The organism is Nostoc sp. XA010, from assembly GCF_020829625.1.
Lineage (GTDB): Bacteria > Cyanobacteriota > Cyanobacteriia > Cyanobacteriales > Nostocaceae > Nostoc.
Genome location: NZ_JAIVFX010000004.1, coordinates 1 through 57,671, shown reverse-complemented (window position 1 = coordinate 57,671; position 57,671 = coordinate 1). Strand labels below are relative to the sequence as shown.

41 protein-coding genes (1 of these 41 running past the window's edge) are annotated in these 57,671 nt (G+C 42.0%); 16 read left to right on the top strand and 25 right to left on the bottom strand.

Annotated features, from left to right (window positions below; translation table 11 throughout):
• Positions 1 to 2,473: the 5' end (the start) of a translocation/assembly module TamB gene (locus LC608_RS07635; protein ID WP_229552968.1), read on the bottom strand. 3,272 nt of this gene lie to the left of the window's left edge; 2,473 of the gene's 5,745 nt are visible here — the first part of the coding sequence; it begins with the start codon at positions 2,471 to 2,473; the stop codon falls past the left edge of the window.
• 265 nt (positions 2,474 to 2,738) lie between these two features.
• Between LC608_RS07635 and LC608_RS07630 the strand changes: the two genes are divergently transcribed.
• The 8 genes from LC608_RS07630 (at position 2,739) to LC608_RS07595 (ending at position 15,576) form a co-directional block, all read left to right on the top strand.
• The gene (locus LC608_RS07630; RefSeq protein ID WP_229552967.1) at positions 2,739 to 3,167 is read left to right on the top strand and encodes a DUF3110 domain-containing protein; all 429 of its coding nucleotides are present in this window, start codon (positions 2,739 to 2,741) and stop codon (positions 3,165 to 3,167) included.
• Between the two features lie 111 nt (positions 3,168 to 3,278).
• Positions 3,279 to 4,205 (top strand): N-acetylmuramic acid 6-phosphate etherase, encoded by a 927-nt coding sequence (gene murQ, locus LC608_RS07625; RefSeq protein WP_229552966.1) that lies wholly within the window; start codon positions 3,279 to 3,281, stop codon positions 4,203 to 4,205.
• Positions 4,206 to 4,855: 650 nt separating this feature from the next.
• The gene (locus LC608_RS07620) at positions 4,856 to 6,058 is read left to right on the top strand and encodes a response regulator (protein WP_229552965.1); all 1,203 of its coding nucleotides are present in this window, start codon (positions 4,856 to 4,858) and stop codon (positions 6,056 to 6,058) included.
• Between the two features lie 592 nt (positions 6,059 to 6,650).
• Positions 6,651 to 7,013: a response regulator transcription factor gene (locus LC608_RS07615; RefSeq protein ID WP_229552964.1), complete on the top strand. Its 363-nt coding sequence runs from the start codon at positions 6,651 to 6,653 to the stop codon at positions 7,011 to 7,013.
• A gap of 123 nt (positions 7,014 to 7,136) precedes the next feature.
• Positions 7,137 to 7,610 (top strand): chemotaxis protein CheW, encoded by a 474-nt coding sequence (locus tag LC608_RS07610; protein ID WP_229552963.1) that lies wholly within the window; start codon positions 7,137 to 7,139, stop codon positions 7,608 to 7,610.
• A 218-nt stretch (positions 7,611 to 7,828) separates the two neighbouring features.
• Entirely contained in the window at positions 7,829 to 11,137 is a 3,309-nt protein-coding gene (locus LC608_RS07605; RefSeq protein ID WP_229552962.1) for a GAF domain-containing protein, read from the top strand.
• Between the two features lie 162 nt (positions 11,138 to 11,299).
• Positions 11,300 to 11,650 (top strand): four helix bundle protein, encoded by a 351-nt coding sequence (locus LC608_RS07600; RefSeq protein WP_109008585.1) that lies wholly within the window; start codon positions 11,300 to 11,302, stop codon positions 11,648 to 11,650.
• Positions 11,651 to 11,832: 182 nt separating this feature from the next.
• Positions 11,833 to 15,576: a hybrid sensor histidine kinase/response regulator gene (locus tag LC608_RS07595; RefSeq protein WP_229552961.1), complete on the top strand. Its 3,744-nt coding sequence runs from the start codon at positions 11,833 to 11,835 to the stop codon at positions 15,574 to 15,576.
• 44 nt (positions 15,577 to 15,620) lie between these two features.
• Here the strand turns inward: LC608_RS07595 and LC608_RS07590 are convergent, their stop codons facing one another.
• From LC608_RS07590 to LC608_RS07580, 3 genes are read right to left on the bottom strand one after another with little or no spacing between them, the layout of a single operon-like run.
• Positions 15,621 to 16,325 carry a Uma2 family endonuclease gene (locus tag LC608_RS07590; RefSeq protein WP_229552960.1) on the bottom strand — a complete coding sequence of 235 codons (705 nt, stop codon included), beginning with the start codon at positions 16,323 to 16,325 and terminating at the stop codon, positions 15,621 to 15,623.
• Positions 16,326 to 16,379: 54 nt separating this feature from the next.
• Entirely contained in the window at positions 16,380 to 17,273 is an 894-nt protein-coding gene (locus tag LC608_RS07585) for an ABC transporter permease (RefSeq protein ID WP_229552959.1), read from the bottom strand.
• 37 nt (positions 17,274 to 17,310) lie between these two features.
• On the bottom strand, positions 17,311 to 18,396 hold the full coding sequence (locus LC608_RS07580; RefSeq protein WP_229552958.1) for a PotD/PotF family extracellular solute-binding protein: 1,086 nt from the start codon (positions 18,394 to 18,396) through the stop codon (positions 17,311 to 17,313).
• A gap of 428 nt (positions 18,397 to 18,824) precedes the next feature.
• On the opposite strand from LC608_RS07580, the gene cruF reads away from it, so the two are divergent.
• Both cruF and cruG read left to right on the top strand, forming a co-directional pair.
• The gene (cruF, locus tag LC608_RS07575) at positions 18,825 to 19,736 is read left to right on the top strand and encodes a gamma-carotene 1'-hydroxylase CruF (protein WP_229552957.1); all 912 of its coding nucleotides are present in this window, start codon (positions 18,825 to 18,827) and stop codon (positions 19,734 to 19,736) included.
• 141 nt (positions 19,737 to 19,877) lie between these two features.
• Positions 19,878 to 21,101 carry a 2'-O-glycosyltransferase CruG gene (gene cruG / locus LC608_RS07570; RefSeq protein ID WP_267871011.1) on the top strand — a complete coding sequence of 408 codons (1,224 nt, stop codon included), beginning with the start codon at positions 19,878 to 19,880 and terminating at the stop codon, positions 21,099 to 21,101.
• 64 nt (positions 21,102 to 21,165) lie between these two features.
• Here cruG and rnhA read toward each other — a convergent pair whose 3' ends face one another.
• Positions 21,166 to 22,074, bottom strand: a complete 909-nt coding sequence (gene rnhA / locus LC608_RS07565) for a ribonuclease HI (RefSeq protein WP_229552956.1) — start codon at positions 22,072 to 22,074, stop codon at positions 21,166 to 21,168.
• Between the two features lie 760 nt (positions 22,075 to 22,834).
• Here rnhA and LC608_RS07560 point away from each other — a divergent pair.
• Positions 22,835 to 23,569, top strand: a complete 735-nt coding sequence (locus LC608_RS07560; RefSeq protein ID WP_229552955.1) for a hypothetical protein — start codon at positions 22,835 to 22,837, stop codon at positions 23,567 to 23,569.
• Positions 23,570 to 23,661: 92 nt separating this feature from the next.
• Here LC608_RS07560 and LC608_RS07555 read toward each other — a convergent pair whose 3' ends face one another.
• Together LC608_RS07555 and LC608_RS07550 are read right to left on the bottom strand one after the other, a co-directional pair.
• Entirely contained in the window at positions 23,662 to 25,881 is a 2,220-nt protein-coding gene (locus LC608_RS07555) for a CHASE2 domain-containing protein (protein ID WP_229553237.1), read from the bottom strand.
• Between the two features lie 173 nt (positions 25,882 to 26,054).
• Complete coding sequence (locus LC608_RS07550) at positions 26,055 to 26,339, bottom strand: hypothetical protein (RefSeq protein ID WP_229552954.1); 285 nt, start codon at positions 26,337 to 26,339, stop codon at positions 26,055 to 26,057.
• A 411-nt stretch (positions 26,340 to 26,750) separates the two neighbouring features.
• On the opposite strand from LC608_RS07550, the gene LC608_RS07545 reads away from it, so the two are divergent.
• Positions 26,751 to 30,653 (top strand): PAS domain S-box protein, encoded by a 3,903-nt coding sequence (locus LC608_RS07545; RefSeq protein WP_229552953.1) that lies wholly within the window; start codon positions 26,751 to 26,753, stop codon positions 30,651 to 30,653.
• 338 nt (positions 30,654 to 30,991) lie between these two features.
• Here the strand turns inward: LC608_RS07545 and LC608_RS07540 are convergent, their stop codons facing one another.
• The 13 genes from LC608_RS07540 to LC608_RS07485 all read right to left on the bottom strand — a co-directional run bounded on the left by LC608_RS07540 (position 30,992) and on the right by LC608_RS07485 (position 45,229).
• Positions 30,992 to 32,029 carry an aliphatic sulfonate ABC transporter substrate-binding protein gene (locus LC608_RS07540; RefSeq protein WP_229552952.1) on the bottom strand — a complete coding sequence of 346 codons (1,038 nt, stop codon included), beginning with the start codon at positions 32,027 to 32,029 and terminating at the stop codon, positions 30,992 to 30,994.
• A 214-nt stretch (positions 32,030 to 32,243) separates the two neighbouring features.
• On the bottom strand, positions 32,244 to 33,332 hold the full coding sequence (locus LC608_RS07535; protein WP_229552951.1) for an aliphatic sulfonate ABC transporter substrate-binding protein: 1,089 nt from the start codon (positions 33,330 to 33,332) through the stop codon (positions 32,244 to 32,246).
• A gap of 264 nt (positions 33,333 to 33,596) precedes the next feature.
• A complete protein-coding gene (locus LC608_RS07530; protein ID WP_229552950.1) occupies positions 33,597 to 34,013 on the bottom strand; it encodes a hypothetical protein in 417 nt (138 codons plus the stop codon).
• Between the two features lie 282 nt (positions 34,014 to 34,295).
• Positions 34,296 to 34,946, bottom strand: coding sequence for a TauD/TfdA family dioxygenase (locus LC608_RS07525; protein ID WP_267871009.1), 651 nt, complete (start codon positions 34,944 to 34,946; stop codon positions 34,296 to 34,298).
• Positions 34,933 to 35,160 carry a TauD/TfdA family dioxygenase gene (locus LC608_RS36815; RefSeq protein WP_267871008.1) on the bottom strand — a complete coding sequence of 76 codons (228 nt, stop codon included), beginning with the start codon at positions 35,158 to 35,160 and terminating at the stop codon, positions 34,933 to 34,935. Before LC608_RS36815 ends, LC608_RS07525 begins: the two co-directional genes overlap by 14 nt.
• Positions 35,161 to 35,196: 36 nt before the next feature.
• Positions 35,197 to 36,291 (bottom strand): aliphatic sulfonate ABC transporter substrate-binding protein, encoded by a 1,095-nt coding sequence (locus LC608_RS07520; protein WP_229552949.1) that lies wholly within the window; start codon positions 36,289 to 36,291, stop codon positions 35,197 to 35,199.
• A 270-nt stretch (positions 36,292 to 36,561) separates the two neighbouring features.
• Complete coding sequence (locus LC608_RS07515) at positions 36,562 to 36,807, bottom strand: hypothetical protein (RefSeq protein ID WP_229552948.1); 246 nt, start codon at positions 36,805 to 36,807, stop codon at positions 36,562 to 36,564.
• A gap of 177 nt (positions 36,808 to 36,984) precedes the next feature.
• Entirely contained in the window at positions 36,985 to 38,037 is a 1,053-nt protein-coding gene (locus LC608_RS07510; protein WP_229552947.1) for an ABC transporter substrate-binding protein, read from the bottom strand.
• Between the two features lie 162 nt (positions 38,038 to 38,199).
• Positions 38,200 to 38,529, bottom strand: coding sequence for a ferredoxin family protein (locus LC608_RS07505; RefSeq protein WP_229552946.1), 330 nt, complete (start codon positions 38,527 to 38,529; stop codon positions 38,200 to 38,202).
• Positions 38,526 to 40,151, bottom strand: a complete 1,626-nt coding sequence (locus LC608_RS07500; RefSeq protein ID WP_229552945.1) for an FAD-dependent oxidoreductase — start codon at positions 40,149 to 40,151, stop codon at positions 38,526 to 38,528. The genes LC608_RS07505 and LC608_RS07500 overlap by 4 nt, the downstream gene beginning before the upstream one ends.
• A 659-nt stretch (positions 40,152 to 40,810) precedes the next feature.
• Positions 40,811 to 42,646 carry an iron uptake porin gene (locus tag LC608_RS07495; RefSeq protein WP_229552944.1) on the bottom strand — a complete coding sequence of 612 codons (1,836 nt, stop codon included), beginning with the start codon at positions 42,644 to 42,646 and terminating at the stop codon, positions 40,811 to 40,813.
• Between the two features lie 763 nt (positions 42,647 to 43,409).
• A complete protein-coding gene (locus tag LC608_RS07490) occupies positions 43,410 to 44,414 on the bottom strand; it encodes a glycosyltransferase family 2 protein (RefSeq protein ID WP_229552943.1) in 1,005 nt (334 codons plus the stop codon).
• A gap of 107 nt (positions 44,415 to 44,521) precedes the next feature.
• The gene (locus LC608_RS07485) at positions 44,522 to 45,229 is read right to left on the bottom strand and encodes a TVP38/TMEM64 family protein (RefSeq protein ID WP_229552942.1); all 708 of its coding nucleotides are present in this window, start codon (positions 45,227 to 45,229) and stop codon (positions 44,522 to 44,524) included.
• A gap of 635 nt (positions 45,230 to 45,864) precedes the next feature.
• Here LC608_RS07485 and ssuD point away from each other — a divergent pair.
• The 4 genes from ssuD to LC608_RS07465 all read left to right on the top strand — a co-directional run bounded on the left by ssuD (position 45,865) and on the right by LC608_RS07465 (position 51,936).
• Positions 45,865 to 47,013: an FMNH2-dependent alkanesulfonate monooxygenase gene (ssuD, locus tag LC608_RS07480; protein WP_229552941.1), complete on the top strand. Its 1,149-nt coding sequence runs from the start codon at positions 45,865 to 45,867 to the stop codon at positions 47,011 to 47,013.
• A gap of 148 nt (positions 47,014 to 47,161) precedes the next feature.
• Complete coding sequence (locus LC608_RS07475) at positions 47,162 to 48,112, top strand: D-2-hydroxyacid dehydrogenase (RefSeq protein WP_229553236.1); 951 nt, start codon at positions 47,162 to 47,164, stop codon at positions 48,110 to 48,112.
• 612 nt (positions 48,113 to 48,724) lie between these two features.
• A complete protein-coding gene (locus LC608_RS07470) occupies positions 48,725 to 51,640 on the top strand; it encodes a glycerol-3-phosphate acyltransferase (RefSeq protein ID WP_229552940.1) in 2,916 nt (971 codons plus the stop codon).
• A complete protein-coding gene (locus LC608_RS07465; protein WP_229552939.1) occupies positions 51,637 to 51,936 on the top strand; it encodes a cupin domain-containing protein in 300 nt (99 codons plus the stop codon). The genes LC608_RS07470 and LC608_RS07465 overlap by 4 nt, the downstream gene beginning before the upstream one ends.
• Positions 51,937 to 51,961: 25 nt before the next feature.
• Here the strand turns inward: LC608_RS07465 and LC608_RS07460 are convergent, their stop codons facing one another.
• From LC608_RS07460 to LC608_RS07440, 5 genes are all read right to left on the bottom strand, one after another.
• Complete coding sequence (locus LC608_RS07460; protein ID WP_229552938.1) at positions 51,962 to 53,149, bottom strand: transposase; 1,188 nt, start codon at positions 53,147 to 53,149, stop codon at positions 51,962 to 51,964.
• A 370-nt stretch (positions 53,150 to 53,519) separates the two neighbouring features.
• Positions 53,520 to 53,876 (bottom strand): hypothetical protein, encoded by a 357-nt coding sequence (locus tag LC608_RS07455; RefSeq protein ID WP_229552937.1) that lies wholly within the window; start codon positions 53,874 to 53,876, stop codon positions 53,520 to 53,522.
• A gap of 194 nt (positions 53,877 to 54,070) precedes the next feature.
• Positions 54,071 to 55,513, bottom strand: coding sequence for a xylulokinase (gene xylB / locus LC608_RS07450; protein ID WP_229552936.1), 1,443 nt, complete (start codon positions 55,511 to 55,513; stop codon positions 54,071 to 54,073).
• Between the two features lie 184 nt (positions 55,514 to 55,697).
• Positions 55,698 to 57,197, bottom strand: a complete 1,500-nt coding sequence (locus tag LC608_RS07445) for a mannitol dehydrogenase family protein (protein ID WP_229552935.1) — start codon at positions 57,195 to 57,197, stop codon at positions 55,698 to 55,700.
• 5 nt (positions 57,198 to 57,202) lie between these two features.
• Positions 57,203 to 57,556 carry a TOBE domain-containing protein gene (locus LC608_RS07440; RefSeq protein ID WP_229552934.1) on the bottom strand — a complete coding sequence of 118 codons (354 nt, stop codon included), beginning with the start codon at positions 57,554 to 57,556 and terminating at the stop codon, positions 57,203 to 57,205.
• Positions 57,557 to 57,671 lie beyond the last annotated feature (115 nt).

Below are 57,671 nucleotides of genomic sequence, written 5' to 3'. Positions count from 1 at the left end.
CTTGGATAGTTTGCGGTTGGAACGACTCAACAGAACCCGCCACGTTTGCTTGACCAGTTAACGTCCCTCTCAACTGCGGTGGTACTGCTGCTAGCTGCTGCAACGGGACATTATTTGCTTGAACTTGCGCCTGATATACACCATTAGCCAACTGAATATTAGAGGCTGTAATAATCCCACGCGCAACATTTACCCGCGCTTGACCGTTGGCTTGAATAGTTTGCAGCTTAAAAGAATCAACAGAACCCGCGACGTTGAACTGACCAGTTAAAGCTCCCTGGAACTGCTTTGGTACTGTTGCCAACTGCTGCACAGGAACATTATTTGCTTGAACTTGCGCCTGATATAAACCATTAGCCACTTGAATATTAGAGGCTGTAACCGTACCACCGCCAATAGCAAGGCGACCTTCACCACTGCCACGGAGGGTTTTCAGGCTGAAATTATCTCTGTTGCCTGCGATTTGGAACGTACCCGCCAATGGGTTATTTAAAGCTGGGGGAGACTGTTTTAATATTTGTCCCAACCGTACACTATTAGCTACGAGTTGAGCAGAGAAGCTTTGGTCTTGTAGTTGGATATTAGAAACTGCAACTGTGCCGCCACCAATTTGAACTCCTCCACCATCAGTGCGAATCGTGGCAATTTTAAATGGTGCTGTGCTGCCTGAGAGAATGAGACGACCATTAAACTGTGCTTCCCCCAAAGAGACATTTTGCAGTTGACTTTTGTCTACAAAGGGTTCCAATTTTACCCCAGAGGCAACAGCCACAGCTTGCCAACGCTCATTAGCGTAACTACCAGTTGCCCGGACTGTACCACCACTTACATTCAGAGCTACATTGCGGAAAGAGACATTGCGATTTGGAGCGATTGCTACTTCACCTGTTCCGGGGTAAGTCCCGTTAGGAGCTTGGTATTGTACCGCAGTTTGGGCATTTGTGGGAGGGCCAGTTAGTTGGGCAGTACCTGAGACATTGCCGATTTGAAAGTTGGGTGTTATTTCATAAGCTTTTGCGATCGCATCCCCTGGAACATTCTTGGCAGCGAAATTTATATCCAGTCGCGGATTTTTACCGAGTTGAATTGTACCAGCGCCCGTGATGTCACCACCAACTTTAGCTTTACCTTGAATATCTTTTAGGGTAATTAAAGAGGAACTAGTAGCAAGTTCAAACTTACTACTGATGCTATTAAAATCAACTTTGTCAATCCGAGCAGTTTGAATAGTGGTAACTGTACCTGAGAGAATTGGCTCTTTAGTTGATCCAGTTATCTGCAAATCAGCTTTTACTTGTCCAGCGATCGGCACAGGTAGTTTTACCTTGAGAGTCTCTTGGGCATTAGCCAAACTCACCGCATTTACCCGCCCTGCCAACTTAAAGCCCGTTTGAGTGTCGATGATTCCCGTAGCCACTACGGGAATTTTGCCGTAATTACTAGTAACATTGTTTAACTGCAACTCCGTTCCCTGGAAGCGAAGATTTCCTTGGCTATTGCTCAACAGTTGCGGGACTTTAGGTATTTGAACTGTTACGCCTTGCACAGTAGCATTGCCATACAATAAAGTCCGTTGTCCTGGTGTTAACCTAACTAACAAGTCGCCATTGGCTCGACCCGCCTGTAAGCTCACTGGTAACTTAATTAACCGATAAATATCCGCAGCCAGGAAGTCTTGCGATCGCACTTGAAAGTTCCCTGCTAGCACCCTAGAACGCGTCTCTCCCTGAATAGAAATACTACCACCACTGTCTGCTTGACCCCCCACATCAAACCTGATCAACTGGTTATTTGCTAAAAGTTGTGCAGAACCGTTGATTTGAGAAAATCCCACAGGAGATAAAGGAGATGAGGCAGAGGGGCGGGGTAAGGGGGGCACAGGGGAAAACTTTTCTCCCCTGCTCCCTGCTCCCTGCTCCCCTGCTTCTTCCCCTGCTCCCCCTGCCCTCTTCTGCGGCATCAAGGCCAGCTTGGCATTGCGAAACCGCAGGTTGTCCAAATCGGTTTTAATCGCGGTGCCTTCACGCGACGGCGCTATATTAGTGGAAACCCAGCGCCCTTCTTTATCCTGTTCAATGTAAATATCTGGGTTGACTAAGGTAACATCTAGCTTTAGGTGGCGGTTAAAGATTAGTTGTAAAGGGTCAAAACCTACCTCTACAGCTTCAATTACGGCCCGATCTGGATCTGTGGATGTCGCTGGGATAGCTGAAGCCCCAAATTGCACTCCCGTTAACGAAAATTGTGTGACTTTTCCCAGTTTTACCGGACGGTTGAGTGTAGTAGTAAGACTTTGTTGTGCCAACGGCGTTAACTCTGTTTGGACAAAAGTCCACAACCGATAAATACCGACAATAACTCCTAACAGCAAAAGTCCGCCCAAAGCAATGCTACCCCGACTCAACACCAGCAACCATAGACGCTTGCGGATAGGGCACGGGGCGAGAATATCTTGATTGGGAGATTTAGTCATTTGCTTTCACAGTATTAATTGCCAGATGTCGCTGGCACACACAAGCATTAACTGACACGCTGATTCAGTATGCCATTTCCAGGATACGCCAACCAAACCCAAGACCTCATTGGTTAAGTTACGGTATTTGCTTAATCCAATACTTATGCTTCATAATATTGGCGTTTTCAGGTAAATCTGATCTGAATAAAGTGAAAATTGTTCCTGTGACTTTCGCTGAGGCACAACGTAGAACTTTAATATGGATAGACCTTAAAAAAGACAGATGATTACACCAATGCGTGTTTTTGTGTTAATTTTTAATGCTCGAACGGAAAATGAGGGAATTCATACCATTCGGGAAGGCGATCGCAATAAAATTCTGATGTTCGAGTCAGAAGACGACGCCACCCGCTTTGCCCTGATGTTAGAAGCTCAGGACTTTCCCGCACCTACCCCAGAGCCAATCGATGCTGAGGAAATCAAGGAATTTTGCGAAAGTGCTGGATATGAATGGGAAATCATCCCAGAAAACAGCAATTTAGTTGTAACTCCCCCAGAACTTAACGTCGAAAAAACCGACTGGCAAGAAGATGCCCAGAAGGAGGATACTGTTGAAGATCCCTTCCCTCTCAATCAACAGCCACTAGAAGAACCAGAATTGTCTGATTCTGAACTAGAGAAGATGCGTCGCAAATTGGAAGGATTGTTGTAATTAGTCATTAGTCATTGGTCATTGGTCATTGGTCATTGGTCATTGGTCGCTAAGTGACTAATGACAACGGACAACGTGACAACGTGACAACGGACAAAGGACAAAGGACAAATGACAAACTTACAGGAACGTGGGCATCTTTTAACTGAGCTGGTAAATCCTAACAGTCTTAACTTAGACCAGCTCAGTTCTCTGGAATTGGTGGAGTTGTTTAATAGCGAAGACCAAAAGGCAATCGAGGCAGTTGCGGCGGCGAAAATTCAGTTAGCACAAGCAATTGATAGCGCCGCAGAGCGTTTGCGCCACGGAGGACGCCTATTTTATATTGGTGCGGGCACAAGTGGCAGGTTAGGAGTGTTAGATGCTGCTGAGTGTCCACCTACTTTTTGTACGCCACCAGAGTTGGTACAGGGGATTATTGCTGGTGGTGCTGGCGCACTGGTACGCAGTTCGGAGGATTTAGAAGACAGCATCGAAGATGGAGAGGCTGCGATCGCAGGGCGACAGATTACCCAGCTAGATGTCGTAGTTGGCATTACCGCAGGTGGGACAACGCCTTATGTCCACGGTGCGCTTCATGCTGCTCGTGTGCGAGGAGCCAAGACTATTTTTATTGCTTGTGTTCCCGCAGAACAAGTTAGCTTTGATGCCGATATTGACATTCGCCTATTAACAGGGCCAGAAATAATTGCTGGCTCAACTCGCCTGAAAGCTGGTACAGTCACGAAGTTAGCTTTAAATATCCTTTCCACTGGGGTGATGGTCAAACTAGGCAAAGTTTACGGTAATCGCATGGTAGATGTAGCGGTAACAAATCAAAAGTTACGCGATCGCGCTTTGCGAATTTTGCAAGACCTCACAGGTTTAAGTCGGGAAGCAGCTGGTTTTTTATTAGAACGCAGTGGTAAATGGGTTAAGCTAGCGCTATTAATGCACTGGACTGGTTTAGAAAAAGACGAAGGCGATCAGCTTCTTTCAGAACACCAAAGTAATCTTAGGGCAGCTGTTATCAGCTATCAAAACCACAACAAACCTTAAATAAGTTCTCCTAAATAAATACTTGATACACTTAAAGATTATTAGTGGTAATTTCAAGTATGTAGAAAGACGCATTAGCGTTGGCGTAGCCTCTCCTTGGCGCAGCCTCTCGCAGAGAAGAGTTGCCCAGTTCAATTTCGCGTCTCTCTACAAGTAATAAATATTAATGAATGTAAATAAGAATAAATACTTTATAAGATACATTGCCAATATAAATAAATGAAATATAGAAAGAGACTGACAATTTTTTTAAACAAAAATTCAGAAATTATACGGATATAATTCTGTATGGAAATTATTAAAATTAAATATATAAATATTGAATGCATTTTTCTTAATGATGTGGGCTATAGCAACCTATTTGAGTCATAAAATTTGCCGATAATCAATTCTGGGCTATATGACTTTTTTACTAGTAATATTTTTGCTATTATCCTATATTCCTTGATTTTAATAAACTTGGTTTAGACTAATGTATTCGCACTTATTGACCTATTTGCTGACCACTATACAGCTAGTATAGGTCGGTGGAAATAAACCTACCATTCCCAACAGCCAGAAAGCACAAAAAATTAAAGCCTTTTGACTTTTGACTTGCGGTACTAGTGTGGGTTTTTCAATAGCTGGCTTTTTAATACAAGGAACAAAGTATGACCCACTCGGAACTTATTCTTTCAAATAACCTAGTTAATGAATTTAAAACTTGTACTCAACTGCAATACAATGGCAAATTAAATATTAAAAGTTCTAAAGGCAGCCAATGGATTTTTTATTATCGACTGGGGCGGATAGTTTGGGCAACAGGTGGAACTCATCCCTTCCGCCGTTGGCGTAGACAGATGGCTCAAAATTGCCCCCAGATTGATGTTGATAAATTGCAGTTACGTTTGCAAGACGTAGCAATAGATTACTGGGATTATCGCATTCTAGAAATCTTTCATAAAAAACAAAAAATTCAGAGAGAACAGATTCAGTCTATTGCCGAAAACACTATAGCAGAATTATTATTTGACCTAGCTATGCAAGGAAATTTTGCTTCTATAAATTGCAGTCGCAGCCAAGAAGTTATTTTAGAAGCACCAATAAGCTTCACGAGTGCAGAAATGTCTGTAAAACACATGCAAGACTCGTGGAAAGTTTGGTCAGCAGCAGGTTTAGCAAATTTTTCTCCTGACTTAGCACCAGTTCTACGCCGACCAGAACAACTTCAGCAGATGGTAAGTCCATCTGTCTACAAAAACTTTGTAAATTTAATCAACGGTAAATTAACTCTGCGAGATTTAGCCGTGAAAATGAAGCAAAGTGTACTGCCACTCACCCGTTCATTGCTTCCCTATATTCTTAAAGGAATCATCGAATTAGTGGAAATACCTGACATGCCCTTAGTAGTCATGGAGGGCAACAATAACCCTATCACCGCACAACCAAAGAAATCAATTGCTCCACTAATAGCCTGCGTAGATGATAGCCCTCAGGTCTGTAAAATGCTAGAGGATATTATCACTTCCAATGGACTAAGGTTTATCAAAATTCAAGATGCTGTACAAGCTCTCCCAATCCTCATTCAGAATAAACCAGACCTAATTTTCTTGGATTTGATTATGCCAGTCGCCAGTGGTTATGAAATTTGTACTCAGTTGCGCCGAATATCTGCCTTCGCCAATACACCAGTAATTATATTAACAGGTAGTGATGGTCTTTTAGATAGAGTTCGTGCTAAGGTAGTCGGTTCTACAGATTTTATCACTAAACCTGTAGTACCTGACAAGGTAATGAGTATAATACGTAAATATTTACCTGCGCCGAGTGTATCCATCGACAAGAGTCAAGCTAATGCAGGAGTTTATAAGTAGGGAGAATTAATAATTTTTCTTGATGATTAATCATAAACTAATCTGATTACCTTTATAATTTCATCCCTCAGCATAAGCCTATTGCTTAACAATAGCCATAAAAAAATATTTACAATCAGTAAATTCCACCTCAGTAAACATAAAATTACTGAGGTGATAAATAATAAGTCGAAATTCATAAGATGCAAGTAGGTGGCGGTCTTAAACCCACCTAATTTTTTTGTACCAAATTGAATAAAACATATATAGCAATCCGATTTGATTTCTGAATCACTCGTAGAGGTAAGGGACTGGGGACTGGGAAGAAGGAATAAAGGTTTACTGAGTTTTGTTCAAAAATCAAATATGAGTCCTATATTAAGTTATGTTCATTACGTACTTCTTCGGAGGTTAATATATAAAGATTGAATCAAAATTAAACAAATACAAACTTTTGTATTTATAGCAGTCCTATTTGATTTGTGAAATATTCTTTCTGACAATCGGTTAGGGGCTAGTCTCTAGTCCCTAACCGATTGTCTTTGTCCACGCATCATTTAGGATTTGTATCTCTAATTTGTTTACATCCTTAAAATTTTAACGGGTAATTACCATGAATACTGTTTTAGTTGTTGAAGATGGCTTAACAGATATGGAAATAATCAGTCGTTACTTGCAACAGGCAGGTTATTCTGTGATTAGTGCCACAAGCAGTGAAGAAGCTCAAGACAAAATAGATAAAAATAAGCCAGACCTAATATTTCTCGACGTAATTTTACCAGGTAAAAGTGGCTTTGAAATTTGCCGAGAATTGAAAAACAATCCCACTACTAGCAAAATACCTGTGGTTTTTTGCTCAACAAAAAATAGTGATGTAGATAAAATTTGGGGTAATATGTTGGGCGCTGATGGTTATTTATCAAAACCGATTGACCGAGAAGAACTAGCGGTAGTTTTAAAACGATTAATTAGCTAGCAAAACTTTGATAAATCCACAAATAACTAGAAGTCTATATTTCTAATTTAGAACCTCTACAAAAGAAAATAATACTGCAAATAGTGGCTAAAGATCAATAATCAAGCACAAAGGAAAATAATTTTGGAAACTAAGGAAAAGTTCTTAAGTTTTAATTTGGGAGTAAGGGATACAGCGATAATTTCGTTACAACACATCACAGAAGTGTTGCAAATATCATTACCAGAAATATGTGGCGTTCCTCAAATGCCTAGTAGCGTCTTGGGTATCTATAACTGGCGCGGTGAGATGCTTTGGCTAGTAGATTTAGAGGCAATGTTAGGTTATCCTCCAATTTCGCAAGGAGCAAATTTACTTTCAAAAATGATGGCGATTGTTCTCGAAAATAAGGGTAAGTATTTGGGGCTATTGGTGCGAAAACTGATAGATATTGAATGGCTAGATACTCAGCGAATGAAACCCCCAACTAGCGAATTATTTTATCCTAAAATCTCACCTTTTTTACAGGGATATTTTATTAATGATTCTGAAGATATGATTTTTAATTTGGATGCCATAACAATTATCCAAGCTCCCATGTGGAAAAATCATAATTGAACGGTGCTCGTGGTTGATTAGGCATATTGTTTTAACAATTCCTAATCTTTCTTAGGCAAATACTAATACAATTCGGCGGGAATAAAGTTAGCATTTTATTACAGCTATAAAGGCTGAAATTAAAGCTTTTGGACTGTTGACTTCCGCATTGCAGTACTAGTTCCTTTTTAACTGACTAATAATCAATTATTACTTTAACAAATCTTGAGGCCAATCTAATGACATTTTTGTATAGCAATAGCCAGGAAAAACAGGATCTAATTTCGGAAGTAGAAAATCTGAATGGAAGCGCTGATATAACAAATATTCCTAGCAATGAAATATCCTTATTAAACGCGATCGCTCAGGAATTTAAAACTTGGCGGCGACAGTTGCAAGACATCGCAACGCACATGCGCCAAGCGCCAGACCTTGATATACTACTCAAAATTACCGTAGCGCAAATTAGAGAAAAAATTGGCTGCGATCGCGCCTTAATTTATCAGTTTACTTCCCTTGATTCAGGTAATGTTTTAGCAGAATCAAGAACACTAGGTTGGACACCGACTTTAGGCGAAAATATTCCCGGAATTATTTTTGGTTTATATACCAATCAAGACTATATAGAACCTGTAGTTATTGACGATATCAGTCAGATTCAACTTACCCCTTATCAAAAGCAACTGCTAGATAAATTTCAAATTAAAGCTAGTTTGAGTTTACCTATTGTAGTAGAAGGTAAAGTATGGGGGTTACTGGCAGTAAATAATTGCTACTCAACGCGGCAGTGGCAAGAGGTAGAAATCAGCCTATTATCTCAAATTACAACAGAACTGACCTACAAATTGCAGAGCTTTGAATTCCAAAAAGAACAGCAACAGCAGATACTAGCAAAAAAATCGGTAGCTAAAGTTATCGACAAAATTCTCCAGGTATCAAATCTTGATAATATTTTCCAAACAACCACTCAAGAAGTACGTCAATTACTAAGATGCGATCGCGTCGGTGTCTATCGCTTCAAAGCTGATTGGAGTGGCGAATTTGTCTCTGAATCAGTGGGTAATAGTTGGACAAAACTGGTTGGCCCTGATTTTTACACGGTCTGGGAAGATAGCCACTTACAAGACACTCAAGGAGGACGTTATGCCAAGGGTGAAAGCTTTATGGTCAAAGACATCTATAAAATGGGTCATGCTCAATGCCACATTGACATTTTAGAGCAGTTTGAAATCAAGGCTTACATCATTGCGCCCATATTCACTGGAGAGAAATTATGGGGCTTGCTGGCAGCTTATCAAAATTCCGGGCCGCGTGATTGGCAACCTTGGGAAGAAACCTTTTTAACTCAGATTGGCTTGCAATTTGGTGTGGCCGTATCACAAAGAGAATATGTAAAGCAAGCGCAGATGAAATCTGATCAACTAGCTCAGATAGTTGAACAAGAGAAAGCTTTCACTAAGATAGTCAACCGCATCCGCCAATCTTTAGATGTAGATAGTGTCTTCAAAACAACTACTCAAGAAGTACGTCAATCACTGCGATGCGATCGCGTCAGTGTCTATCGCTTTACCCCTGACTGGGGTGGCCAATTTGTGGCTGAGTCTGTGGGTACTGGTTGGACAAAACTGGTAGGCCCTGAGATTAAAACCGTTTTAGACGATACCTACTTGCAAGAAACTCAGGGAGGTAGGTATGTCAGAGGTGAAAACTTTGTCGTTAATGACATCTATCAAGTAGGGCTTGCTCCCTGCCACATTGAGATTTTAGAGCAGTTTGAAGCCAAAGCTTACATAATTGTTCCTATATTCTTCGGGGATAAATTGTGGGGCTTGCTGGCAGCGTATCAAAATTCTAGCCCTCGTGACTGGCAAACTTGGGAAGTTAACTTTTTGGCTCAGACTAGTTTGCAATTTACCCTAGCTAAATCACAGATAGACTATTTAGAATTAGTACGGGTAAAATCTGAGAAACTAGCTCAGTTAGCAGAACAAGAGAAAGCTCTCACAAAGATCAGCAACCGCATCCGGCAATCTTCAGATGTGGAAGATATTTTCAAGATAACTACTCAAGAAGTACGGCAATTATTACGATGTGATCGCGTCGCCGTCTATCGTTTCAACCCTAACTGGAGTGGCGAATTTGTAGCGGAGTCAGCAGGCCCTGGTTGGGTAAAGCTGGTAGGCCCAGATATCAAAACCGTCTGGGAAGATACTCACTTACAAGAAACTCAGGGAGGTCGATATGCCCAAGGTGAAAACTTTGTTGTAAATGACATTTATCAAATGGGTCATTTCCCCTGCCACATTGAGATATTAGAACAGTTTGAAGTCAAAGCTTATATCATTGTTCCTGTATTTGCTGGGGAACAATTGTGGGGATTGCTAGGGGCTTATCAAAATTCTGCAACTCGTGATTGGGATGAATCGCAAGTCACTTTGTTAGCACGTATTGGTAGCCAGTTAGGACTCGCATTACAACAGACCGAATATTTGCAACAAGTAGAAGCGCAGTCAGCAAAATTAGCAGAAGCAGCAGCCCGAGAAAAGGCAGCCAAGGAGTTACTACAACAACGATCTATTCAACTGCTAACAGCCCTTAGACCTGCTCTCAACGGCGACTTAACAGTACGCGCACCCATTACAGAAGACGAACTAGGCACGATCGCCGATGCTTACAATAATACCCTGCAAGCACTGCGGCAAATCGTTCTTCAGGTACAGGGGGCTGCTCAACAAGTTGCTCAAACTTCCGGTAACAGCGAGGCTTCACTAACGGGACTGACTAATTTAGCACAACAACAATCTGAGGAAATTACCGCAGCTTTAGGTGAGATTCAACAGATGGTGGACTCTACTCAAGCTGTGGTTACGAATGCTGAGTTAGTGCAAGTAGCGGTGCAACAAGCCAATGAAACTGTTGAGTCTGGCGATACTGCGATGAACTTAACTGTAAAAGCAATCCAAGGAATTCGTGAAACTGTCGCTCAAACCAGCAAGAAGATTAAACGCCTCAGTGAATCTTCGCAAAAAATCTCCAAAGTGGTTAATTTGATTGGTAATTTTGCCACACAGACAAACGTGCTGGCTTTGAATGCAGCCATTGAAGCCACCCGTGCAGGTGAGTATGGCAAAGGCTTTGCAGTTGTAGCTGATGAAGTCCGTTCTTTATCTCGCCAGTCAGCAGCAGCAACTATCGAAATAGAAAAATTAGTCCAGGAGATTCAAGCAGAAACCGGAGAAGTAGCAGTAGCAATGGAAACTGGTATTCAGCAGGTAGTAGAAGGTACAAATCTTGTCAATGATACTCGCCAAAACTTGAATGCGATCGTTTATGCAACTGCCGAAATTAGTCAGCTAATCGAGCGAATTACCGCAGCGACTCAAAAACAAATGACGCAATCTGTAACAGTCACAAAATCAATGCAAGATGTAGCAGAAATTGCTAATAAGACTTTTGCTGAATCTCAAGAAATTGCTAGTGTGTTCCAAGATTTATCAGGGATGGCGCAAGAGCTATTAACAACTGCTAGTAAGTTTAAAGTGAAGTAGGGAATAGGGAGTAGGGAGTTAATAGTTAGGAGTTAAGAGTTAGGAGTTAGGAGTTATTGGGTTAAAGCATTGATTAGATAAATCACTATTTTGTTGACAAATTTAAAAATGCTTTGACCTTAATTAATTGTAACTTTTGAGTTGAAGATAGGAGAAGAGTAATTGGCAGAGAGCATTATTCAACAGAAGAGTTTTCAATTTGCTTTGGAAATTATTCACCTATATATTAAACTGCAAGAGCAACGGGAATATGTGCTTTCTAAGCAATTACTACGAAGTGGGACAAGTATTGGCGCGAATGTTGAAGAGGCTAGCGGTGGTCAGAGTAGAAAGGATTTCTTGGCAAAAATGTATATTGCATATAAAGAAGCTAGGGAAACCAAATACTGGCTACGTCTACTACAACAGTCCAAACTAGTAAATATTGATTTAACCAATGAACTAATCTATGCAGACGAAATCATTCGGATTTTAAGTTCAATAGTTAAGACAACTGAAAAATCAATTGGTTGATCAACTCCCAACTCCCAACTCCCAACTCCCAACTCCCAACTCCCAACTCCCAACTCCCAACTCCCAACTCTTAACTCCTAACTCCCAACTCTTAACTCCTAACTCCCAACTCTTAACTCCTAACTCCCAACTCCTAACTCCTAACTCCTAACTCCCCACTCCCCACTCCCCACTCCCCACTTATGATCACAGATAATGAAATCCGCGAACAAGGATACATTTACTTTCTGGCTGAAGCCCCAGAATTAGTCCAAATTATTGAACAAGAACTATTTAGCTTATCGGAAGATTATAGCATTGCTAAAGTTCATAATTTAATGCGGGCTACTCATACACTTAAAGGTGGTGCTGCTAATGTTGGGCTTGAAGTAATTAAGATGATAGCCCATTTTTTAGAAGATGTATTTAAGGCTCTATATAATCCAAAAGTGGTAGTTGATGCCGAATTACAAACACTTTTGTTACAAGCTTATGAGTGTCTTAGCATAGCATTAAATACCGAGTTAATCGGCAGTACTGTTAATGATGAAGAATTGCTCCATCGAGCCAGCTCAGTATTTGCACAGTTGCAAGAAAAGCTAGGTGATGCATTTGGTGCTGAGACTCATATTCCCACTTCTGAAGAATTGGGATTTGATATTGTCCAGTCCGTTTTTGAAGTGGGAGTAGAGCAACGTATAAACAGTATTGCTGAAGCTGTTAACAATCCACCAAGTAATGACGAATTTATCGAGTTTTTACATTCTCAAGCTGAGGTGTTTCTCGGTTTAGCAGAATCTCTAAATTTACCTGGATTGGGAGAAATTTCTCAAACAATTCTGTCAGCACTGCAAGCAAACCCCACTCAGGTGCAGCAAATTGCAGAAATTGCCCTTGCAGATTTGCAACAAGCACAAAAATTGGTATTAGAAGGCGATCGCACATCTGGTGGAAAAACTTCTCCAGCTTTGCAAAAACTCACGACAGTGGCAAATAATGAGTTCTCTGAAGAATTACAAAGTAATTCAGAAGAACAATTTTACCAATTTATCATTACATCTGATGATAATAAAAACCAATCAGTAAAGCCAACAACTGCCAAGTTTTATTTAAAAGTCATTCGCTACATTTTTGGCTGGTTTAATCACGAGAGCCAAATACCAGAGGCAGAGCTTAGCTTTGATTTAATGGTTCCCAGATTAGAAAAAGAAAATCTACTTAATTATATCGATAATTGGCTAAAAGAATTTCTTGATTTTGTTCAAGATGAAGAAGATAGTCAAAGCCTTTGTATTTATCGACATGGGATAATTCTAATCATCTTATTCGCTATCACAAACTTTGAGTATTCTGTTAATAAATCTGACAGCTACATCTCAGTCATTAAAATATTACAAAAGCGAATTCATAAATTAGCACAAGAATATAAAAACTATCCTCCTGTTACTAGCAAAGAGAAAAACTGGCTTGATAGTCCCAAGTTACAAACGCTCTTAGTTATTAAAGAAATACCTAATGTATCTTTTCAAACAACTGAGAACCTACTAGAAGCAATATGGGGAGAAGAAGCTACCGAAAACCTTACAGAGCAAGTGGTGACAACCACGAATGATGATTCTTCAGTAAAGCTTGATTCATTAACTGTCAATGAGCAAGGAGTTGTAAATCCTCCTGAAACAGCTATTGAAGTCATGCCTGATTTAGCTACACAAATCAACAAAAAAATAGAAGAGAAATCAGAGTATGTTCAAACTAAAAACTTTCGCCAACCTTCATTTATTCGAGTAGATACAGAGAGGCTGCAACACCTTAATTATCTAGCTGGGGAATCGTTGATTTACCAAAAACGGCATAGTTTGCAAGATGAACAAGTCAAAGAAATAATTGACCAATTAATCCAGCAACTCACTAGACACCAAACAACTTTAAATGAATTACGTGATTTACCATTACAAAGACAAAATATCGCCTCACAACAAACGCAAAATTTTGCAGTGAATTTTGACTCTTTAGAAATGGATGTATATACAGATTTCCAGATGACATTGCACGAAGCAATAGAAGAGACACTGCAATTACAAGAAACCACAGAGTCTCTTGACTTGCTTATGACGCAAGCTGCTCAAATTGGTGACAAACAAGAAAATTTAACTCTTAATATTATAGATAGCTTAGTAGAGGCACGAATGTCGCCTTTAAGCAATATCCTGAATCGCTTCCCCCACATGGTAAATAAGTTGGGGAATGTTCATGCCAAACTTGTAGAATTGAAACTTAGTGGTACTGAAGTACTAGTTGATAAAGCGATCGCAGAAAAGCTGTACGATCCCTTGTTACATTTAGTACGTAATGCTTTTGACCACGGTATTGAAGCTCCGCAACTTCGCCGAGAGCTTGGTAAACCAGAACAAGGGTTAATCGAAATCCGCGCCTATCATCAGGGTAGCCAAACTGTTATTGAGGTTCGGGATGATGGACAGGGATTAAATTTAGACAGAATTCGCAGAAAAGCTGCTGAATTGTATTCCATACAAAGTGAAGAAAAAACTATCACCTATGCTTATAATCTGGCTGAATCTGAATTGTTAGATATGATATTTTCACCTGGATTTTCTACTGCTGCTAAAGTAAGTGAAATCTCTGGGCGTGGTATGGGGTTAGATATCGTGCGGACTCAGATGAACGCACTTAATGGTTCAATTTCAGTTCAATCCTTACCCAACCAAGGAACAATATTCATACTCAAAATTCCTTTTTCTATGACTACTGAAAAATTAATGCTAGTTCAAGCCAAAGGTGTTGTTTATGCTCTTCTTTTGGACAGTATCGAAAAAATATTGATTCCCTCTGAGCAGCAGATTAGAGAAATTGAAGGTACAAAAGTCTTACATTTGAGTACAGACGATGATGAAACTATGGTCAGCCTCCGTCAACTTTCAAAGTTGATTAATTATAATGACTCATGCTTTAATAATGATACTTTATACAACACATCAAGTAATCATGATCCAAGCGTAGCGAAAAATCCGGTGCTTTTGCTACGACGAAATCAGGGAAGATTTGCTTTAGAAGTAGACCAAATAATTGGTGAACAAGAACTGGTAATCAGACCTTTAGGAAATGCGATCGCACCGCCAAAATACATTTATGGTTGTAGTAGTTTAGCTAATGGTAATCTCATCTTAGTGATTGATGCTTCATTGCTGGTATCTAGTGAACTTCAACAAACAACACTTGATGTCATGGCGCTACCAGTACCTTCTTTGTCAAATAAAAAAGCCTTAGCGATATCAGGACAGACTTTTTCATCTACACCATTACTTGCTGCATCTACTTCCACAACAACTATAGAAACCCAACCTAGTTACTCTCAAGAGCCAGATAATAATTCACCTATAGAAACCCAACCCAGTTACTCTCAAGAGTCAGATTATAATTCACCTATAGAAACCCAATCCAGTTACTCTCAAGAGTCAGATTATAATTCACCAAAAGAAAGCCAACCCAGTTATTCTCAAGAGCCAGATAATAAATTACCGAAAGTTGTTTTAGTAGTAGATGACGCAATTAGTCTGCGCCAAACTATCTCTCTCACACTGCAAAAATCCGGTTATCAAGTAATACAGGCTCAAAATGGTGTAGAAGCTTTAGAAAAGTTACACTTACATCCAGAAATACAAGTTGTCATCTCCGATTTAGAGATGCCACGAATGAATGGTTTTGAGTTGTTGGGCAATTTCCGTCAATACCCCAATTTAGCAAAAATACCTGTAATGATTCTCACATCTCGCAGCGCTGAAAAACATCGCCAGCTTGCTCAAGAATTGGGTGCAAAGGCTTACTTGACTAAGCCTTATTTAGAGCATGAGTTTCTTTCTACAATTAAGGAGTTAATTAATATTACTACAGATGATTTAAATCATTTAGTCACCGTGTCAAATGACTAATGGCTCTCGCGTAGCGGTTTGATATTTTAGAAAATGCGATCACCTTAATTACCAGGTAGATTATTTGGATCTACACCTAGAGAACGTAAATACTGCGCTAACTGTTCAGCCCTTTGTCGCTCTTGTTGTGCTTGTTCTGCATCTGTCAAATAGCGATTTCCTCGCTCATCATACCAACATAAAAACTCCTGTTGTATCCCAGCAATTACAGCTTGGTGTCGCCCAATACCTAACTCCACCTCTGGCATTAAATAAGGTTCACCTATTTGTAGTTGGTAGTTTCCCTCTATTAACTTATACACTTCAAAGGGTTGATGTTGGTCGCGTCGCCAAAACTCAGGGTTATAAATTACGTAGTACAATACACCGAGTTTTTTATATATATCTAGCTTCTCGTCGTATTCACCTCCGGGGGTGTGGGATACCATTTCTAATGTGAATATTGGAACTACCCCATTTTCTTCCCAAACCGCGTAACTTTTGCGTGATTTGCCACCCTTTTTTCGCTCTACTCCCACACTTAAAAAAGCATCTGGCACTACAGGTACTCTGGGATTTACTCCTGTGGTGTGATATAATCCCATATCTACTCCGAAGTACCAATCCATACGATTTGCCCAAATGGAGTTGAGTAAGAAGAGTAAAATATTGGGCAAAAAATTTTGATCTTCGTTATCCACTGGCGTATCGTCTGAACAGGGAAGTTCATCAGTAGTTGGTAACGCATTTTTGAGATCAGGTGAGAGCATAACCGTTGTCTCGCTGGCGTTTGATGCCCTTATTATATATGAGTGACGAAAAGTTTAACGTTTGGGTGCAGTCTCACCAAACTTAATTAAAAGTGCGATCGCAATACTAACAAGCAAAATTAACGTCATACTTAAAGCTGAACCAAATCCCCAATTTTGCGTTGCTCCCAGAAACTGGTTATAAACTAACCGCGCCGCCGTCATACTAGAAGCACCACCAAGTAATTCTGGATCGACAAAATCCCCTAAGCCTGTGATAAATACAAGCATGGAAGCAGCCGCAATTCCAGGAAAAATTTGCGGTACGGTTACTTGGCAAAAAGTTTCCACCGGATTTGCACCTAAATCAGCCGCCGCTTCTAGCAAGCGCTTGTCTAGTTTTTCGAGAGAAGCATATAAAATTAAAACCATATAGGGTAACAAGCTGTAACTCATGCCAATAAATACAGCTTGACTCTGGTTTAGTAGTTCCAAAGTAGGCAAGCCTAAATTGCTGAGTAAACTGTTCAACAAACCAGTAGGACGAAGAATTGTAATCCAAGCATAAGAACGAAGTAACGAGGAAGTCCACAAAGGCAACACAAAGCCTAATAGCAGCAAATTCCGCCAACGCTGCGGCGCTATTTGAGCAATCCAATAGGCGACGGGGAAGCCCAAAATTAAACAAATTATTGTAGTGCCAAATGCAAAAAATAGCGATCGCACAATTACTTGCACATAAAGAGGGTCAAATATTCTAATGTAGTTTTTGAATCCGTTAGGATTGACCAAATCTCCTGGCCGGATGTCTGCAACTAAACTTAACTGGAAAATGATCAAAGTTGGCAGCACCAACAAAAGTAATAACCAAATCCCAGATGGTGCAAGTAATACCAAAGGTTGTAGCCAATTCGCTCGTGGATGATGCAATTCTTGTATTTTATAAATATCACTTTTTTGAAAATTCATCACTCCTAACTCCTAACTCTTGTACGTCTCTCCTATTTTACCCACTAGTTAATTGAGTCCAATAGCGATCGTAAACGTCTTCAAATTCTCCTACAGGAGTAACACGTTCACAATTTGCTAAAAGTGACTCTGAGGGAAATAAATTAGTATTGTTTTGGATTGTTTTTGGCAATTGCTCAAATCCAGTACTATTAGGCGTAGAAATATTCAAACGTTGACTGACTTGGGCTGCTAATTCTGGTTGCAAAATCATGTTAATCCAAGCATAGGCTCCAGCTAAATTAGGGGCTGTTTTAGGAATTACAATAGTGTCTGTCCATAAAGAAGAACCACTGCGAGGAATTACATATTTGAGTTTAGGGTTTTCTTGAGAGATTCTCACCGCATCTGCTGAATAGCACATTGCCAATAGTAAATCTCCTGCTAGAATTTGATTTTGCCAAGCGTCTGTGTCAAAACGTGCGATCGCAGGTTTTAGCACTTTCAACTTTTCATAAGCTTGTTTGATTTCTTGTTCATTTTTTGAGTTGTAAGAGTAACCTAGCATCCGTAACGTTGCACCCATCACTTCTCGAACATCATTGAGCAAGGTCATCTGCTGATTAAGTTGCTTTTGGTTTCGCCAAAGGTAATCCCAGTCTTGTGGTGCATCTTTGATTTTTTCGGAATTGTAAAGTAAACCTGTTGTCCCCCAGTTAAAAGGGATGCTATATCGATTATTCGGGTCATAGCTAGGATTTTGAAATCGGGGGAATAAATTCTCTAAACCGATTAAGCGATCGTGATCTATTTCTGTTAATAAACCTTTGTTTACCATCTTCTGCACCATATAATCGGATGGGTAGATGATGCTGTAAGTGCCACCGCCTCCAGCTTGCAATTTAGCTAGCATGACATCATTGGAATCATACACATCCGCTAGCACTTTCATGCCGGTTTGGGTGCTAAAGGTTTTCAATAATTGGTTGTCGGTATATTGCGTCCAGGTAAAGATATAAAGTTGGTCACGTTGACCCGAAGTATTAGAATTAGCACGGACTTCAGCTAGCCTCCAGCCACAACCAGCTAAAGATAAGCCAGAAAGCGCTGCCACCCCTTTGAAAAATTCCCGTCTGTTAGTCATTAAGTTAGAAGTTGTTCATCGACAACCTCTAGATTACGGTATACCTAGTAGCCACTGCCGTGATTTTTTGGGATAAATGTGTCATTCTTCACACTATACTGTAGGGCTTTCTTAATCTCTGATGCTTGTCCTGCCTCAAGGAGATACTTGTATGGAAGGAGTTGTTCATCATACGTGTATCAGTGGGACAAAAAACCAGGAGTTTTTGCAGATGAAATTATACAGATTTTGACTATATAGCTTAGAATGGTAAGTTTATCATCATATTTCTTTCTTATAGCTTCAATCAGTAGGCTGTTATGCTCTTCCTAAAAAAGCCAAACAAGTTTGTAGAGAATTGCGGTACAAAGTATTTAAATATGTTGTTAAACATTTGTAAACTGTTAGCAGCCGAGTAGCCGCGTGTCACATCTTGTTAAGGAATTATCATGAGACAACTTGTTATTGCTGAACGCGTATGCCTGATTGGTCATATCGTGTCAAAAGCCTTTGGACTGGTAGGGATGCTACTGGTCGTACCTAATGCCGAAATACTTTTCAACTTATCGCAGGTTGGAGAAACTGCCGTACAGTTAAGTATGGCAGGTGGCGGTGTAGTTGATATCATCTTGGGGACAATAGCTGTCTCTATTTATGCCTACCGAACGCTGGGATTAGGAACTTGGCTAGCATTTATGCTGCCGGCTATGTTTATTTCCTTGGGTAGTGAACTACTGGGAACCAGCACGGGTTTTCCATTTGGTGATTATAGCTACTTAAGTGGCTTGGGTTATAAGATTGCGGGGCTAGTTCCTTTCACAATTCCTTTATCTTGGTTCTATGTTGGGCTGTCCTCTTATTTAATTGCGAGAACTGGTTTGAAAGTGGCACAAAAACCTAGTTGGGGACGCCATATTGCAGCTATAGCCGTTGGTGCTTTACTCTTCACTTGCTGGGATTTTGCCCTTGAGCCAGCGATGAGTCAAACTTCTCTACCTTTTTGGTATTGGGAACACCCAGGAGCTTTCTTTGGCACACCTTACCAGAACTATGCAGGTTGGTTTGGTACTAGTGCCCTGTTTATGACTGTAGCAGGATTGTTGTGGAGAAACGCTTCGATTAAATTAGAGCGATCGCAACTTAATCTACCCTTAGTCGTTTATTTAACTAACTTTGCCTTTGCCGCCGGACTAAGCTTGGCCGCTGGGTTCTCAATCCCAGTGTTGCTCGGTTTATTCCTTGGTGTAGTTCCCGCCGTGGCTCTGTGGTTAAGCAGTTCAACCACTCCTATTCCAGTTGCTGTTGAACCAGCAAACAAGGAAGTCTCGGTCGCAAGAAGCGTTAAAGTTGCTTTGAAATAAGTCTATAGAGTGGAGAGTAGGGAGCAGGTAGCAGGGGGAAAAAATTCCTCTCCTCTGCACCCTTCCCCCTCCCCCTCTGCCTCTTCCCCATCCCCAATGCCCATTTGTTTTGTATAGCCGCGATTTTAATTGATAAGTATTTTGACAACAGTAGACAACGCTTTAATAGTAGAAAGTGCCATTTCCCTTTTATTGCTACTTATTCAAGTACCAGCAACGGCGATTCTATTTTCGCGCCTGCTAAAGGGGCCAAGACGCCTTCCTCCAATAGAACCGCAACAGCCGACACTGGAGCTTTTGGGTAAGGTTAGCGTCGTCGTTCCCACGCTGAACGAGGCGCTTCGCATTAGCCCTCTGTTGGCTGGTTTAAGTCATCAAAGCTACGAAGTTCGGGAAATTATTGTTGTAGACAGCAAGTCTGTTGATGGTACACCCGACTTGGTAAAAGCGACGCAGCAGAAAGATCCGCGCTTTCGCGTGATGACAGATGACCCCTTGCCCCCTGGTTGGGTGGGGCGTCCTTGGGCGTTGCATAACGGTTTTCTATTTAGCTCTGAGTGTAGTCAGTGGTTTCTGGGACTGGATGCTGATATTCAACCGCATCCTGGTTTGGTTGCTGGTTTGGTGAAGACAGCCGAAGCACAGGGCTATGATCTCGTTTCCCTTTCACCCCAATTCATTCTCAAATATCCAGGAGAGTGCTGGCTACAACCGGCTTTGTTGATGACTCTGCTTTACCGATTTGACCCGGCTGGGATCAATACAGAGCAGCCAGAACGGGTGATGGCAAATGGGCAGTGTTTTTTGTGTCGCCGCTCCGTTTTAGCTGCTGTGGGTGGCTATAGCAGTGCGAGTAGTTCTTTTTGTGATGATGTCACTTTGGCGCGAAATATTGCTATTCAAGGGTATAAGGTAGGCTTTTTAGATGGCGCAAAGGTGCTAAAAGTACGGATGTATGAAGGGGCGATGGAGACGTGGAAGGAATGGGGGCGGAGTCTTGATCTCAAAGATGCAACTTCTCGTTCGCAGTTGTGGGGAGATTTATGGCTACTCACATCTGTTCAAGGTCTACCCCTTTTAATAGTCCTTACTTTTTTGTTGATTTCTTCCCCACTCTCGTATTCGCTACAGACGCGATTAATCGCGTTACCCACTCCCCCACTTCTTCTGCTAGGACTAAATTTATTCTTGGTGGTAATTCGCTTTGCTATGCTAATTGCGATCGCACCTTCTTACGATCGCAAAAGCGCAAAAGGCTCATGGTTATTCTGGCTTTCCCCTTTTGCTGATCCCTTAGCTGTGCTGCGAATCTTCTTGTCTGCGTTCCGCAAGCCACGCGAGTGGCGGGGACGGAAATATAGTTAGGAGTTAGGAGTTAAGAGTGAGGAGTTAAAAATTCATAACTCATAACTCATAACTCATAACTCCCTCACTCCTCTTCACCTCCTACTTGATCCCCGCGTTCCAGTTCCCAAAGAATTTGATTTCCTTCACGGCGTACCCGTGACACAATCCAGTTTCGCCAGCGCCATTGATCTCCCCGACTGGTAACAGCGCTGGCGTGGACATCCATCAAGTCTGCTAACTCAGAACTGGTGATTAAGTAGCCTTTTTCTGAAATTTCGTCAGCGATACGCAGAGTTTCGACCAAGCTGCGGAGTTGTGAAACCCTCATTTCTGGCGCTTTTTCATCGGTTGCGGCCGCAGTTGGCCCAGTAGATGGTTCCATAACGGTTATTTCTGGTGCAGAAGTACTGATTTGTTGCGGACTTTGGTTAGTTATTCGAGAGTTGTTTTCATAATCAGCTACTTTTGCTACATTTAGTTCATTTTCGCAAGGTAAAGATTTATAAAAATTTGTCGGTATTAATTGTTGTAGCGAAGGAATTTTACCACTGGCGTATGTGCGAGCGATCGCATCACAACGTTCGTTACCTATGTTACCAGAATGTCCCCTAACGTGTTGCCATTTTACTTGTTGGGTATTAAGTTCATCGAGAGTTTCCAAAAGCTCTTGGTTTTGAACGGGTTTACCATCTGACTTTTTCCAGCCTTTCTTTTTCCAGCCTTTCACCCACTTGGTAACGCAGTTAATTAGGTATTCGCTATCGGTATGAAGGATGATGGGCTGGGTTTGTTGAGATGTTTGCAGGAATTGGAGGGCTGCGATCGCAGCTTGCATTTCCATTTTATTATTAGTGGTATGAGGGGATGCATCGCCCATTTCGTGGATTGAACCATCGCTGAAGTAGACGACAACTCCCCAACCGCCAGGGCCAGGGTTTCCGGTGCAAGCACCATCGGTGTATATGCTTTGGATTATGGGTTGAGTGGACATGGTTTAGGATATCGAACCGCAAAGGACGAGGCAGTGCGTTGGGCGGGACTTGTTCGCGCAGCGTCTCCCCTTGGGAGAAGCAACTGCCGTGCTGAGGACGCTAAGGAAAGAGTTATTAGCGGCGAATTTTTTAAAGAACATCCAGGCTATTATACTGGTTCGCACTCCGGCAACAACGCTCCACAAGAAGGCTGTTGTAGGAAAAAATGGTATTTTGCTATTCGTTGGGTAACGCTTAGGCTCAACCGAGGAGTATTGTCATAAGTGTTAATCAGAAATTTGGGAAGATATCCGAAAAACTATAGCTTCAGGATGTAGACATAAAGTGTTATACCAATTTGAAAAAAGAATGGGACAAATAGACCATTTGTAGAGACGCGATGAATCGCGTCTTTATCCAACGATATGTTGCAATCATCAATTTAAATGGTATTAGTTTTTGCTCATTGTGGTTTAACTCATGTGGAGAAACCCACGACAAACCTAACTCTCTTACCGACGCTCTAAGGGGGAAAATTTAAAGTCTTTCTCCTAAAAGGAGAAAGAAATAGAAGTGAGGTTTTCCAGATCCCATGAAAAATAAACTGTTATCAGTTCTGCAATAAGTTGAGCTAAATATCTTCATGTATTCTAGAGATAATAACAGGTTAATAAGCTATGTCATTTTTCGATGTAACTAGCTATTTAGTTTTTTAAACCTACTTGTGAGCAATTACTTTATCTAAAACAAAAGTCAATTATATTCAGAGAATAATGTAGCATGAATCAGAACAATTTTGAAAACATTAAAAATTCTTTTCAGCCTAAACTCAGCGATTTCGTCAATATTGGCTTCAGGATAATAAGTATTTTGGTTTTAGGTTACTTATTTTTTATTCCAGCTGAAGGACTTGAGAAAAATCAGCGATTAGATCCAACAGAAGTAGGACTTTTAACAATTGTATTATTGTTAAATTCTTCAGTTCTTGAAAGACTAGAAAAATTACAATTTGGTAGCAATGGAGTAGAATTAAACCTAGTAAATAGTAAAATTAAAGCTAATATAGAAGCTAATCAAAAGGAGTCAAAAGCTTTAGCCTTACTAGGAACTTTAATAGAAGATGATGAAAACCAAAGAAAGTTTTTTGACTACTTGCTAGACGATGGAGAGCGAATAACTCTGGAAAATTTATTTAATGCTGAAAAAGATAGAAGACAGTTTCCGTATAAAAAAGAACAATCGTGTGAACAACAATTGAGACATTTACGAGTATTAGGGTTTATTGAACCTTTAACAAATTATCAAATTAACGAATTGCCCGCCCAAAGTAATTTAAGAGACTATTTTAAGCTTACTTGTACTGAAAAAATATGTCTGGCTTTAGGTTCTAGTTCAATTGCTCCACAAGACATATTACATCAATGTGAAAGTGACTGTCATTGCCACAAAATATTGACTCAGATTATAGAAAAACAAGGTCAGTATGGGCTAAAAATACATAACATTAATAACTAAGTATCTATCGATAACACTTGTAGAGACGTTGCATTGCAACGTCTCTACACACCATAACATCCACCAATAACCTTAACCGAACTGTATTAGGGCTACAGACGTTTTAAATCTTGTAAAACTGCGGCGGCTGATTGATAGCGATCGCTAAAATGATAACAAACCATTTTATCTAAAATTGCCGCTAATTCTTCACTCACTTGCACCGTTTGCCGCCACATAATATTACCAGTTTCTGGCTCTGGGTGGAGGTCTTGGGGTGGTATCCCAGTTATGGCTTGAATGGCAATCATTCCTAAAGCGTAAATATCACTGCATAAGCGCGGATGACCGGCAAATTGTTCTGGAGGTGCATAACCCCGTGTCCCGATGGCTACTGTGGCTAATTCTGTTTGCTCACTACTTGGCGGTTGCATCAATTTGACAGCACCAAAGTCAATCAATACCAACCGATTATCTTCAGCGCATCTAATAATATTAGTCGGTTTGATATCACGATGAATCACTCGATGCTGGTGAACAAATTCTAGAACTTCTAAAACTTGTTTGAGCATTTCAATCACAAATGATTCGTTCTGCACATTCCGCACAGGTGGTAATTCTTCACTTAGGGTATGTCCCTCGATATATTGTTGAATCAAATAAAATTCTTGATTATCTTCAAAATAAGCAAGTAGTTCGGGAATCTGATGATGTTTACCCAAAGATTGTAATATTTCAGCTTCACTATTAAACAACCTGCGAGCAACTTGCAAAAATCGTGTATCTTGACGGGCTGGCATTAACTTTTTAACTACGCAAATCGGATTACCTGGGCGTTGAGTATCCTGTGCTAAATAAGTGCGGCAAAATCCACCTGCACCGAGAATTTGAGAGATTTTGTAGCGTCCACCCAAAAGCAAATCACCTGATTTTCTTTCTGGTGAATCAACTGGGGGAGGAAAATCAAGATATGAGTCGGGAAGTGCTGTTTTATCTTCTAAGAGTACATTTAATTGAGCGTAGGCGTAGCCCGTCGTAGACATCGCTTCTTGTTGTTTTTCAACTTGCAGAATAATCACCTGAGTTTGTCGCTGATTTTGGTAGCTAGTATAAGCAATCACACAAATGCTACTAATCACCAAAGCCAAAGCAGAGGGAACTAATGGTATCCATCCGCCTTGCAAAAACAAAGTAACGCAGATTACTACTAAGCCAAGTAGAGTTGTCCCTCCCACCACTAGCAACAGCAACGGATTTTGCCACCGCCATGTTATAATCCCACCTAAAAGCGACCAGCCCCACACCCAAATAAGTTCCGCCCAGTCTGGCCAATACCAAATTATAGGTCGCCCATCTAACACTGTACTGATCAGTTGACTTGCTATCTGTGCATGAATAAACAGAGCAGGCATTCTAGGTGGTTGATCTGGCAAAGCACTGTAGGGTGTATAAAAGCTACTTTGAGGGAAATTAGCTGCTGTAGTGCCAATAATTACAAGGCGATCTTTGATTAAACTGGGTTTGACTTGTCCATTGAGGACTTGTGTGAGGGTTACTTCGTCAGCAAGGCTGTTGGGGTGATGGTAATTTAATAATATTTGATAGCCATCTGTATCCAGATGTTCGTAACTACCGGAATTAGCTTGTAAACGCGGAAAGAGGATTTTACCTAACTGAAAATCTCCTTTATTAGTAAAGTCATATTTAATGCCTTGTTTATCTAAATAATTAATTGCTATGAGCGCACCAAATGCAAATGATGTTGTACATTTTTTTTCTGGAGAGTGAACAAATAACAAACTGCGGCGGAGAATTTGGTCGTTTTCATTGTCAGCAACCACATTGCTAAACCCAACATTATCTATAGGAAAATTTGGCGGTGGTGGAATTTCATCTTTACCCAAGGTGTTGAATAAACAGGTGCTGAAGATGTTATCTTGATTTTGCAAATTAGCCGCCAAATAGTTGTTTTCTGGTTGGAAAAGATATAAACCAATAATTCGCGGTTGATAAGACTCTATTTTTTTTAATAGCTGATTGATTCTACGATCTGATATAGTCCATTTATCTAGTTTAAGATCCTCGTCAGTGATTTTTACTAGCAAAATCCGCCGTTTAGGTGCTTCTGATGGACGCGATCGCAACATTTGATCATAAACTCTCAACTCCCAAGGCTGCAACCATTTGAGTTCCCGAACTCCCCAGATAAAGGCGGTGACTCCTACACTGGTAACTAAAATCATTTGCAACCAGCTTTTGCTCTTGGAAGTTTCACGGGAATCCTGAACTTTGACAAAAGGCGCACGGAATTTTTCTAATAGTCCACTAATCACGGCGTTGCGGCGGTAGCCTGAATTGGGTAGATGTTGCAGGCGCAAAAGTTAGTTTTCTGACTCTAGGTTAAAAGCTGATTAACCTGAGCTTCTATATCAATGTAGCAGTTTAGTTGCTGCTTAGAGATTAGATAAGCGATGTCTACGACGGGCTACGCCTACGCGCTATGCAGCTAATCATCCGTTTGAGATGTTTGAGCATCTTCAACAGGACTGGCAACTGGGAAAGAAATAGGATTAGTAGATGGGGTTAGTGAATCTAACTTGGATTGTTCGAGTGATGCTTCAATGCTTGAATCAGCAAAATAGGAGTCGAATATCTTATCATAGTTAGAAGCAACAGCTAAAAAAGCGCCACCCAAAATATAGATAGGTAATGGCAAATTAAATTTTTTTAACCAGTCAAACAGTTCCGCCAAAGCAAACAGCACTAAAAAGCAGGCAAGCCAAACCCTCATGTTTTCATTCCCTAGATTGAAACAACTCTATTACTAGCTTAAATAAGTTGCCTAATAGTTGATGTAGTACATAATCATCAACTTACAACCTCTATAACTCTAGATAGATGTAGTGAGAGTTATAGCATCTGCTATATTCCAATATCTACTAAAAAAATAAAAATAATATTTATCTTATGCCTGCAATCGAACAGCCAGGGATTGCATAGTTAGTTCGTTAGACTCGGCAGTGCCTCAAATCACAGGTAAAACTGGCAACGATATTAGGGGTTTCGTTCCACAATAAACCGATAGGAAAACTGATTAGCACATCGCCGGATTTTTGAAACCTCAGGTGTCTCGATTGAGAAAGAAAATTTTCCCCTTGTTAAAGATTAAATTGATCATCTAAAAGCTCAAGAGGTTACAAATTTGCGGCAATATTTGGGCGAACAGGAGCAAGTAAAAGAAAATCTGCGTCATAGTGAAGCACGCTACCGCTCACTGGCAGAAGCAAGCGCATCCATCGTCTGGAGGGCGGGACCTTGGGGCAATGTTGTTGAAGATATTCCAACTTGGGAGGCGTTCACTGGGCAAAGTCCCGAACAATATATAGGATGGGGTTGGGTTGACGCACTGCACCCAGATGACCGTACATCTGTAACTGCTATTTGGAGACAGGCTTTTTTTGGACGCAGCGTTGCAGTTGCCGAGTATCGTGTTCTGCGGCATGACGGTGAATACCGTTACATGAAGATACGTGGTGTGCCTATACTTGATGAAACAGGCGAAATCGAGGAATGGGTAGGAATGTGCGTAGATATCAGCGATAGCAAGCAAGCTGAGGCAGAACGTGAGCATTTACTGGCGTTACTGAAAACAGAACAGACTCGCTTAGTTGAAGCTAACGTTCTACTTGATACCCTCTTTAATAACGCACCTATAGGTATTGGTCTATGGGATGAAAAATTAAGATACGTTCGCTTGAATGACGCTTTAGCTGAAATTAACGGTTTTCCCCAAGAGGTGCATATTGGTAAGACCGTCGCCCAAGTGCTACCTGGGGTAGATTCTAGGGTCATGGAAGCTTTTCGCCATGTGATCGAAACAGGAGAATCTATTGCCCAAGAGGCCAGTGGAGAGACACCCGCCGCGCCTGGAAAGCTGCGGCACTGGTCGGTAAATTATTATCCGATTAAACTACCAGGTGATAGCACCTGGGTGGGTGCAATTTGTCAAGAAATCACCGATGTCTACAACGAGCTTCGCTTACGCAAGCAAGCAGAAGTCGAGCGTGAACAGCTATTTGAGCGAGAGCAAGCGGCTCGTGTTGAGGCTGAAGTTGCCAAAGAGCAAGTTACTAAGATTTTAGAAAGTATCACTGATGGTTTTCTTGCATTTGACAGTGAGTGGCGCTTCTCCTACCTTAATCATGAGGGAAGCAGAACTTTAGGGCGTTCCTGCGAGGATTTGCTCGGAAAAAATTTGTGGTCAGAGTTTCCAGAACTGGCTAATACTAGCTTTGGTCAACTTTATCAAAGGGCAGTTGCTCTAGGAACGCCCCTTGAGCTTGAAGATTATTACCCACCCTTTGATGCATGGTTTGCGGTTCGCGCCTATCCTTCACCCACAGGGTTATCACTTTATTTCCGTAATATTAATGTACGCAAACAGGCAGAGGCAAAACTGCGCGAGAGTGAGGCGTGTTTTCGGCTGATGGCTGAGAATTCAACTGATATTATTTCACGCCATACAGTAGATGGAACTCTTCTGTATATTTCACCAGCTTGCTACACAGTATTGGGGTATCAACCAGAGGAACTAGTAGGTAATCACAGCCGGGAGTTAGTTCACCCTGACGATTTGGCAGAGATTGCCAGGAATTATCCAGTCAATGCCGATTTACCAGATATTTATACTATTACTCACCGCGCTCGTCACAAAGACGGAAATTATATCTGGTTGGAAGCAACTATTCGAGCTATTCGCGATCGCCAAACTAAAGAAATTTTAGAAATGCAAGCGTCTTCGCGGGATATTACAGAGCGCAAGCACGTGGAGGTGGAGCAGCGTTTTCTAGCTGATGCTAGTGAGATTTTGGCTGCATCATTAGACTACGAGACAACCTTAGCCAGTTTAGCGCGTTTAGTAGTGCCTGAAATAGCTGATTGGTGCTTAGTTGATATTATTTGTAACAATCAATCAGTCCGCCGGGTTGCAGCAACCCATGCCGATCCAAAAAAACAAGAATTGGTAGAACAGTTACAAAATTATCCGCCTGATTTGACACGAAAAGAAGGTATTGCTGAGGTAATACGGACAGGCAAATCACAAATTACTCATTTTATTTCTGATGAACAGATGCAAGCGGTAAGCCGCAATGCCAGTCATCTAAAAATCTTGCAAAAACTAAATCCTACATCTGGTATTAGTGTACCGCTCATAGTTCGGGGACGGGTGCTGGGAGCTATGACTTTGGTATCTTCTTCCGGTCGTCGCTACCATACCAAAAGCCTAATGTTATCAGAAGAGTTAGCTCGCCGGGCTGCCGTAGCCGTTGATAATGCCCGACTCTATACAGAAACACAGGAATCTCAACAAGCGGCTTTACGGGCAGCATCTCGCACTGCGCGTCTGCAAGGCATTACCGCCGCACTTTCTGAATGTCTGACTCCGGCACAGGTTGCTGAAGTAATGGTAGAGCAAGGTATGGCAGCTTTGGGAGCTAGTTCTGCTTTAGTAGCACTAGTGACTAAAAGCGGCACTGAACTAGAAATTGTCCGTGCAGTAGGTTATGAACAAGAAGCGGTGGATTCATGGCGTCGATTCTCTATTCATACATCCGCACCACTGGCAGAAGCAGTACGAACCAAACAGCCTATCTGGCAGGAGCCAACAACAACAAGGGTTGCTCGTTACTCACATTTAGCTCAGGAGTATGCACGGTATAATTACGGAGCTTGGATTTCGATTCCATTGATCATTGAGGGACGAGCCATAGGTGGAATGTCTCTAGCTTTTGCCGAAATTCAGGAGTTTAATCAGGATGACCAACCCTTCATTCTGGCACTAGCACAGCAGTGCGCTCAAGCGATGGAACGGGCCCGCCTATACGAGGCAGAGCAAACGGCACGGGAAGCAGCAGAAAACGCCAACCGAATTAAAGACGAGTTTCTAGCAGTCCTTTCTCATGAATTGCGATCGCCACTTAACCCAATTTTAGGATGGTCTAAGCTACTCCAAACCAAAAAACTTGATGAAAAGACAGTTCCTCAAGCGCTGAAGACTATTGAGCGAAATGCTAGGTTACAAGCTCAACTGATTGAAGATTTGCTGGATATCTCCCGAATTTTACAAGGTAAACTTAGCTTAAATATCTACCCAGTTGATTTGACATCTGTCATTTCGGCAGCAATGGAAACAGTCCGGTTATCAGCAGAAGCGAAGTCAATTGAGATGCACATCAGCCTGGAACCAAATCTAGGGCAAGTTTTGGGTGATTCTGGCCGATTGCAGCAAATTGTTTGGAACCTGCTCTCAAATGCAGTTAAATTTACACCTGCGGGGGGACGGGTTGATATTCGACTGGAACAAGTAGGGAGTGGGGAGTGGGGAGTTGGGAGTAGGGAATTGGGAGTAGGGGGTAAAGAAATACCAAACCACTCCCCGCTTTACGCTCAAATTATCGTCAGCGACACTGGCAAAGGCATCGATCCTAATTTTCTGCCTTACGTGTTTGAATATTTTCGTCAAGAGAACAGCAGCACCACAAGAAAGTTTGGTGGACTGGGGTTAGGGTTAGCGATCGTTCGTCATTTAGTCGAACTGCATGGCGGGACAGTGCAAGTAGAAAGCAAGGGCGAAGATCAGGGGGCAACTTTTATCGTGAGACTCCCACTGATCCAAAATCAATTAGAGATTAAACAAGACATTAGCGACTCAGAGACATCCTCAAATTTAAATGGTGTCAATATTTTAGTAGTGGATGATGATGCAGATACGCGAGAATTTATTGCCTTCTTACTAGAGCAGTATGGGGCAAATGTGACAGCAGTGGCATCAGCAAATCAGGCACTAGCTGCTTTAAGCAAATCTCTGCCAGATATACTTTTAAGCGACATTGGGATGCCAGAAGTGGATGGATGTATGTTCATGCGACAGTTGAGAACACTGCCAGCAGAACAAGGAGGGCAAATTCGAGCGATCGCACTCACCGCCTATGCTGGAGAAATGAACGCCAAGCAAGTACTTGCAGCCGGATTTGACAAGCATCTTGCCAAACCAGTAGAGCCAACCGAATTAGTAGATGCGATCGCTAACTTAATAGCTGAATAAACCGCTTAAAATTGTGCGGCGTTGTGGAATAAATGGTCTTTTCATCACTGGAATATTTTAGTTACAACTAATTGTTAGTACCAAATTACAGATGTAAAGAGGTTTGCGATCGCTTGTTCCTTCCTCGGTTTTTGCTAATCCACCTACCGTCCATCTCAATTAACCAGACAATAGGCTTAACAAGTTAGTTGAGCAACTTGTTAAGCCCGTTGTTAAAGGTAGGGAAACTTCCGCTACAGTGTAGTAGCTACTTTCAGCATAATTTCACAAGCATCTTGCCAAACCGATAGAGCCAGCCGAGTTAATAGCTCAATCAACCTGCATCTATCTGTTTACTATTACTTGATATTATCAGGAATGATAGCTTGATATTCAATAGGAGCAAGAATCCCTTGTTTAATATCTATCTTACGCGAGGTAATTTTTTCTTGGAAATAAAAATCAGCAACGCCCTGCTGTTCGGCAATAATCGCGGGTGTCAGTCTTCTCAATCTATAAGTACGGCGGCTTGCCACTTTTAGTGCAACTGATGGATCTAATTTCAGTTCATCAACTAAAATTTTGGCAGCATCGCTTGGGTTTTTTTCAGCCTGTTCTCCTACCTTCTGTGCTTCCTCTAAAAACACTCGTACCAATTGCGGATTTTGGGCGACAAATTGACGCCTGCCAATATAAAATCCGCCGAGAGTATTAATTCTTGCCGCATTTCTCAGATTACGAATCGGGATAGTTTTTTCCACAGCAGCTAAAAGGGGATCGCTACCCACCCAGGCGTCAGCCTTGTCTTGAATAAAGGCGTCGCGGGCCTCAGGTGGAGTCAAAGCAACGATTTGAATATCGCTAATTTTTAACCCTACCTCTTTCAAAGCTTTTGCTAGTAAATACTGTGCATTCGATCCTACTTGAAAAGCAATTCTCTTGCCTTTAAGATCCGCTACTTTCTTAATGGAAGAATTAGCTTTCACCACAATACCTTGGTTTGTACCATCACTGGGCGTGCGTCCAGTAAGATAGACAACTTCAGGGATGATGCCTGGACGTGCAGCTTGGTCAAATATTGGAGGTGTCTCTCCGACATTACCGATATCCACCTTACCTTCATTCAGGGCTTTTATCAATTGCGGCCCTGCTGCAAATGGCCCAACCCAATTCACGGTTATACCCAATGCTTTGAAACGTGGCTCAACAGCTTTTTTGGACTTGACAATATCACCAGAACTTTGATATGCCAAATTAATTACTTTGGCTGTCTGCGCTTGGGTGCTTTGCACAAGGCTACCTGCAAAGGGAGATAATAAAGTAAACAGTCCCAATGCTGAATATTGGATAACACGCTTTAAAACTGTGCGACGTTGTGGTTGATATAGCTTGTTCATCAGTTGTAGTTTTACTCGTAAGTTTTAGGTTTTACGTTGTCAGTCTTACTTTCTTTAAGCAAGTAAGATAATAGGAAGTTGTTATTTAAACCTCCTAGAACACCAATTTATGATTACAAATTGAGATTATGCTAATTCAGCAAATCTCCTTTTGTATTTAGGAAATTGGTATTCTAGTTTGTTTTTTTAAACAAACTTCATATTTGATTATTCTCTACTTTTCACTGATCAGTGTTGGTGGAGTAATAGCTGCATATTCTTGAGGCGTGAGCAATGCTTCTTGAACATCAATCTTTTTAGGTAAGATTTTTTCGTTATAAAATAAATCTGCAACACTTTGTTGAGCTTTCATCAACTCTGGAGTAATTCCTTTTATTCGATAAGTAGCGCGTCCAGAAATTATTTCTTGAATGGACAGATCAATTTTAAGCACTGGTGCTATGAGTTTGGCTACCTCTTTACGATTTACTTCTGCCCATTGACCATTTTTATCAATTTCTTCCAAGATAATCCGAAGTAATTCAGGATTTTCCTTAGCAAACTCGCGTGTTCCCACATAATATCCACCTGGTGTTCCAATATTTGTGGCGTCTCGCAGTACACGCGCACCGTGAAGTTTTTGTACTAAAGCTAAGTGAGGATCACCAGTTACCCAAACTGGAATATTGCCTTGAATAAATGCACCACGGGCTTCGACATTGGGCATACTCAAGACTTTAATATCGCTATATTTCAAGCCCACTTCTTCTAAAGCTTTGAGGATAAAATAGTGAGAAGCAGAACCTTTTTGAAAGACGACTTCTTTACCTTTGATATCAGCTAAAGTTTTAATTTTAGAACCTTTAGGAACTGCGATCGCACTACCTTTACCTGAATTAGGGCCAAGTCTTCTCCCAGCCAAATAGACTATTTTTGCACCCGCAGCTTGAGCAAAGATGGGAGGAGTTTCTCCAACTGAACCAATATCAATTTTGCCCACATTCATCGCTTCCATGAGTTGTGGCCCTTGAGCAAATTGTGACCACTCTACTTTCAAGCCCAAAGGCTCCAAACGTTTTTCTAAAACTCCTCTGACTCTAACTAAATCACCAGAGCTTTGATACCCTATTCGCAACAACTTTGTTTTAAAAGTTATAGTCTTAACCCCTGCTGGTTCTGCTTTAGGATCAGTTCCTGTATTTGTATTAGATACAGTTGACGTACAACTTATTAAAGTAGTAGATAAAGCTACAAAACCAGGGATTATAAATAAAGCTATCTTACTAATTACTTTTGTCTTGGTTTCTAAAAAATTATTAACCATTTTTGCACCTCATTTTCTGATTAACTACTGATATAAAGACATCAGTTAATAAGTTAAGTTTTCTAGTCTTTTAAAGCTAATTACAATTATTTACTATTAGAATTAATTGAATAAGGTGTGAATGCTGCATATTCCTCTGGAGTAAGTACTCCATCTTTGACATTAACCTTATTTGGTAAAAGTCCTTGTGTATACCATAAATCGGCTATTTGTTGTTTGTTAACAACTTGATCGGTGATTGGTAGCAGACCATATATTGCTTTACTATGAATTGTTTTGAGAGTAGAGCCACTTGACAGTAAAATTCTTTGCTGCCAAACTTTTTTCTAGAGTTTCTTGCTTTCTCATTACTGCAAGAGAACCAAGCTTAGAATAAACAATTCGTAGCTCTTGTTTTTGTGGAGTATTAGAAACTGTTTGACTTTGAGATTGTGTACTAATTGCGGATGCTTCGTTTTGAGTATTTTTAGTTTCTTGATTACAACCAACTATGCTCATTGGTATCGTTAGGGAGCAAGCAGCCATGAGTAAAGATATATGTTTACGCTCAATTTTATATTTTGCTTCTATAGGTTTAGTATTTAGGCTATATTTACATACTGTCTTTGTCTTATTTATTTTTGATTGTTGCGGCTTATTGATAGACAAGTTGAGACTTTGCAAAAAATTGAAAAGTGCCATAATATTTTTTATATTTAATTTTAATAATTTTTGTTTTAGCGCTTTTAATGAGTTCTTGTAACTCTCAGGTTCAGCTTAGATACTATCAAGCCTTTTCTTAAAATAAAGTATTTATAAACACTTGTTTTAAACAAAAAACTAATATTTTTACTATGTATTTTTATAAGCACATAGTTTGACATTTAGACAAGTTTAATCAGCCAAGAGTTAGAATAACTCTTGACTGGCTTAAGAATATATAGAATCAAACGCCGATTAGCTTAATCTTCTAAGCTATAAATCCTAAAAGGGACGACTACCTGCAAGGCTAACCCGCTTTAATACTCGTCGCTCATTTGGATCAAATGCTTGACGGTAATGCAAGGTAGCTTGGTTATCCCAGTAGACAATATCACCTACAGACCATTTGTGTTTGTAGTAGAACTTGGGTTGAGTTAGATGTTGTCTCAACTGTTCAATCAGTTTAGATCCTTCTTCCGGCTCTAACCCGACAATTTCCACTTCTGTAGCAGCATCTAAGTAAAGATGCTTTTTACCACTTTCTGGATGTGTTCTAACTAAAGGATGGGGAAAGATCGGACTGATTAAAGGAATAGTTTTGTCTAAACGATACAAAGACCTGGGTGCATTCCGATCTCGCAAAAATGGGTTGTAGGTAATTAACTGTAAATCTGCAATCCGTTCTTTGGTGGCTTCATCTAATGCCTCATAGGCTAAATTGGTATTTAACCAATAAGTATCTCCACCATGAGTTGGTATTTCTAACGCATAAAGAAGTGAACCACTAGATGGGGTAGGAGTCCATTTGTGATCAGAATGGAAAGTGAGTTCTCCAGTACCGGTATAGCCACCATCGACATTGGAAATCGGAATCACCACCGGAGTTTCTCCTGGTTTAGAAGCCAATACTGGAGTTTCATCAGATGGGTACAAACAGTGCGCCAAAATATAGAGAAAAGTTCAAAAGCTGTTCATCGGAGAGCTTTTGGTCTTTGAAAATTAAGATGTGGCGATCGCGCAAAGCTTGCTTAAGTTGTAATATAACTTCAGGTGCGATCGGTTGACTGGCATCAATATTGGTAACTATGGCTCCCAAAAGAGCATCAATAGAACTAATTTTAACCTCTGTCAAAGTTAAGGTAGGCATCACATTCTCCTGTATTTCAGTTTATTCTTGGGATAACTACTTATTCGCTAACACCTCTGAGGGAGTAATTTTGGCGTACTCTTCAGGCGTCAAAAACCCATTTCTAACATTCACTTTTTTGGGGATAAGTCCTAAGCTGTACCACTTATCTGCAACCTGTTGTTGCTTGGTAATGGTTTTCTCAGTAATTGGTAGTAGCCCATAATCATATTTATCATGCATTATTTCTAAAGTAGGTGGATCTAGTTGAGTTACAGGAGCAAGCAGTTGTGCTACTTCTTTGGGATGATCCTTAGTCCAAATTTCTGCCTTTTCTAGCTCCTCTAGAAACACTTTGATAACATCAGGATGAGCCTGATAAAACTGGCGTGAGGTTGAGTAAAAGTTGCCAGTATCCCGCAACTTACCACCATCTGCTAAAACACGAGCTACCTTATTTTGTACATTTCGGGTAGCGAATGGCTCCCAAATATACCAAGCATCCACCTTGTTCTGGCTAAATGCCACATTTGCGTCTGGCGGCGGTAGAAAAATTGATTGGACATCACTCAGTTTTAATCCTGCGTCTTCTAATGCTTTAACTAATAGATAGTGCCCAATGGAGGCTTTTTGAAAAGCTACTTTTTTACCCTTCAAATCGCTAACACTTTTAATCGGTGAGTTTACAGGAACTAAAAGTGAAATGGCTTTACCACTAGGGCGTGTAGTAGCTAGATAAACAAGAGGTGCCCCTGCTGCTTGTGAAAATACAGGAGGCGATTCAGCTGTAGATGCGATATCCAGTCCATTTGCATTCAGAGCTTCTAGCTGTTGTGGCCCAGCTGCAAACTCAGCCCACTGTACTTTAAAACCCAGAGGCTCTAATCGCTTTTCTAAAGAACCCTGTTTTTCTAAAATTGCTAAAGCGGTAAGTTGTTTTGAACGTACAATCCGTACTACTTGCTTCTCTGTAGTGCTAGATGAAGCGACGGATTTAGGCAAAGTTTCCGGCTGTTGAGTGTTATTTTTTGCCTCACTACAACTTGATAGGGCTGTTGATAGCATTAAGCAGTAGCCCAGAGCAAACAATAAGGAACGACGTGTTGTTCTCTGGCTTTTTCTGAATTCAAACTTTCCTTTTAAAGCTGGCATGGGTTGTTTTATTGATTTCCCTCTAAGTAGTTAGAAAAATGATGATTAATTGCAATGTAAAAAACAAAAAATCTTCTTTAATAATTTTAAAAACTTTATTTTTTAAATTAGGTAAGAGAGTGGGTATTACCCACCCCGCAACGACTCGAGGAACTGAAAATTTAATAGTTAGGAGGAAAAATTTAGGAAGTGGAGTAGGATCTTCTCACTCCAATATCGTGCTATTAAAAGATTGAAACTTGTGAATGAAACTCTGTCTTGTTCAATGCCTTAAGAATATTGGGTAATGACAGGTAGTTGCTCATTGAGTACCCAATCGCCGATCGCACGCAATTTGTAGTCTACAGGATCGTGAAGGGTAAAGGTTCGTAAATCCCGCCAGTAACGGTCAAATCCATACTTAGTTGCTGTGGCGCGAGTTCCGGTAACTGTCAAAGATGCGGTTGGTAATATCTGCTTGGATTTCCACCCAAAAGTCTCCGTAATGATGTAGAAAATATGGGCCTTAAGTAGCACTATGGGTATAGAATTCTAGCAGTTCTTCATAATTAACATTGGCGGAATTGTTATTTTCCACCAAATGGTCTTTATTGCGAGTGTCCCAGTGCCAAATCAAATTACTGTTGCTTAGAAAAGTTAGTGATTCCTGCTTCCTCAGCTCCCCCTACTCCTTTATTCCCTATTCCACACTTCCTATTTTTCTTTAACAGCCCAATCTGCTAATTTAAAGTCCGACTTTGCTAAACCCTGCGAAACTAAAAATTTCTTTGTCCCCTCTAAAAGCTCCACACCCTCGGCTGGTAATGGTTCTTCTGATACCTGTTTGAGTGGGAATGATACTTTAATGATATTGATGGGATATTTAGTAGTTTGAGCATGATACTGATAATATTCTTCAGAATTAGCTTTTAAATCCTTGGCTGCTTCTGTGAGAATTGCATTAAATTTCTGGGGAAAATTAGGCTGTTTCGCTAGAAAGCTTTCGGTTGCTACAACTAATGATGTCGCTGACAGACCTTTATGATTTGCAGAAGAATCAATTACTGGAAACCCTTGTGATTTTAGAAAAGGTCCTAAATCGCTTGAAGTTGCATAAGCTGCTACATCACCACGTTCTAAAGCCCCTTTTGCCTCAGTAGTCATCAAGTGGACAACCTTTACATCCTTGGCAATTTTAGCTTCAGCTAACAGACCCAGCAGGTATCGATGCATATAAGAGCCTTTTTGGGTAGCTATTGTTTGACCTTTAAGTTCAGCAAGCGATCGCGGGCCATTCTTTTTCGCTACTAACCAGGCGGTTGTATTAAATTGAGTAATCCGCAGCAGTCGCGTTTCCTGACCCCTTGCTCTCAAAACTATGGCTGGTGTATCGCCTAAAGAACCAATATCTAATTGTCCTGCAACAAGCGCCTCATTTAGATCCGGTCCGTTAGGAAACCTTGCAAAAGTAATGTTTTTAAATCCTAGTTTTTGCAACTCACGCTCTAATATTCCCTTTTTCTTTGCCCAACCAAGTGGCCCTGTCGGTTCTGAACTACCTACATAACCTATACGTAAGGTAGAAATGTTGTTAGATGCAGCAACAGCACTATTGGCATTAATAGCCTCAATCGATTGAGCAGATTTAGTTTCGCCTTGGCTACATCCTGTAATTAGTAGCAGTAGGACACAAGCAACTGAAGTTGATAATCTGGAAGTAAATTTATTTTTACTGGTAGAACCTGTTCCTACTGCGATTGCTAGCATGACTCTCTTCTCTGACCTAACTATTACGCCGTCGCCGTGTGCAACTTTCTCTCACTAACCCCAACCCCTTCCCTACTAGTGTTGGGGAGCAACAATCAAAGCCTCTCAGGAGTGGGGGAGAGGAATGGAAGCGGGGTTCTAACGATAAGTTGCATCACGTTACTATTTCATCTGCTTCAAAATTTGGAATGTTTGATCGGCTTTTGCTGTTGAGGTGCGTTTATGTCCCCAACCGATGTTTTCACGGTAACTACCCAGTAGCCCAACTTCTGCCAATTCTGCCTCATTGACTAAAGTCTTCATATCGCTTTCTGGTGCAACATAAAGAGCATCAACTGGACAATACAATTCGCACATATAACAGGTTTGGCAATCACTCTGGCGGGCAATGGTTGGCGGCGCATTAGGTACTCTGTCAAACACGTTAGTTGGGCAAATATTCACGCAGATATTACATTTTATGCACCGCGACTCGCTGACCAACTCAATCACACTAACGCTCCTATTTTGGATTGTGACTTTTCTGTACTCTCTAAAGACTGAACCTTTACCCAGACTTGATCTAATCCGCCGCTAATCAGGTGATGTTGCTGGTTAGCATCAAGTTCTGGATAATCTTGATGTTTGTGCATACCACGAGTTTCTTTACGTTCAATGGCACTGCTATACATCCACCGGGCTGTGGCTACCATTGCCGCAGCTTCTCGCGCCCGGATCAGTTCTTTTTCTGATGTTACCTGGCTACTGCGGAGTTCTTGCCAAAGATGATTTAGCTTACCCAAAGATTCAGTTAAGCCTTGTTCTGTACGGAAATAGTTCTTTTCGTAAGGAAATACTTCAGCTTGGACTGCCTGAATTAGTTCATCAGTTGCCAAGGTTTGAGAGCGATCGCTCCCACTGTGTAATACTACCTCTCCAACACCCAAAACTAGTCGTTGAGTTTTCTGTTCCCCCAAACTGCGGCTATATTCAGCAGCCGATTTCCCGGACCAATAGCCAGAAGATATTGCCCAAGCTGCATTGTGGCTACCACCACCAGTAAATCCACCACAAATCAGTTCGCGTGTAGCAGCATCTCCTGCTGCATAGAGTCCCCGCACAGAACTGGCACAGCTCTCATCTACAATCCGAATTCCTCCCGTACCGCGCACAGTTCCCTCTAGGCGCAGAGTCACAGGAAAACGTTGAGTAAAGGGATCAATACCTGCACGATCAAAGGGTAAAAAGAAGTTGGGCTGTGCTAAACGCATAGATGCCCGCATTGATTCCGCCGCTTTGTCTATGATGGCGTAAACCGGCTGTTGCAGCAATGTCTGGGCAATTACTGAACGTCTATGAGAACTTGCCCCCGGAATCACACTACCATCTTCGTAGGTGAAGGTTGCCCAATTATAGAACAGGGTTTTGGTAACTGAAGAAAAGGCGGGAGAGATGCCATAAGCATTGGAAAATTCCATACCCGACATCTCAGCACCAGCTTCTGCCGCCATTAAATAACCATCCCCTGTCAGGACGTTGCATCCTAACGCTTTACTGAGAAACGCACAGCCGCCTGTTGCAATAATTGTGGACTGCGATCGCACTATCCATTTCTCACCAGTCTGACGGTTCACACCTGTTGCACCAGCAACAGCACCATCGTCATCTACCAGTAATTCTAAGGCGGGGCTGTTGTCTAAAATTTTGACTCCTGCCCGTTGGATTTGTCGCCGCATCAGGCGCATATACTCGGGCCCTTGCAGCGATCGCCGATAGGGTTTACCTTCATCGTCGGTAGGAAAGGGATAACCCCACTCTGCTAACTGATTAACGTTGACATAAGTCTGATTCAATACCCGATCCATCCAGTTGCGATCGGATAAAAACCCACCCAACGATTCCCGACTTGCTTTTGCTGTTTCTCGTGCTTCTGGGTCAGGTGGCACATACCACACACCATTACCAGATGCAGCAGCGCATCCAGTTGTTCCACAATACCCTTTGTCTACGAGGATCACCCTAGCTCCACTTGATGCAGCACTCCAAGCCGCCCAAGTTCCAGCTGGCCCACCTCCAATCACAAGCACATCGCCTTCTAAGTCGAGTTCAAAATCGGTTGTTAACGTCTTCAGCATCTACAATTTCCCCCCATCGATAAAGTCTTAAGCACCAAGTCTTCACCCCATCAATGCTGCACACCATTTCATAAATCTGTTTGCCTACCTACTTGACGACTTACGACAACACCAATTTAGTAATCCTCGAACCTCTCACCTACAAGGGAAGTGGGCTGGAGGTTAGGTTTTTAATTACTGAATCGATAGTTTAGTAGCCTTAAATTGTGGCTCCTTAAGACAGGTTGCCACCAGATTGATAGCTAGTAAGTACATTAAGTTGATAGATAAACCGTAGTTTAGCCATAACAAAGCTTTTCACAGTTTTCGACAAAAAGCAAGTATTTTAGTAAACAAATTCAAACGTCAAGTTATGTAAAATAAATTTGATTACCTATCTAATTAGCCTTGCTTTTTGGATTATTTTGTGTATATATCCAAGCTAATATGTCTCTACTTGCGAGTTAAGCCGCTCCCTAACTAAGACTCAAGAATCCCCCGACTTTTCGATTAAAGGAGTGTAAGCAAAGTTTAATCAGTCCGGGGAGTGTCATAGAAGAGGAAAAGGGGCAGGAGGGCATAAATAAATTTACTTGCTCTGAAACCCTTTTTGCACCTTGTATTCCAGTATCTTTCTCCCCTGTTCCCTGCCCCCTGCTCCCCTGCCTCTTGGTCAAAGGTTAAAACCTAAAGACAGTACGAACCCAAGCAAATAAACTATCAGGATTGCTAGCATCAGAGTTCGGTGCAGTAATCCAGATCAAACCCGGCGTAACCTCAATATTATCTCCGATTTTATATTGGTAGAATGCCTCAACGTGCAGGGAAGTATCTTTGTCCGCTTGTCCCGCACCTGCTCCCAAATCTACATTCCTACTAAGACTGGTGAGTTTCGGCTCCATACCAACTAAAATCCCCCCTAGAGCACCTTCACTAAAAAGATCCGGGAATGCCAGTCCTACGGCCCAATCCATAGCTTCGCCATCTCCGCGCCCCAAATAACGGTGTGTTCCATAACTTACCCACGCATTGACTGCAAACTTGGGATTAACTTGATAAAACGCCTGTAGACCATAAAGGTTGCCCACAGTTGCCGCTCCCGGCACGGTGCTGTTTACCAGGTTACTCCCGACTGCTGGGCCGAAATTTGTTCCACTAAAACCTATAGTATTTGGTGGGCTATAGGTATTAACGTAAGTTGCTGCCACCCGAAAATTTCGATTAGAAGAGTAGTATATTAACTGTGCTAAAGCTAAATACCTGCCTTTAAATAAGCCATTATTAGGTGTCGGATTGCTACCGTTTGGTGCGCTGTACGCTAGCCCCAATTGAAGCTGTTTGCCTAATCCCTGGAGTATGGCAATTCCGGGGCCGCTATCTCCATAGTTATAGACCAAAGACCGCCGTGAAAATCGTGAAATCCCATTAGCACCAGTCGCAGAAGACGATTCAAAATATGGGTTAATGGGGCCAGAAAGACCTATCTCACTAGCTCCATCAGACAAGGGATAAATGTTGACTTGGGTATTTGGATAAGGTAGAAACCGATAGCGAACACCACTGAGAATAATCTGATTGCGTGCAAAAGTAATACTGGAGTTATCAGCAGTTCTTCCCTCATAAGTTCCCAATAATCCACCTGTTGGATTTAGCGGAGTAGGTGGTGCTTGTCCTAATGATTCAATATTTCCACCTCCTATTGTTATAGCTAGTGAATCTTTACCGTTAAAACTGGTGTTTAACCGTAAAGAAGTTGAGCCTTGAAGTGTGGCATTGTTAGGTGCTGGTCTCTTGGTGACGACGTTATTGCCTGCTATAAGTTCGCCAAGGACAATCTGAGATCGACCTATAAGTTTGGTTGTGGTCGTAAACTGAGTTGCTTCTAAATTCGCAGTTCGCGCTTCCAAGCTATCTACGCGTCCCCGAAGTTGAGCGAGTTCTGGAGAAAATTGTTCTTGTAGTTTTTTGATAGTATCCAAGTCTTCCCGTTTGACTAAATCTGTCGTTGAAGTCGCTATTAGTTCATCGAGGCGATCTAAAGCTGCATTCAACCCAGCTGCAAACTCATAGCGCGTTAGAGAACGATCGCCTTTAAATGTGGCATCTGTATATCCTGCAATTACACCGTAGCGCTCAACTAGAGACTGTAATGCTTGAAATGCCCAATCTGTCGGCTTAATATCTGACAGTTGCGAGACGGATGTTACTTGTGCCGCAGAATTGTTTGGAGCTTTTTTGTCAGTTAGTGGTGCAACTTGCAACAATTGCGAGACAGGTGTAACTTGCTCTCGGAGATTATTTGGAGCTTTTTTACGAGTGACTGGTGCAATTGAAGTGTCTACTGTTTGATTGACAACTACTTGTGGAGCTTTGTTATCTTCTACTTCAGTAGGAGATACATCAGATTTAGGCAGTTCAGCCTGACTTTTGACTGGATAAAAAACCAGGATGGCTAGAATATCTAGCAACGAAAGCAGGAAAAATATATATCTATAATTCCAGCGCAAATTCAACATGACTCCTTAACTCCTCAACCTCAAAAATGAATAAACTAGCTGTCAATCTGACAGAAAAACAAGATAAATCATTTATTCAAACGCTTTTAATAAAACATTTAATTATAGATTTACCAAAGTTTCTCTGACAAGCTTCAAATCAGTACTAAGCAGTTGAATGACAATCCATAATTCGCAGCAAACTATGAATTCTGACGATTGACAGAATCCCATAAACGTCTTAGATGAGACAATCACTGCTTTAAAAAAGGCTTTTCTTTTTTTAAAAAAAACTCAAACCCATGCTATATAAACTGATACTTCTGAGACATCGTAATGGCGTTTTTTTTGTTATGCTGTACAAAGTTAATCAATGGCTACCGACATTGACTAAAGCTTGATTTAGATACAAGTTATTATTTGCCAATTAACATTAACTGAAAACACTAATTTGTAATCAGCTATATTTTGACAGCATCAATTGTTAATTAAATACGATACTTCTATCGATTTACCGTACTTTTGTAGAATTATCTTTGCATAGAGCTTGCTACAATGCAATACCCAGTAATTTTCCATGAGGTGAAAATATGTCAAAATTCTTGGCTAAGTTAACTTTAGCAACTGCGATCGCTTACTTTCTCGTAGGTAATCGCCGCAAATAGTCAGTAAAAATGAATGAAAAGCAACAAATCGCCTTAGCTGTAGATAATTTGGGCTACACAGGCTGTTACTCCTCCTGTCTCCAGCAAATTTCCTCTGCCTTTCTTAGGTCAATACTTGTCTAATTTTGAATAGTAGGATCTTCTAAATTATCTAGTTTGTCAGAATTGCGCGTTGAGTTGGAGGATTTGTGATAAAAACCACCTACCTCTGCCAAAGTATAAAGGGGCCTGGCTTTAACTTCTTCATAGATACGTCCTATATATTCGCCTAAGATGCCAACACTGACTAACTGCACAGATCCGAGAAAGAAAATTGCCATCAAAATAATCGTAAACCCGGTTAAAGGCGAATGGGGGACAAAAAGCCGCCAATACAAGACTAATAAAGCCATGAAGATGGCCGCCGCCGCCGCTACTAACCCTAAGTAGGTTGATAACCGCAGTGGCACTATTGAAAAAGATACTAGACCATTGATGGCAAGCGCCAAGGATTTGCTGAAAGTATATTTAACTTCCCCAGCAAAGCGAGGGTTACGCTCGAACCGAATTGCTGTTTGCTCAAAACCAACCCAAGAACGCAGACCACGGATATAACGGGTGCGTTCTGGCATAGAATTGAGAATATCTACGATCTGCCGATCCATTAAACAAAAATCACCAGTATCAGTAGGAATCTCTACATCTGCAAGCTTCTTAAGGATACGATAAAAGAAGTAGGCAGTAAAACGCTTAAACCATCTTTCCTTGAGACGTTGAGTGCGTTGAGCGTAGACGACTTGATAACCCTGTCGCCATTTTTCAATCATGTCGGGGATTAGTTCGGGTGGATCTTGTAAGTCAGCATCAAGGATGATGATAACTTGACCCCGGACAAAATTAAGACCAGCCGTAACTGCTATTTGATGACCAAAGTTACGAGCAAAGCTTAGATAGCAAATGCGTGGGTCTTTTTGATGGAGTTCTCGCAGTAGTTGTAGGGAGCGATCGCGGCTACCATCATTGATTAAAATTAATTCGACAACACCATCCAACCGATTCATTACTGCACTCAGTCTGCGGTATAGTTCAGGAATAATTTCTTCTTCGTTATAAATTGGAACAATCAATGAATACTTTGGCAGCATCTAAGAATCTCGTTTAAATTTTGAACAGCCAAGCTGACAGACTGCTTGCTATCATCAAGGTTTCGTTCTCAGTATACCTAGCAAGATTCAAGTCCCATTCCGATAATTTATTTATTTTTTGGATTTATGTAATCTGAATTTGATTCTTTAAGGCTTTCTACAGCTTTTTTGGAAAAAGTCCGACGCTGACGATACCAAGTAGACCCTGCTACCAGGGTTCCAGTTAAGCCCAAGGCGAGTACTAGGGGCAAGAAATCGCCGGTCTTGACTGCCTTCAAACCAGAACTACCTAGTAGTACAAAAGGTAATACACTAGGAACAGTACCAAGTGTTGTACCTAGAACATAATCTTTAAAGCTGATCGAAGTCAGTCCAGCCACAAAGTTAACCAACCCATAGGGCATGATTGGTACTAATCGGATGGCAAACATATAAAAAAGCCCTCCACGCCGCACCTCAGCATCCATAGCTTGCCAGCGTCCTGCTAGTCGTTTTGCTACGGTTTTACGTCCGATAGTCCGAGTAAAAATAAAGGCAATTATTGCCGCAATGACTGCTCCTACACTAGTCCAAAAAGTACCCAGCCAAGGGCCAAAAATTGCACCTCCAGTCAAATTTAGCACTGTTGACGGCAAAACTAACATAGTTGCTACGACATACAAAGCAACATAAATAACAGGTGCCCAGATTCCAGAAGATTTTAGCAAAGCTTGAATTTGTGCTGGTTCAATGCCGCCAATCAGATATACTGCTATACCAGTCGCAATTATGCAACTCAGTGTAAGTACTAAAATACCAGCTTTCAAGTTCCACACTAGAATACTCCTGCTTTTTTTGTAACACAATCCATCTTTGGCAAATTTTCCCTTTAATTAATTCTTGAAAACCTAGGTACACCCGTAGGAATACGGCAGTGCCCATACGTGTCAACAAAAGCCTAGAAATAGCTTAACTCTTGGCTTGGCTGACTCACCCGCCTCGAACTAAAGTCTACTTAAGTAGACTAAAGATTTTTGGCTATATTTAGTCATCTTAAGATGACTTTCGCTATTAGCAAGGAACTTCAGTGCCTTGTGGGACATAGCTTTTAGGTTAAGCTGACACCAATGGGGGCTGCCGTGCCCCTATACCTGGCGATATAATCTTATACCGCATCTGAATAGGAACAGCTATAAATTATTAGGTACTACCAAAAAATAAATCATCCAATATTAATTTGTAGGGGCGTTGCTTTCTTAACGCACCGTCTATATTAATCTGTTACGGTACGTTGTGCTTCTGGCTAACGCATCCTACGAGTTAGATATTTTTTTAATTGCAACTTAGAGAGTTATTCCTGATGAATCGTGAATCTACACTAGTTTTTTAAATAATTTCCTGTAAGATACTAATAAAACTACGGTAAGTACGTCAAAATAACGGTGTTTAAGTCTCTCATACCCTGACAAATATGCAAATTCTCTGGTTTATTCCGACTGGATCTCATGACGGACGCTATTTAGGCACAGATATTGGCTCTCGTGTTGTCACACCTGATTATTTGCAGCAAATTGCCCAAGCTGTGGATAATTTAGGCTACACGGGCGCATTGTTACCCACAGGGACTTCTTGTGAAGATGCTTGGATTACGGCTGCTGCTTTCATCTCTGTCACCAAGCAAATGAAATTTCTCGTAGCAATTCGTCCAGGAATTACTTCTCCAGGTGTTGCTGCCCGGATGGCAGCAACATTTGACCGGATTTCTAAAGGAAGATTGTTGATTAATGTGGTGACAGGTGGAGATCCGGTGCAACTTGCCGGGGATGGCTTGCATCTTAGTCATGACGATCGCTATGATTTAACCGATGAATTTCTCACAGTTTGGCGGGGTATCGTCAGTGGGGAAACAGTCGATTTTAAAGGAAACTACCTGGATATCAAAGGTGGTAAACTCCTATTTCCACCAGTTCAAAAACCCTATCCACCCTTATGGTTTGGTGGCTCATCTGCTGCTGCCAAGCGGGTTGCTGCTAAACATATAGATGTTTACCTGACTTGGGGTGAACCTCCAGAACAAGTAGCCCAAAAGATCGCCGAAGTTCGGCGACTGGCGGCTGAACAAGGGAGAACAGTCCGTTTTGGGATTCGCTTGCATGTAATTGTACGAGAAACCGAATCTGCGGCTTGGGATGCTGCCAATGAGCTAATTAAGTATGTAGATGAGGATGCGATCGCAAAAGCTCAAAAAGACTTGGCTAATTCTGATTCTGAAGGACAACGGCGCATGAGTCAACTACATAGTGGTAGTAGAAAAACCTTAGAGATTAGCCCCAACCTCTGGACAGGAATTGGATTGGTTCGGGGTGGTGCTGGTACAGCCCTAGTTGGAGATCCCGACACCGTTGCTGCTAGGATGCTGGAATATCAAAATTTGGGCATAGAAACTTTCGTGTTTTCTGGATATCCCCATTTAGAAGAAGCGTATCGCACTGCTGAATTATTATTTCCACGCTTACCTTTACAGAGTGAACCTACACCGCTAACGCCACCAGTCGTAAGTACTTTTAGCGAATTTGCCACTAATGAAAAATTTTCTAAACAACTCACCAGTGCTTCATGACTATGCCAATTTTATATTTATGATTTGGGATTTGGGATTAAGCAAAAACATCAAAAGTAAAATCAAAAGCTTAATACTTCTAGATTTATCTTTGTGAACAATCTAAAATCTAGAATCCCAAATCCAAAATGAAATGAGGGAGTAGCAAATAGTGAAACTAATTTTACCCGATCATCTCATTGCTGATATTGAGCCACACCTACCATCTGATATAGATGTTGTGGAGGTGGATAGTGAAGGTAATCTTGATGGTGATGCCAGTGATGCAGAAGTTTATGTTAACGGATTTTACCTGAAAACCTCTACCCATGACAAAGTACTGACAGCAGCACCCAGGCTGCGTTGGCAACAGTCACCGAGTGCTGGCGTGAATCACATCCTCACATCAACTTTTTTGCAAAAGGACATTATCCTGACTAATGGCGCAGGGGTTCATGCGATTCCAATTTCGGAATTTGTACTAGCATTCATGCTCTATCACGCCAAGAATCTGCGGAAATTGCAAACTTTGCAGGATGAACACACTTGGGTAAGAGGAGTATCTCTCGAAGAGTTGGCAGACGCGAATTTATTAATTCTCGGTACTGGGAATATAGGTAAAGCGATTGCATCTCGTGCCAAAGCCTTTGGAGTCACAGTTTGGGGTAGTCGCCGCCATCCCGAACCTTTACCAAATTTTGACAAGATTGTGGGTGCCAATCAGTGGCGATCGCTCCTGCCAGCCGCAGACTATGTAGTTATTGCTACACCATTAACTCCAGAAACTAAAGGCTTGATCGATGAAGCAGCATTGCGCTCTATGCGTCAGTCTGCTTACTTAATTAATATCGCTCGTGGTGCGATCATAGATGAAGCCGCATTAATCACCGCATTACGTGAGGGATGGATTGCGGGTGCTGGATTAGACACAGTAGCTACAGAACCTCTGCCGCCGGAAAGTCCCTTGTGGTCATTGCCAAACGCCTTTATCACCCCCCATTGTTCAGCCCTTTCGCCACGCCTCAGAGAGCGAATAGCACAACTATTTATTGACAACCTCAAACGCTACCAAACCGGTCAGCCCTTGCGGAACGTTGTAGACAAGCAAGCAGGATACTAAAATATGGGGCATTGGGCATGGGGCATTGGTAAATAATTAATAGTTATTCTTCCCCTGCTTCCCCTGCTTCCTCTGCTCCCCCTGCTCCCCCTGCTCCCTCATCCCCACTCCCCACTCCCCACATTTGTATAAATCAGACTAAATACCTCTAAAGAAGTAAGCAATTATGGCGATGGAAAAATTGCCAAGCTGAAACAAAATAATATTAAGGAATTTAACATCATCCGCAAAGAGAAGGACTACAATCAAAACGGACAAATGTTTCATGCCCCAACAAAAGAGGATTACAAAGCTATGTCCGACTTAAATCGCGGAATTATGAAATTTGAGGGTGCAGATTCCCCAAAAGTAGTCACTATCTCTACCGTGTTACTTCTGGGATCGATCACTGCTCTCATAATCTGGGCGCTGCAAGCAGCCTATGCGCTAAACTAAAACCATTAGTAGCTTGAAGGACACTGGCAAAAACGGTTGCCGTTGTTGCCAAGTGTCCATTGAGCAACTAGTAAATAAAAACGCCCTAATTATCATCATCAAAAATTTTAGAAAAACTTTAGATTTTAGATTTAAGGTTTTAGATGGAAAATTTAAATCTAAAGTCCAAAATCCAGAATGTTTGAACCTTGGGGTATCTTAGTTATTTTAATTGCCTGCCCCCTCTTGGGCGGATTACCCCTGATTGCATGGATCACTTACGCGCTTACGGGCAAGCAATTATCAGAAGTTGGTACAAGAAACATTAGTGTATCAGCTGCCTTTTATCATGGCGGTAGGTTTGTCGGAATTCTGGCAGTCTTGTCAGAAGCTTTGAAAGGAGTTGCAGCAGTCTTACTCACCCGTGTTTTCTTCCCAGAGGGATCGTTTTGGGAGTTAATCGCCCTGATCGCTCTGGTAATAGGTAGATACTGGATAGGCAGAGGGGCAGGTACGACAAATGTCGTCTGGGGATTTGTCGTACATGATCCTTTGGTGGCAATATTTGTATCCTTCTTTGCAGGTATTAGCTTTACAATTCTGCAATCGAGAAAGGTAGTAAAATTTGGGGTTTTACTTCTCTTTCCTCTGTTTGTGATGATTCTGCACCTTGGCGATTACCCCAGAATACTTGCTGCTGTTGCTTTAGCTGGTTTAATGGGCTGGATTTATACTAAAATTTCTGATGATATGAATCTGCCAGCCCAAGAAGCACAAACTGAATCGCAAGCGATGTTGGAATTTTTGCGCGGCGATGTCTACGACGGGCTACGCCAACGCGCGATGGTTTCTTTAGATGAAGAGTTGGATGCTGCCATTGTTGGAGAAAAGGCGGCTACATTATCTCAAATTAAGCGCTGGGGTTATCCAGTCCCGAAAGGGTGGGTGCTTGCCCCAATCGACGATCCCCAAATGTTGACAGAATTTCTCCAGCCATCAGAGTTATCTCCCTTAGTGGTGCGTTCTTCTGCCATTGGAGAAGACTCAGAACATGCTTCTGCGGCTGGACAGTATGAAACAGTTTTAAATGTTACCAACCCAGAGGCATTAGAATCAGCGATCGCTCAAGTTCAAGCTTCCTACAATCATCCGTCTGCTGTGCAATATCGGCGCGATCGCGGCTTAAATGATACAGCAATGGCTGTTTTGATTCAACAACAAGTCCAGAGTGTATATTCTGGCGTAGCTTTCAGCCGCGATCCCATTACTCAGCAAGGTGATGCGATCGTTATTGAAGCCCTTCCAGGTAGCCCGACGCAAGTTGTTTCGGGAAAAGTCACACCAGAACAATATCGCGCTTTTGTCATTGAAACAGAAAATTCTTCCTCTGTGCAATTAGAGGGTGAAGGAAGAGTCCCTCAAGCATTAATTAAGCAAGTTGCATACTTAGCTCATCGACTCGAAAAACGCTATCATGGCACTCCTCAAGATATCGAATGGAGTTACGATGGTCAAACACTCTGGGTGTTGCAATCTCGACCGATCACTACTTTACTACCAATCTGGACACGCAAAATCGCCGCCGAAGTGATTCCTGGAGTAATTCACCCCTTAACATGGTCGATTAACCGTCCCTTAACTTGTGGAGTTTGGGGAGACTTTTTTACTCTAGTTTTGGGCGATCGCGCTTCAGGGTTAGATTTTACTGAAACAGCAACTCTGCATTATTCTAGAGCCTACTTTAATGCATCCCTCTTAGGAGATATTTTTATCCGCATGGGATTGCCGCCGGAAAGTTTGGAATTTTTAACTAGAGGAGCTAAATTAAGTAAACCGTCCTTGCAGTCAACTTGGGAGAATTTACCAGGACTAGGAAAGTTACTGAAGCGGGAATTAAGTTTAGAAAAAGACTTCAAGGAAGATTATCACAAACGGTTTATTCCTGGTTTGTCGGAGTTGGCGCAGTCAGATATAGATAATTTGGAACCAGCCAAGCTGTTGGAAAGAATTGACTTGATCCTGGATTTGCTACGCCACGGGACATATTACAGCATTTTAGCTCCCTTAAGCGCTGCCCTGCGGCAAGCGATTTTTCGGGTGAAGGATGGGCAAATTGATAATAGCGTTACTCCAGAGGTAGCGGCATTGCGATCGCTAAGTGCAATAGCAACAGATGCCAAACAAGTATTGCTTGAGTTTGAACCACAGCAAGTATTTGAGCAATTAAAGCAAACCCCAGAGGGAGAAAAGATTCTGCGAGAATTTGACGAATTACTTCAGGATTACGGCTATTTAAGTGAAGTGGGAACAGATATTTCCGTTCCTACTTGGCGGGAAAATCCCCAAATGATTAAGCAGATGTTTGTGCAGTTAATGCAGGGTAATGAACCACAATCAGGCGCTAAAGACGCAATTAATAGCATTTTTGCTGGTAAACGCAAACGTGGATTTGTGCAACGGCGTGTGGATATCAAGGGACGAGTTACCGAAGTTTATTCACGGCTTTTGGCTGAATTACGTTGGAGTTTTATAGCTTTAGAGAAAATTTGGTTAAAGTCCGGCTTACTCAAGAAAACAGGAGATATCTTTTTTCTAGACTTTGATGAAGTGCGGCGTTTAATTGTGGGTGATGATTCTAGGTTAATTGAGGAGTTAGATGAGTTAGTGGAATCGAGGCGATCGCAATTCGTCCAAGATAGTGAGATCATTCAAGTACCCCTTTTAGTCTACGGCAATACACCCCCTCACCCCTTAGCTCCCTCTGAACTCTACTCTGACCAAATCTTACAAGGGATTGGAGCCAGCCAGGGACAAGCTGAAGGCAGGGTGAAGGTGTTACGAAATTTACAAGACTTGCCGGAGATTGATCGAGATACGATTCTGGTAGTACCTTACACAGATTCCGGCTGGGCACCTTTGTTATTAAGGGCTGGAGGATTAATTGCCGAAGCTGGTGGACGGCTTTCTCACGGTGCGATCGTTGCTCGTGAGTATGGGATTCCCGCAGTTATGGATGTACATGGCGCTACATGGCTATTGCAAGATGGTCAACGGGTAAGGATTGATGGCTCTAGGGGTATTGTGGAATTATCTAACGATTTAAGACCAGAATGATTACCACTTCTCTCAAACACCTACCAGAAGAATCTGTTTCTCACAATGCCGAAATCAAGAAAAAGGTAATGCTACGCTTCGGCGATTTGCCTCACCTAACTAACTTTTCTCAAGCACGTTTTGCTCCCGGACAAACCGCACCAGCACACGCGCATCAAGACATGTGCGAAGTATTCTTTGTAGAAGCGGGTTCAGGAGTAATTCACATTGATGGTACAGAATACCCCCTGCTTCCAGGGAACTGCGTAGCGATAGAACCGGGAGAAGTACTTGACATCCTCTCACCGCTAACCTGACGGTGTAGCGGGAGATTCCTAAGACTCACGACTTAGGTTTCTGTTTCCTTCCCTTTCGAGTTTTTTGCAACTGCCCTTTAGACTTATGCCCATCAGGTCTTATGTTCGCTCCACAGACTGCAACGGTGTGTCCCACCGCCAAGATGTTCCGACTAGCGTTGATGTCTCGGTCGTGATGCACCCCACAGTTTGGGCAATCCCACTCTCTGACGTTCAATGGCAGTTTTTCAACAATATGTCCGCAGTTACCACAGCGTTTAGAACTGGGAAACCATCGGTCAATTTTTACCAAGGTTCGACCGTACCACTTGGCTTTGTACTCCAGTTGCTTCACCAATTCCGACCATGCAGCGTCACTAATGGCACGAGCAACTTTGTGATTTTTGACCATGTTTTTAACTGCCAAATCTTCAACTGCTATCGTTTGGTTCTCACGTACCAGTCGGGTTGTCAGTTTATGGGTATGGTCTTTACGTCCGTCAGAAATTTTAGCTTGAATCCGAGCAACTTTGAGTCTAGCTTTATCACGATTGCGAGAACCTTTTTGCTTTCGAATCAAGGCTTTTTGCGCTTTCCGCAACTTTTGGTAGTGCTTATCAAACGCTTTGGGATTAGCAATCTTTTCACCAGTACTCAAGGTAACAAGGGAACTAATCCCGACATCCAACCCCACAGCACTATCAAGAGGATGCATGGTTTCATCTCTGGGATCGTCAATCCGCAAACTGACAAACCAACGTCCAGAGGGATCAAGTTTAACAGTGATGGTATTAGGTTCGACACTAAAGGGGAGTTGCCTAGACCACTTAATTGCCAAAGGCTCAGAACACTTTGCCAAGTAGACTTGTCCATCCTTCCACCGAAAAGCAGACTTAGTAAATTCTGCGCTGCCACCGCTACGCTTCTTTTTGAAGTTGGGATATTTCGCTCTACCCGCAAAAAAGTTGGTGAATGCAGTTTGCAGATGTCTCAAGCCTTGTTGCAGTGGTACACAGCTAACCTCATTCAAAAATTGGAGGTCTTCAAACTTTTTCCACTGGGTCAGCATAGCAGAAGACTGAATGTAATCAACCTTCTCTTGCCTTTCATACCAAGCTTCGATTCTAGCTGCCAAGGCTCGATTAAACACCAACCGAACGCACCCAATTGTCCGACGCAAGAGCCTTTCTTGCTCAGTAGTTGGGTAAAAACGGTAGCGGTAGGATTTTTCCATGCCTCACATTTTATCATAGAATCTGTGAAACACCTATGTCTTACTATTCGCCTTCATTCTAACTACTCACTCGTCGTTCACCCCGTCGTCTGTTAATGATGAGCAACAATTCGGCTCAGGGGCGAAACTCCTCGCTCGTCCCCATTCCTCTCACCGCCACACCGTTCCGGTGTGGCGGTGAGAGGAATGGGGGTGTGAGATGAAGTTGTCAATAGTGGCTCAACTGAGCTTGTTTTGACCTACTTTGGTTTACGAGTGGAAAAATCAGCGTAATTATTTTGAACCAAGATACAGTGAGGGCACAACATTGTTATGCCCTCACAACAGTTTGCTGAATATTGCTTATAAACAAAAATAAATTTGTAAAATCCTAATATACCAAGGGTGTCGCGCCGCGCATCTGACGTAAAGAATTGATACAAGCAGGACAATCGCAGCCAAATAAGTTTATTGCCACATTGCTTTCTTCATCATTGAACTCCAGAATGGGAGCATCTTCTTGAGAAAACTCTATTTCACGCTGATAGTTAGGAATTTGAGCCAATACGGAAGCCCTTGCACATACTAAACCCACTTTATGTTTATTGCGTATACAAGATAGACGGTCTGTGGTGTTGGCTGCTGGTTCTGGCTCCATAGCTTCGGCGTGATTGAGCATTACTCCCATAGAGAGAATAGAGCTAATCAGTACAGGAGAAGAAAGTAAACTCAGTATCAATTTGTTCATTAGTTTTTTTAGAAAACAATCTCGATTGCTCAGATTATCCGATTAAATCTTACAACGCAAGTCAACGTTTATCAGGAATATCGCAAGTTGTATAGTATCACTGTGCTTAACACCACCATCTTAGGCTACACGAGCTAACTAGTGCGTAAGCCACACCATTAACCAGCAATCGGAAACCAAAATTTTCACTTTTATCAGATTTTTTTAAGTCGTGGATAAAGGGATTGATATCGCATCCAAGCCTCTTCTAGGGCTGAATCAACTGATTGGGGAATTGCAGCAAGCGTTGGTGTGGCTGCCAGTTTGCTTGTGTCATTAGCATCTGCGTATACGCCAATCCCGATACCCGCCAGTAAAGCAGCACCACGCGCGGAAGCAGCAGCAACTCTAGTTGCATAGAGGGGTATTCTCAATACATCAGTTAGTAATTGTTTCCAAGGCATTTCTGCTGTTCCACCACCTGCTAAACGAAGTTCTGTAGCTTTAAAACCTGTTGCCTCAAGTGCCTCAAAACCTTGCCGCAAGGCAAAAGCAACTCCCTCTAAAGCTGCCCGCATCAGGTGCGCCTGTGTATGATGAAGTCCAAGCCCCACCCATGCCCCGCGTGCATAAGGGTCAAGGTGTGGAGTTCGCTCACCCGTGAGGTATGGCAAAAATGTCAACCCTTCACATCCTGGGGGAACAGAAAACGCTTTAGTATAGACTTCCTCCCAACTCAAGCCGAGGATACCTCGCACCCACTCAAGGGCTAACCCCGCATTTTGCATTGCTGCAAGGGTGTACCACTGGTTAGGTACGGCGGCTCTATATAGATGTGTGCGACCATGAGGATCGAGAATTGGTTGGGAACGAGGTGTAATGATTTGAGCGCCTGTGCCAATGGTTAGTTGAACCAAACCAGGCTCTAGTAGTCCGTTACCAAGTGCCGCCGCTGCCGTATCCGCAGCGCCAGCGATCGCTCTTAAACCAACTCTTAAGCCAAGATGTTCTGAAGCACTAGCCGTTAAGTAACCTGCGATCGCACTAGAGGGAATAATTTTCGGCAACCAATCACAACGCAGATTTAGGGCTGAAATTGCATCCCATGCCCAGTTGTCTGACACAATATCGTAAAGCAAAGTACCACTAGCATCAGATGGTTCGGTTGCGACTTCTCCAGTCAGCCGGAACCGTAGCCAATCTTTTGGCTGAAGTGCCCAACGCGCTTGGCCGTACACAGTCGGCTCGTGTTCTCGTAGCCACAGCAAAGTTGAGCCAGCCATTCCAGCCGCAATCGGGTTGCCCAATCGTTCTAGAATAGCGACATCGAGCGAATGATAAATGTTAAGCGTGGCACTAGAGCGAGTATCTGCCCAGAGGATAGCAGGACGCAGTGGCTCACCCGACTCCGAAGCTAGGACAACACCATGCATTTGCCCTGAAAGTGCGATCGCCTGTACTTGATCGGCATGATTTCCCACTGCCTTCCTAACAGCCTCGCCAACAGCTGACCACCAATCCCCTGGCTCAGATTCAGCCCATCCAGGGTGAGGTGCATGAACAGGATATGAGCTTGATGCCTCACCTATTGCGGTTCCGTCTGTCGCCAGGAGTAATGCCTTAGCAGAGCCTGTTCCTAAATCTATGCCAAGCAGCATTAGGCTAATCCTCACATACTTAAAAGTAAAGAATCCAAAATTAGATTTGTTGCTTTATTACAGCAATTTTCAGGTAAATAGACCACGCTCTACGGGCACAGCAATGCTATGCCCCTACAAAAAATGTGGTTCAAATAGATGAAAACTGCTGTAAGCATAAATTGCTTCTTAAGTTGATAATGCCTTAGCGTGTCTGCGAGAATCGGACTAGTGTTCCTTTAACACCGAACTCATGCAAACTACGCAACTGGTCAGCAACAGCCTCGACGAAACGTGGCGACTCTACTAAATCTCCAAAAATTTCAGATATACTGAGCAATGGTTTGGGGTCTAATTTGCTCAAGCTGGCGCGTTGAATGAGGATGTCTGCTAATGGGTCATCAATGTGAATAGGTTGCCCTTGTTTATCATAACTATTGAGGTATTGACACCACGCAGCAATCGTTAAACTTAGGTAATCGATCGCACCTCCAAGTTGTAATTTATCGCGGAGCGATCCCAAAACAAATTTAGGAATTTTGGCTGATCCATTCAGGCACAGGCGCGGCAGCTGATCGCGAATTTTGGGATTGGAAAACCGTTCAATTAGAGTCTTTTTATAATCATTTAAATCAATCCCTGGAACGGGTTGGAGCGTTGGTGTTACCTCGTCCATCAACTTAGCGACTGCTTGCTCAAACAAAGGATCAGCCATGACTTCATAAACGTAGCTATAACCTGCCAGAGAGCCAAGATAGCCAATCAGCAAGTGACTGGCGTTGAGCAACCGAATTTTCATCATTTCGTAGGGATGAACATCGTTAGTCATCTGTACGCCAACGGATTCCCAATCAGGTCTGCCTGCACAAAAGGTATCTTCGATTACCCACTGGATGAAAGGCTCCGTCACGCCTGGAAACGCATCATCAATACCAAACTGTTCCGCCACCATTTTGATATCTGCTGGGGTTGTCATCGGAGTAATGCGATCGACCATGCAGTTGGGAAAGGCAACGTATTCAGCAATCCAACGCCCTAACTCTGGATCGCGGATTTGAGCAAATGTCGTTAGCATTTTCCGTACCGTATTACCGTTGCCCTGTATGTTGTCACAGGACAGTACTGTAAAGGGCGCTAACCCCTGTTGACGGCGCTTTGCGAGTGCGGCACTCAAAAAACCGTATGTCCCGATTGGTTGGTCAGGATGGTGCAAATCGTGCTGAATCGTTGGGTGGTTCACATCGAATTCGCCACTTCCTTCGATATAGTAGTAGCCGCTTTCAGTAATTGTTAAAGTTACAATTCGGCATTCAGGGTTTGCTAGTGCTTCAATAACTGCTTGACGGTTGTCTGGTGCAAACAGATATTGAGTAATGGAACCGATGATTCGAGCGCGATCGCGCTCAGGCGATCGCTCAACTAAGGTATACAAACAATCTTGCGACCAAAGCGCATCCCGCATATGCCTGTCATAGTCCAGCAATCCAACACCACAGATTCCCCAATCACTACCAGGATTTTGATGGAAATAATTATCGAGATAAAGGGCTTGGTGCGATTTATGAAATCCACCAACCCCAATATGCACAATTCCATTAGTAATTTGATGGCGATCGTACTTGGGTACGGGCACGTTTCCAGGTAAATGAGATAGGGATGCTTCATTCAGCTTGATTGTTGAGCCGGTGCTGGTATTGCTGTTCATCTTATTTATGCTAGTTGGTGACGACGACTTTTTAAAACAGCTTCACCCTGTAAGTCAAACAGATGGCAAAGCTCGCCGCTAATGTGGATAGGAACAAGATCGCGTAACTGGCTGGAATTATCTCCGTCTGTTTGCACTACTAGAGTCTCTCCCCCCTGAATCTTGACATACAGATAGGTTAGCCCACCCAGTCGTTCCACAACTAACACTTCGCCATTCACGCTTGGATTATTGCGATCGAGTCGCAGGTGTTCGGGGCGAATCCCCAATGTAGCTTGATCTCCAACCGACAGCTTTCCAGGCTTCACGGGGATTGTGACACTGGCATCACCAGGAAGTTTGACCGTTATAGAACCCATTTAATATCTTTTTTCTAGCTAGCGGCTAGTCTTCTGAGCATCAATCTGATAAAACAAAGCTTGAGCTTGGCATTGGCACGAGCGAGTGTCCGATCAAAGTTTTTAACTAAACTTT

Bases quoted from the DNA above. Each gene is read 5' to 3' on its own strand.
- LC608_RS07550 (WP_229552954.1), bottom strand. From the start codon at position 26,339: ATGAGGGTTTGGCTTGCCTGCTTTTTAGTGCTGTTTGCTTTGGCGGAA.
- rnhA (WP_229552956.1), bottom strand. From the start codon at position 22,074: ATGTCCACTCAACCCATAATCCAAAGCATATACACCGATGGTGCTTGC.
- murQ (WP_229552966.1), top strand. From the start codon at position 3,279: ATGACAAACTTACAGGAACGTGGGCATCTTTTAACTGAGCTGGTAAAT.
- LC608_RS07510 (WP_229552947.1), bottom strand. From the start codon at position 38,037: ATGCTAGCAATCGCAGTAGGAACAGGTTCTACCAGTAAAAATAAATTT.
- LC608_RS07605 (WP_229552962.1), top strand. From the start codon at position 7,829: ATGACATTTTTGTATAGCAATAGCCAGGAAAAACAGGATCTAATTTCG.
- LC608_RS07535 (WP_229552951.1), bottom strand. From the start codon at position 33,332: ATGGTTAATAATTTTTTAGAAACCAAGACAAAAGTAATTAGTAAGATA.
- LC608_RS07520 (WP_229552949.1), bottom strand. From the start codon at position 36,291: ATGCCAGCTTTAAAAGGAAAGTTTGAATTCAGAAAAAGCCAGAGAACA.
- LC608_RS07455 (WP_229552937.1), bottom strand. From the start codon at position 53,876: ATGAACAAATTGATACTGAGTTTACTTTCTTCTCCTGTACTGATTAGC.
- LC608_RS07590 (WP_229552960.1), bottom strand. From the start codon at position 16,325: ATGCTCTCACCTGATCTCAAAAATGCGTTACCAACTACTGATGAACTT.
- LC608_RS07540 (WP_229552952.1), bottom strand. From the start codon at position 32,029: ATGAACAAGCTATATCAACCACAACGTCGCACAGTTTTAAAGCGTGTT.
- LC608_RS07465 (WP_229552939.1), top strand. From the start codon at position 51,637: ATGATTACCACTTCTCTCAAACACCTACCAGAAGAATCTGTTTCTCAC.
- LC608_RS07530 (WP_229552950.1), bottom strand. From the start codon at position 34,013: ATGGCACTTTTCAATTTTTTGCAAAGTCTCAACTTGTCTATCAATAAG.
- LC608_RS07585 (WP_229552959.1), bottom strand. From the start codon at position 17,273: ATGAATTTTCAAAAAAGTGATATTTATAAAATACAAGAATTGCATCAT.
- LC608_RS07440 (WP_229552934.1), bottom strand. From the start codon at position 57,556: ATGGGTTCTATAACGGTCAAACTTCCTGGTGATGCCAGTGTCACAATC.
- LC608_RS07445 (WP_229552935.1), bottom strand. From the start codon at position 57,197: ATGAACAGCAATACCAGCACCGGCTCAACAATCAAGCTGAATGAAGCA.
- LC608_RS07560 (WP_229552955.1), top strand. From the start codon at position 22,835: ATGAATCAGAACAATTTTGAAAACATTAAAAATTCTTTTCAGCCTAAA.
- cruF (WP_229552957.1), top strand. From the start codon at position 18,825: ATGAGACAACTTGTTATTGCTGAACGCGTATGCCTGATTGGTCATATC.
- xylB (WP_229552936.1), bottom strand. From the start codon at position 55,513: ATGCTGCTTGGCATAGATTTAGGAACAGGCTCTGCTAAGGCATTACTC.
- LC608_RS07470 (WP_229552940.1), top strand. From the start codon at position 48,725: ATGTTTGAACCTTGGGGTATCTTAGTTATTTTAATTGCCTGCCCCCTC.
- LC608_RS07620 (WP_229552965.1), top strand. From the start codon at position 4,856: ATGACCCACTCGGAACTTATTCTTTCAAATAACCTAGTTAATGAATTT.
- LC608_RS07500 (WP_229552945.1), bottom strand. From the start codon at position 40,151: ATGCTGAAGACGTTAACAACCGATTTTGAACTCGACTTAGAAGGCGAT.
- LC608_RS07595 (WP_229552961.1), top strand. From the start codon at position 11,833: ATGATCACAGATAATGAAATCCGCGAACAAGGATACATTTACTTTCTG.
- LC608_RS07580 (WP_229552958.1), bottom strand. From the start codon at position 18,396: ATGACTAACAGACGGGAATTTTTCAAAGGGGTGGCAGCGCTTTCTGGC.
- LC608_RS07630 (WP_229552967.1), top strand. From the start codon at position 2,739: ATGATTACACCAATGCGTGTTTTTGTGTTAATTTTTAATGCTCGAACG.
- LC608_RS07490 (WP_229552943.1), bottom strand. From the start codon at position 44,414: ATGCTGCCAAAGTATTCATTGATTGTTCCAATTTATAACGAAGAAGAA.
- LC608_RS07460 (WP_229552938.1), bottom strand. From the start codon at position 53,149: ATGGAAAAATCCTACCGCTACCGTTTTTACCCAACTACTGAGCAAGAA.
- LC608_RS07615 (WP_229552964.1), top strand. From the start codon at position 6,651: ATGAATACTGTTTTAGTTGTTGAAGATGGCTTAACAGATATGGAAATA.
- LC608_RS07495 (WP_229552944.1), bottom strand. From the start codon at position 42,646: ATGTTGAATTTGCGCTGGAATTATAGATATATATTTTTCCTGCTTTCG.
- ssuD (WP_229552941.1), top strand. From the start codon at position 45,865: ATGCAAATTCTCTGGTTTATTCCGACTGGATCTCATGACGGACGCTAT.
- LC608_RS36815 (WP_267871008.1), bottom strand. From the start codon at position 35,160: ATGCCTACCTTAACTTTGACAGAGGTTAAAATTAGTTCTATTGATGCT.